We start from the raw sequence: 55,350 nt of genomic DNA, 5'->3' as shown, positions 1-55,350 counted from the left end.
CTTTTTGAGCGAGTGCTGTTTCAGCCACGATCGTACGCTGCCGGAGGGTTGGTCTCATCCCCCCGGTGCCGCAATCTGGCCTGCCGCGGCTCGAGCTGCGCCCGCGCCTCGGCTACTTCACTGCTCAGACTACGCGCGGCGGACAGGAGTCGTACACCCGCGACCGCCAGCGCGGCCAGCCCGGCGACGCCGAGCCCGGCCGCCACGAAGATCCAGGTCATGTCCGGTGAGCGTAGCGGCTCAGGGCCCGTTCGGCCTCCTCCCGCACCCGCTCGGCCATCGCGGGCGGCGAGAGCACCCGGCCGGTGTCGCCCAGGCGCAGCGCCAGCTTGAGCAGCCAGTCCTCGTCGCGGGCCCGCAGCGCCACCCGCAGCCGCCCCTCGCCCAGCTCGGTGACCTCCTCGCACGGGTAGTACTCGGCCACCCAGCGCCCGGCGGCGGTCACCTCCAGCTCGACCAGCTCGTCGGTGGGCGAGGGCCGGAACACGCCCTTGGCCACGTCGATCGGCTCGGCCTCGGCGGGCGGGTCGGCGGCCACCTCGAGCACCTCGACGCCGAGCATCCGGTCGAGCCGGAACAGCCGCATCGCCTCGGCCCGGTAGCACCAGCACTCCAGGTAGGTGCGGCCGTCGACGACGACCAGCCGCATGGGGTCGACCTCGCGCGGCGTCACCTCGTCGCGGCCCGGCACGTAGTAGCGCAGCGACAGGCGGCGCCTCCTGGTCAGCCCCTCGCGCACCCGCAGCAGCGCGTCGGGGGTGGCGTCGACGTCGACCGCGACCTGGCTGCTGACGGCCGCCGCGCCCTCGCCGGCGGCCCGCTCCAGCTTGGCGACCACCCGGGGCAGCGCGTCGCCGGGCACCTCGGCCAGCTCCGGCATGGCGGCGAGCATGCGCAGCGCGACCAGCAGCGCGCTGGCCTCGTCGATGCCCAGCCGCAGCGGCCGGGCGATGGTGTCGGCGTTGTCGATGAGGATCTCGCCGCCGTCCCACGACACGTCGATCAGGTCGCCGGGCGTGTGCCCCGGCAGCCCGCACATCCACACCAGCTGCAGGTCGTCGATGAGCTGCTTCTCACTCAGCCCGAACACCCCGGCCACCTCGCCGAGCTGCGCGCCCGGGTGCGACATCAGGTACGGCACGAGCGCGAGCAGCCTCGGCAGCCGGTCGGCGGATCCACTCACGCCAGCGCTCCCTTCAGTCGGCGGATGACGGCCTCGCGGGCGTCGGGCGGCTCGACCACCTCGACGTCGGCGCCCAGGCTGGCCATCCAGCCGGCCAGCCGTTCGGGGTCGGTGAAGCCCAGCTCGACCTCGTCCCACCCGTCCGAGCCCGCGCGCACGGCCGTGGACAGCTGCCGCAGCCCCTCGCAGGCGCCCTCCCGTACGCGGATGACCGCCGTGCGCCCCTCGACCGGCTCCTCGGGGAAGCCGACCATGGCCCGCAGGTCGACGCCGGGCGGCACCTCGACCGAGCCAGGCCGGCCGACGGTGGCGACCTGCCCGGTGATGCGGCTGAGCCGGAAGGCGCGCGGCGCGTCCCGGCCGCGGTCGAACCCGGCGAGGTACCAGCGGCCCCGGCGGCTGACCACGCCCCAGGGCTCGACCGTGCGGCTGCGCACGCTCTCGCTGCCGGCGCTGCGGTAGTCGAAGCGCACCAGGCGGCGGTCGCGTACGGCGTCCCACAGCGCGGGGAAGGCCGGGTCGCGGGTGTCGAGGCGCAGCTCCAGCGCCCCGGCGCCGATGGTCTCGTCGGTGGCCACGCCGCCCGCGCGCAGCTTGAGCAGCGCCCCGGAGGCGGCCTCGGCGAGGCTGGCGCGCTGCCACACCTGCGCGGCCAGGCCGAGCACGGCGGCCTCGTCGGCCTCCAGGGTGATCTCCGGCAGCTCGTAGGACTGGCGCTCGATGCGGTAGCCGGGCTCGTCCTCCCACGGGTCGCGCACCACGTCGATGGGGATGCCGATCTCGCGCAGCTCGTTCTTGTCGCGCTCGAACATCCGCTGGAACGCCTCGTCGCCGTCGCGGTCATAGCCGGGGACGGCCTGGCGAATCTGCTCGGCCGACAAAGGGCGGCGGGTGGCGAGCAGGCAGATCACCAGGTTCAGCAATCGCTCGGTCTTGCGGCGCGACATCCTGCCTCACTCCTCCTTCAACGACGCTACCCTGCCCGAGTGATCAGATGGCGCAAGGGCGAGGTCGTGCGGATCCGGCGCGAGTGGCCGGGAGCCATGGAACTGGACGTCGCCGTCTCCGGAGGGGACCACCAGCCGGGCGTCGAACCCGGCGGGACGTACCGGGCACTGGCCTATCCGCTCCTGGTGGGCCATCCGGAACCCGGCGACGAGGTCCTGCTCAACACGACGGCACTCGCGATGGGTCTCGGTACGGGAGGTTACGCCATGGTGGTGGCAGTCCCGAACCGTTTACCGGAAGATCCGCGAGGACCCGGGCACCTGGTGAAGGCCCGCTACACCCCGTTGCAGGCCACCGTGCTCGGCGCCGACGAGCAGGACTCGCCCTTCCACGAGATTCTGCGCGAGGCCGACTCGGTCGACGGCATGCCGGTGGTGGTCGCCGATCTGCACTCGGCCCTGGCGCCGATCCTGTGCGGCCTGTACGAGGCGCGCCCGGGCGTACGCGTCGCCTACGTGATGCAGGACGGCGGCGCGCTGCCCGCCTGGTTCTCGATGGCCTGCGCGACGTTGCGGGAGATCGGCTGGCTGGCCGGGGTGGTGACGGTGGGACAGGCGTTCGGCGGCGACGTCGAGGCGGTGACCGTCCACACCGGCCTGCTGGCCGCCAGGCACGTGCTGGAGGCCGACGTGGCGATCGTCACACAGGGACCCGGCAACCTCGGCACGGGCACGCGGTGGGGCTTCTCGGGCGTCTCGGCGGGTGAGGCGGTCAACGCCGCCGCGGTGCTGCGCGGCCGCCCGGTGGCGGCGCTGCGGGTGAGCGAGGGCGACCTGCGCGAGCGCCACCTCGGCGTCTCGCACCACTCGCTGACCGCCTACGGCCGCGTCGCGCTGGCTCCGGCGCGGGTGGCGGTGCCGCTGCTGCCCGGCGAGTTCGGGGAGCGGGTCAGGGACCAGGCCGAGCTGCTCGCCGTCCGGCACGAGCTGGTGCCCGTGCCGATCGGCGGCCTGCACGAGGCGCTGCGCGACTCGCCGGTCAGGCTCTCGACGATGGGCCGGCCCCTGGAGGAGGATCTGGCCTACTTCCTGGCCTCGGCCGCGGCGGGCAGGTGCGCGGCCTCGCTGCTGTCGTAGGAGTCCTTGTACGTGAACGCCTCAGGGCTGGGTCCCTCGGCCTTGAGGCGTTCCAGGCGCCGCATGCCCTCGGCGAGGGTCGGGATGTGACCCTCGGGGATCCACCACATCACCATGTACGGCTCGGCCATCCGCAGGAACCACTCCCTGCGGCGGCGCAGCACGTCCAGATGGGCGCTGCGGTAGACGTAGTTCCACAGTGAGTCGAGCGACTCCCACACCGAGAAGTTGAGCAGCAGGTGGTCGCCGTACTCGTGGGTGAGGGTCGCGGTGGGATCCTCGTCGCTCTCTTTCATCCGCCACACGAATCCGGGATAGCCGTCGGCGAGGGTGTTGATGGGCTCCAGCGCGGCGACGAACTCGGCGAGCTCGGGGCTGTCGATCGGGGCGCGCATGTGGGCGATGTTCAGCTCGGCTAGATGCATGACGCTCAGCACACCACCCCTACCTCTTCTATGTCAATCTACTTTTGTTTTAGAAAGGGTCACACAGCACTCGCCGGGCCGCGGATCCAGCCGGGCACGCCCGGGATCGTCGCCGAGCCCTTCGAGCACCCCCTGGCACAGGGCCAGGTTCATGGAGCACACGAGCAGCGGCTGCTCGCGGCTCAGCACGTGGAAGGGGCAGTTGCGCATCCGCAGCGTGCCGCCGTCGGCGTAGGGCTCGTAACCCCGCTCACGCAGCACCGCCTCGACGGGCTCACGCCGCCCCCGGCCCAGCCGCTCCCCCGCCGCGCGCGCCGCCTTCTCGGCCGCCTCCTCGGCGCCGAGCGAGTCGACGACCTCGGCCAGCACCGAGGCCAGCGCCGCGTAGTCGCGCGGCGGCAGACTCACCGACCGCTCTCCCCCGGCCCTGCGGTAGACCTTCGCGGGCCGCCCGCTGCCGGGCCCCTTCTTCTCCTGCTGCCTGAAGGCGCTCTCCAGCAGCCCGGCGTCGACGAGCTTGTCCAGGTGGTGCCCGGCCAGCGTCCTGGACACCCCGGTGAGCTCGGCCGCCTCTCCCCGGCCCAGGTCGCCGCCGCTACGCGCCACGGCCTCGTACAGGCTGCGCCGCACCGGATCGTGCAGCAGCGCCAGGGCCTCGAGGTCGTCATCGCTCACAGCGGGAGTCTAGGCGCCCCTCTCCACCGCGGACCGCACCGCGCTCTCCACCGCGGACCGCACCGCGCTCTCCACCGCGGACCGCACCGTGCTCTCCATCAGAGGCCGCACCCCCTAGGCTTCTCCCCGTGAGTGAACCCTCCCCCCTTCTCGCCGCCTACGAACGCACCAGGTTGCGCGTCCCCGAGCACCCCGCCGACGGGCTCGTGTACGAGATGGACGGCCCGCTGCTGCGCGTCACCGGCAGGTTCCGCGGCTTCGTCGAGGGTCCGCCCGTGCTCGGTGTCGAAGGCGCCCGGCTGGATGAGCTGATCGCCCGCCAGCGCGACCACTTCGCGGCCCGCGGCGAGGCCGTGGAGTGGAAGACCCGCGCCCACGACCTGCCCGCCGACCTGCCGGATCGGCTCGTCCGCGCGGGATTCGCGCCGGAGGAACGGGAGACGGTGCTGGTCGGCGTCGCCAAGGAGATGCTGGACGCGCCGCCCCTGACCGCCGGCGTGTCCATCCGGCAGGTCACCGCCGACGCCGACCTGCGGGCGATCGCCGCCATGGAGTCCGCCGTCTGGGGCGAGGACTGGAGCTGGCTGGGCGAGGACCTGATCCAGCGGGTCACGGCCGATCCGGGCGGCATCGCCGTACTGGTGGCCGAGGCGGACGGCCGGGTCGTCTCGGCCGCCTGGCTGGTGCACATGCCGGGCACCGGCTTCGCCGGGCTCTGGGGCGGCTCCACGCTGCCGGAGTGGCGCGGCCGCGGCATCTACCGCGCCCTGGTCGCCCGGCGCGCCCAGCTCGCCGTGGCGGCCGGGGTGGATTATCTCCAGGTGGACGCCTCGGACGACAGCCGGCCGATCCTGGGGCGTCTGGGCTTCCACACGGTGACCACGACCACGCCGTACGTCTGGACGCCCTGAACCCGTCCCGTTCGCTCCAGCACCCGGCCAGGACCGTCACAGCAGACCGCCAGGACGTCTCAGTAGGCGGCCAGGACGTCCACCACGAAGACCAGCGTGTCGGCGGCGCGGATGCCGAAGGCGGGCTGGCCCGTGGGCCCGTACCCGTAGGCGGGTGGGACGATCATCAGCACGCGGCTGCCGACCGGGACGCCCGCCAGCGCCCGGTCCCAGCCCTTGATCACGCTGCCGTCGCCGATCGTGAACGCCTTCGGCTGCCCAGTGCTCCAGGTGGCGTCGAAGATCCGCCGTTGCCCCCAGATGGCCCCCTCGTACTGGGTGACCAGCAGCTGCCCCGCCCGCGTCCGGCGGCCCGTCCCCTTGGTCAGCACCTTGGCGGTGAAGCGGCGGGGTGGCGCGCTCGCGGGCACCGAGAGCCCCGGCCGGGCGCCGCCGGTCACCCGTACGCCCGCCAGCGACCCGCCCCGCCCCTTGACCGAGGCGTTCTTCGGGTACGCGCCGAGGATGTCGATCACGTAGAACAGGTCGTCGCCCGAGCCGACCCCCTGCGGGGGGTTCGCGCCGAAGCCGTCGGCCGGCGGGATGGCGGCGATCACCCTGCTGCCCACCTTGCGGCCCCGCAACGCCAGGTCCAGGCCGGGCATCAGCCGGCCGACCGGGAAGGCGGCGGGGGCGCCGCGGTTGAAGCTGGAGTCGACGAGCCGGTTCTCCCCGCCGTCCCAGACGTGCGCGGTGTACTGGACGATCGCCACGTCGTCCTTGCCCAGCGGCGCGCCCTTGCCCTCGGCGAGCTGGTCGACCTGCAGCCCCGCCGCCGGCTTGCCGGCCGGGAAGACGATCGTCGGCTTGGCGCCGAACCGGCCGCCCACCTTCAGCTCCGGATCGCCCGTCTCGGTGCCGGTGCAGGCCGCCAGCATGACCAGCGGTAACAGCAGCACGACGGTACGGCGGCGCATCGGACCCCTCCCGAGCGGGCGGCCCGGCGACGGTGTCGTCGCCGGGCCCGGAGATGCTACCGCGTTATCAGATCACCCGTCAGTAAGCCGACAGAACGTCCACCACGAACACCAGGGTGCTGTTGGCCGGGATGCCGTTCTGCTCCTGCTTGCCGTAGCCGAGGTCCGGCGGGATGCTCATCACGACCCGGCTGCCGACCGGAACCCCGGCCAGGCCCTTCTGCCAGCCCTGGATCACGTTCGCGAGCGGGAACGAGGCCGGCTCACCCTTGGTCCAGCTGGAGTCGAACACCTTGTCGGTGCCCCAGATCTTGCCCGTGTAGTGGGCGACCACGGTCTGGCCCTGCTTGACCTTCGCGCCGGTGCCCTGGATCACGGTCTTGACCACGAGGTCCTTGGACGGCTTGTCCTTGGTCTTGGTGGTCAGCTCGGGCGCCTTGTCACCGCCCGGGTTGACGACCTTGACGCCCTTGATGCTCTCGCCGACCTCCTTGCCGGTGGCCGCCTTCAGCGCCGCGGGCGGCGCCCCGACCACGTCCACGACGAACACCTTCGTCGGCTGCGGCACCTGGTTCGGCTGCGCCTGCTGAGCGGCGTCGGCGGCCAGCACGGCCAGCACCCGGCCGCCGTGCTTGACCTTGGCGAAGCCGTCCTGCAGCACCTGCGGCAGCTGCTGGTCGACCGCGATGGTCTCCGGCGCCTTGGAGTCGTAGGAGGAGCCTTGGAAGGCGTTCTGCTTGCCGTCCCAGTTGTAGACGGTCAGGTTGATGATGATCTTGTCGCCGCTCTTCACCTGCGGGCCCGTGCCAGGGGTCAGCACCTCGTACGAGGACTTGGTGGCGGGCGAGCCGGCGGGGAAGGTCACCGTGGGCTTGGCGCCCACATTGCCGGTGACCTGCACCTTGCCCGGAGCGCTGCTCGCGGTGGCGGCGGCCCCGTTGGCACCCGAGTCGGAGCCGCCGCACGCGGCGGCGAAGAAGATCAAAGGCACGGCGGCCAGAGCGGCCAGAGCGCGGCGCATGGATTTCCCTCGGAAAGACGTCAGATTCGCGTCACCCTATCCGACATCGAAGTAGGGCCGGGGTAAACCAGTTGCTACATTCCAGCGATGAGCTTGTCCACTCGCTCGTCGACGCTGCGGAACGGGTCCTTGCACAGCACCGTGCGCTGCGCCTGGTCGTTCAGCTTGAGATGCACCCAGTCGACGGTGAAGTCGCGCCGCTTCTCCTGCGCCTTGCGGATGAACTCGCCCCGCAACCGTGCCCTGGTCGTCTGCGGCGGCACCGACTTGGCCTCGAAGATCTTCAGGTCCGAGGCCACCCGCTCCACCGAGCCGCGCTTCTGCAGCAGGTAGAACAGGCCGCGCTTGCGGTGCACGTCGTGGTAGGCCAGGTCGAGCTGCGCCACCCTCGGCGACGACAGCGGCAGGTCGTACTTCTTGCGGTAACGCTCGATGAGCTGGTATTTCGTCACCCAGTCGATCTCGCGCGCCACCAGGTCGAGGTTGCCGGTCTCGACCGCGTGCAGCGTCCGCTCCCACAGCTCCAGCACCCGGCGGGCGATCGGGTCGCCGCCCCGCCGGTCGACGAAGTCCTTGGCCTTGGACAGGTATTCCTGCTGGATCTCCAGGCTCGACGCCTCACGGCCGTTGGCCAGCCGCACCCGGCGCCGCCCGGTCATGTCGTGCGACACCTCGCGGATGGCCCTGATCGGGTTCTCCAGCGACAGGTCGCGCATCACCGTGCCCGCCTCGATCATGCGCAGCACCAGGTCGGTGGCGCCGACCTTGAGCAGCATGGTGGCCTCGCTCATGTTCGAGTCGCCGACGATGACGTGCAGGCGGCGGAACCGCTCGGCGTCGGCGTGCGGCTCGTCTCGCGTGTTGATGATCGGCCTGGAGCGGGTCGTCGCCGAGGAGACGCCTTCCCAGATGTGCTCGGCCCGCTGCGACACGCAGTAGACCGCGCCGCGCGGCGTCTGCAGCACCTTGCCCGCGCCGCAGATGATCTGCCGGGTGACCAGGAACGGGATCAGTACGTCGGCCAGCCTGCCGAACTCGCCGTGCCTGCCGACCAGGTAGTTCTCGTGACAGCCGTAGGAGTTTCCCGCGGAGTCGGTGTTGTTCTTGAAGAGGTAGATGTCACCGGCGATGCCCTCTTCGCGCAGCCGCTTCTCGGCGTCGACGAGGAGTCCCTCGAGGATGCGCTCGCCGGCCTTGTCGTGGGTGACGAGTTCGATGACGTTGTCACACTCGGGTGTTGCGTATTCAGGATGGCTGCCCACGTCGAGGTAAAGACGTGCGCCGTTGCGGAGGAAGACGTTGCTCGATCGGCCCCAGGACACGACCCGCCGGAACAGGTAGCGCGCGACCTCGTCGGGGGACAGCCTGCGCTGTCCCCTGAACGTGCAGGTCACGCCGTACTCGTTCTCCAGCCCGAAGATGCGACGATCCATCACCTCACACTATGCCCACGGATCGTCAAGCGGGAGGGATCTTCCCCGTGTTTCCCTCGCGCGCTCTCGTCCGTCTCGCGAGGCGGCCCCCGCCGGATGGTCATCCCTCGGGGGGATCCCCAGCTCAGTGGCGTCTTTTCCGCTCGTACGGCCGCTTGGGGCGTCAGGGGGTGTAGATCTCCTGGACCTGGACGATCTCGCCCTTGTAGACGGTGATCAGCGACGGGTGGGCGTTGCTCTTGTGCCGCTTGATCAGGACGGACCGCGAGCAGCGCTTGGCGCCGAGCGCGTCCTTCTTGCCGACCGTGAGGTCGCCTTCGGCCACCTTGCAGCCGAATGCCGAAAGGAACACCACGTTCTTGGCGATCCGCGAGGAGTAGGCCATAGAGTCACCCTCGGGCGGGGTGACGAACTGCCCCTCCGTCATGGTGCCCTTCTTCCACTTGACCGGCGTGTACTCGGCGGTGTCGCCGCTGAGGTGCGTGATCAGGCCGCGCAGGATGCCGTCGTGGCGAGGGGAGATGTGCTTGGTGAAGTCGTGCTTCGGGTCGGCCTGGAAGGTCGTGCCGAAGGTCTTGGGCGCCTTGAACTTGGGCAAGCCCGTGGTGGCGGCGTTCGCGGCGGTGGCGGCCGTGAGGACGACGGTCGCGGCGGCGGCGCCCGCGAGGAGGGTACGCATTGGGTTCTTCACGCCTTCTGAGATCCTCGTTCCCGCTCGGCGGTTCGCCCAAATACGTGTGAACCAGGTCACACTCCCCCAGGGCTCGCGGGCCGTCTAGTAGTGACGACCGGCCCGCTGTCAGCTGGGCGCTCGCGACGGCGACCGGCCCGCTGTCCAGCTGGGCGGACACCGGCCCTGTGCGGCAAAAAAGCTCGGACGGGCGAAGAACGCCCGCCCGAGCAGGACGAGATCAGAGCACCCGAGCCGCGCACAACCGGAGCGGCGGCCATGACCGGCCGCATGCCCGGAGGCGAGGCCTAGAGCGGCGGCGAGCCGTCGTCGACGTCGCCCTCAGGGCCGGTCGGGGGTGGCGTGTCGGAGCCGGCGTCGGATTCGAGCGGAGAGCCGCCGGCGGCGGGCGGAGTGGCGGTGGGCGGGGCGGCGGCGAGGAGACGCTCCAGGCGCGGCCCCGCCAGCCGCTGGAACTTGCGGTGCTCGCGGTTGCGGTCCAGCACCGCCACCTCAAGCTGCCCCACCGGCGGACGCTCCCCACCGGGCTCCGTGAGCGCCGTCAGCGCCACCTCCAGCGCGGCGGCCAGCGGCATGGCCTCCCGGTAGCCCTCCTTCAGCCGCGTCGCCACCGCCTCCGCCTGACCGCCCATCGCCGCGAAGCCGTGCTCGTCGAAGACGGACCCGTCGAACGTCAGCCGGTAGATCGCGTCACCCTCCGGCGTGTCGCCCACCTCGGCCACCACGACCTCCACCTCGAGCGACTTGATCGACTCGGTGAAGATGCGGCCCAGGTTGGAGGCGTAGAGGTTGGCCAGCCCGCGACCCGTCACATCGGAGCGGTCGTAGGTGTAACCGTTGATGTCGGCGTAGCGGATGCCGCCCAGCCGGAGCTCCTCGAACTCGTTGTAACGGCCCACCGCCGCGAACCCGATGCGGTCGTAGATCTCACTGACCTTGTGCAGCGCCCGCGACGGGTTGGGCGCGACGAACAGGATGCCGTCCTCGTACTGCAGCACGACGACGCTGCGGCCCCGCGCGATGCCTTTGCGCGCGTAGTCGGCCTTGTCCCGCATGATCTGCTCAGGGGACGCATATCCAAAAGGCATGGACACGGATGGGGTCCTTTCTAGCGCAGCGGGGCGATGGGGCCGTCAGGGGAGATGAGGCGCAGTTCGAGCATCTGCTCGACGTAGCCGGCCACCTCGTCGTCCGACAGCCGGCGGAAACCGTCGGCGTCGATCACCGAGACGATCGGCCAGATCTTCCGCGTCACATCGGGCCCGCCGGTGGCCGAATCGTCGTCCGCCGCGTCGTACAGCGCCTGGATCAACGCCATCACCGTGTCGTCCGCCGACGCCCCATCGCGGTAGAGCTTCTTCAACGCCCCCCGCGCGAAGATCGAGCCGGAGCCGATCGCGTCGAACCGGTCACGCTCGTAGGGGCCGCCCGCCACGTCGTAGCTGAAGATCCGCCCGCCGTCGCGCTCGGCGTCATAGGCGGCGAACAGCGGCACCACCACCAGCCCCTGCATCGCCATGCCGAGATTGCCGCGGATCATCGCGGCCAGCCGGTTGGCCTTGCCGTTGACCGATAGCGTGCGGCCCTCCAGCTTCTCGTAGTGCTCCAGCTCGACCCGGTAGAGCCTGGCCATCTCGATGCCCGTGCTGGCCGTGCCGGCGATGCCCATGCACGAATAATCGTCGGTCCTGAACACCTTCTCCACGTCACGCTGAGAAATGATGTTGCCGGACGTCGCCCGCCGGTCGCCCGCCATGACCACGCCACCCGCGAACGTGGCGGCGACGATCGTGGTCGCGTGCGGAACCTGGTCGCCGATCGGCGTGGCCAGAATCTCACCACGCACCGGAAGCAGCCCTGGTGCGCGCGAACCGACGAACTCGGTGAACGAGGAACTTCCGGTGTTGTGGAAAAGCTGGTCCATCAAGCCGACGGGCAGATCCCTGTGCGATGCCACGCGACTCCCTCCCAAACGTCACTGTCCCTAAAGGGGACCCTACTCATGTTGCGTCGCTGTCTGCACTTCCCACGATCAGCCCACGGCGAACCGGTCACCAGATCGTTTCTTTACGCCCAGAAGAGGCCGTGCGACTGTCGGTATGTCTGCACGTCCTGAACAGGAGGCCGACATGCGGCTCCCCAGCCGACCTGCGGTGATCGCGGCCCTCGCCATCGTGGCACTCAGCTCCTGCGGGACCGGCGCGCCCGCCGGAGGGGCGGACGTCACCCTCGTCATCGCCGCCAACTCCATCTCCGGCGGCAAGAACGCCGAGTCCGCCGACTGGATCAAGCGGTGGGTCATCCCCGGCTTCGAGCGGACCCACCACGACGTCAAGGTGCTCTTCCAGCCCAGCGGCGTCGACGACGAGCAGTACAAGACCATGATCGCGCTCGACCTCAAGTCCAAGGCCGGAGCCGACATCATCGACCTCGACGGCATCTGGGTCGGCGAGTTCGCCCAGGCCGGCTACATCAAGCCGCTCGTCGAGGTGGGCGGGCCCGCTGTCGACTCCTGGGAGGGCTGGTCGCAGATCCCCCAGGCCGTACAGGGGCTCGGCGTCTTCGACGGCAAGAAGTACGGCCTGCCCCAGGGCACCGACGGCCGCGTCCTGTTCTACAACAAGACCCTGTTCAAGAAGGCCGGCCTGCCCGACCCGTGGCAGCCGACGAACTGGGAGGAGATCCTGACGGCCGGCGCCAGGCTGAAGGCCGCCGGCGTGCCCAACCCCATCCAGATCAACGCCGGCACCGCGATGGGCGAGGCCACCACCATGCAGGGCGTACTCCCCCTCCTGGCCGCCGCCGGATCCGAGATCTACGCCGACGGCAAGTGGACCGGCGCCACCCGGGCCATGAAGGACGTCCTCGGCTTCTACCAGCGGCTCTACACCTCCGGGCTCAGCGACCCCAAACTGCAGCAGGAGGCCAAGGGCCGCGACAAGTCCTTCGCCCAGTTCGCCGCCGGCAAGATCGGCATTCTGGCCGAGAGCGACTACTTCTGGCGATCCGTCATCGAGCCGAAGACCGGGGTCGCCCCCATGGCGGACCGCGACTCGGCCGTCGGCTACGCCGAGATCCCCGCCGAGAACCCCGGCGGCGCCATCCGCGGCCAGGACTTCGCCAGCATGTCGGGCGGCGCCGTACGCGTGCTGAACCCGTTCTCCAAGAACCCCAGGCTGGCCTGGGAACTGCTCGCGTTCATGCACTCCGCCGCGGCCACCAAGTCACAGCTGGCCGGGCAAGCCCGGATCAGCTCCCGCGGCGATGTCAACAGCGAGGTCCTCACCGCCGACCCGATGCTGAAGTACATCGCCGACAAGGTGCTGCCCATCACCGCCTACCGCCCCGGCCTCGCCGTCTACCCGCAGGTCTCCGTCGCCCTGCAGGAGGCCACCGCGGCGATCGTCAGCGGCAAGAGCGCCGACGAGGCGGCCACCACGTACCAGACCGAACTGGAGGGCCTGGTCGGCGGCGCGGACCACGTCACCGGGTGAGAGAGCGCCATGAACCGTGAGGGAGCGCCTGTGCCTGGACTGAGGAACGCAGGGAGCGAAGCGACCGGAGAGACGAGGGAAGGCACAGGATCCCAGCGACCGAACCGCGATCCGAAGGGTCGCCATGAACGCTGACGCGGCGGGGCTGGGCAGGGCCAGGGCGGCCGGGTTCGTCCTGCCCGCCCTCGTCCTCATCGGCGTCTTCCTCGTCTTCCCCGCCCTCTGGACGATCTACCTCGGGCTCACCGACTATCGCCTCACCGGCCTGGCCGCCGCCGATCCCCAGGTCGTCGGCCTGGACAACTACACCACCACCCTGACCGACCCGCGCTTCCTCAGCTCGCTGTGGCTCACCGTCGTCTACGTCGGCGGCTCGGCCGTCCTCGGCCAGGCCGGGCTCGGCTTCACCCTCGCCTGGCTGCTGCGCACCCGCCGCGGGCCGCTACGACGGGCCGTCGAAGGCGTCGTACTGCTGTCGTGGATCCTGCCCAGCACGGTCGTCGGCTTCCTCTGGTTCGCCCTGCTCGACCGCGACGACGGCACGCTCAACGCGCTCCTGCGCACGCCCGGCCTGGGCTGGCTGCTGGACTACCCGCTGCCGTCCATCATCGTCTTCAACATCTGGCGCGGCACCGCCTTCTCGATGATGCTGTACGCCGCAGCGCTGGAGAACGTGCCACCCTCACACCTCGAGACCGCCCGCCTGGCCGGCGCCTCCGTGCCGCAGCAGCTGCGCGACGTCGTCTTCCCGCTCATCAGGCGGCACGTACTGACGAACCTGCTGCTGATCAGCCTCTGGACGTTCAACGACTTCACCCCGTTCGTCCTCACCGGCGGCGGGCCGGAAGGACGCTCGGAGATCCTGCCCGTCTACGTCTACAACATCGCCCTCAAAGGCGGCGAACTCGGCGTGGGCGCCGCCGTGTCCTTCCTCATCCTGCTCATCAACCTCGTCTTCGCCCTGGCGTACCTGCGGCTGCTGCGCGGCCGGCGCCGCGCGGCGGCAAGGCCACCGGCATGATCCGGCACACCATCGGACGGCTCGCCGCCACCGTGTTCATCGCCGTCGTCCTGGCCTTCTTCGCGCTGCCCATGCTCTGGCTGGCCAGCGCGCCCTTCGACGCCAGCCCGGCGATCACCACCTCCATCCCGGACTTCACCCTGCGCAACTTCGCCGCCATCCTGGACAACCCCTACGCGCTCGGCTCCATCCGCAACTCCCTCATCCAGGGCGGCGGCGCCGCCGCGCTCGTCGTCGTCCTGGCCGCCCTCGCCGCCTACGCCCTGTCCAGGGTCCGCGTCCCCGGCCGCGACGTGCTGCTCTATCTGCTCCTGCTGCTGTCGTCCGTCGTCACCGGCACCGCCGCCATGGTGCCCATCTTCGAACTCGCCACCAGACTCGACCTCATCGACACCCACCTCGGCGTCATCCTCGTCGTCTCCGGCGGCCTGCTGCCTGCCGCGATCTTCATCCTCAAGGACTTCATGGACGAGACGCCGACCACCTACGAGGAGTCGGCGCGCGTCTTCGGCGCCTCATCCCTGCAGATCCTGCGGCACATCGTGATCCCGCTGGTGCGGCCCGGCCTGGCCACCATCGCCGTCTGGGCGCTGGCCAGCGTGTGGGGCGGATTCCTGTTCCAGTTCATCCTGCTGCGCGACCCCGCCAAGGCCCCCGGCTCGGTGATCCTCTACACCCTCTACACCGAGGGCGGCTCGCCCAGACTCGAGCTCATCTCCACCTTCTCGCTGCTCTACTCGCTCCCGGTCGTGGCGATGTACCTGTTCGTCTCCCAGCGGTACGGCTTCCGCTTCCACGGAGGGATCAAACGGTGATCTCGCTGCACGGCCTCACCAAGGTGTTCCCCGGCGGAGTGCGCGCCCTCGACGGTCTCGACCTCACCATCGCCGACGGCGAGTTCTTCGCTCTGCTCGGCCCGTCGGGCTGCGGCAAGACCACCCTCCTGCGCACCATCGCCGGCCTGGAGACCCCCACCTCCGGCAGCGTGCACATCAACGCCATCGACGTCACCACGCTGCCGCCAGGCCGCCGCGACGTCGCCATGGTCTTCCAGGACTACGCCCTCTTCCCCCACATGACCGTCGCCGACAACATCGCCTACCCCCTGCGCATCAAGAAGGTCCCCCGCCCGGAACGCGCCACCAGAGCCGCCGAGGTCGCCCGGCGCCTCAGCCTGCCCGGCCTCCTCCACCGCCGCCCCGCCCAGCTGTCCGGCGGCCAGCAGCAACGCGTCGCGCTCGCCCGCGCCATCGCCTGCCGCCCCACCGCGTTCCTGTTCGACGAGCCCCTGTCCAACCTCGACGCCCGGCTCCGCCTCGAAGCCCGCACCTTCCTCAAACGCCTGCAGCGCGAACTCGCCGTCACCACCGTCTTCGTCACCCACGACCAGGCCGAAGCCCTCGCCCTGGCCGACCGCATCGCCGTCATGTCCCACGGCCGGATGATCCAGGTCGGCACCCCCGCCGAGGTGTTCCAGCGCCCCGCCACCCCCTTCGTGGCCGCCTTCATCGGCTCCACCCCCATGAACCTGCTGCCCGGCCACATCACCTCCGGCACCCTCCACGTCGCCGGCGCCACCCTCCCCGCCCCCGCGGGCATCGCCGACGGGGATCTCGTGTACGGAGCGCGGCCCGAATATCTGGAACTCCTGCTCCAAGCCCGCCCCGACGCCTTCCCCGGCACCGTCTCCGTCCTGGAGAACCTCGGCACCAGCACCCTGGTCACCCTCGAGACGGACGACACCCTCATCCAGGCCGTCGTCCCCGAAGGCGACGAACCTCCCGTCGGCACCCCCGCCTGGGCACTCCCCCGCCGCTCCCTCCTCTACCGCGACGGCCGCCTACTCTGAGAGAGGCGTCCACCGGGGTCTGAGTCCCGCACGTCCTAACTCTGAGAGACGCGTCGACCAGGGACTGGGGCCGTCTGAGAGACGCGTCCACCAGGGACTGGGTGCTGCACGTTTTACCCTGAGAGACATGTCCACCAGGGACTGGGTCCTGCACGTCGACCTCGACCAGTTCATCGCCGCCGTCGAGATCCTGCGCCACCCCGAACTCCGCGGCAGACCCGTCGTGGTCGGCGGCTCCGGCGATCCCACCCAGCCGCGCACCGTCGCCGCCACCGCCACCTACGAAGCCCGCGAACACGGCGTCCACTCCGGCATGCCGCTCCGCACCGCGCTCAGACGCTGCCCCGACGCCGTCTTCCTGCCCAGCGACCCGCCCGCCTACGAGGCCGCGTCCGAACGCGTCATGGCCACGCTGCGCGGGTTTCCCGTCCTGGTGGAGATCTGGGGCTGGGACGAGGCGTTCATCGGAGCCAGGACCGACGACCCCGAGGCGCTGGCCACCGCCCTCCAGCAGGCCGTCCTGACCGAAACCGCCCTGTCCTGCTCCGTCGGCATCGGCGACAACAAGCACCAGGCCAAACTCGCCTCCGCCTTCGCCAAACCCGCCGGGATCTACCGCCTCACCGGCGACAACTGGGCCGAGATCATGAACGACCGGCCCACCGACGCGCTCTGGGGCATCGGCACCAAGACCGCCAAAAAACTGGCCGGCCTGGGACTCGACACGGTCGCCCAACTCGCCGCCGCCGACCCCGCCGACCTGGCCCGCCGCTTCGGCCCCACCAACGGTCCCTGGTATCGCTATCTCGCCCTCGGCAAGGGCGAAGCCGAGGTCGTCACCACTCCCTGGGTCGCCCGCGGCCACAGCCGCGAGATCACCTTCCCGCACGACCTCACCGACAGAACCGAAATATCCACCCACATAGCCACGCTGGCCCGACAGGTCGCCTCAGACGCGACCGCCGCGGGACGGTCGATCGTCCGTGTCTCGGTAAAGGTGCGATTCGTGCCCTTCCTCACCCGCAGCCGCCAGTCGAAGCTCCCCTCACCCACCACAGACGCGGCCGAGCTGTCCCGCGCCGCCCTCACCGTGCTCGACCGCTTCGACCTCAACCGGCCGGTCCGCCTCCTCGGCGTGGCCGTCGAATACGCCCCACCGGATCAGACCCGGACCGCTCGCTCATAGAACTCGGACCGCATTGCCTCGTCGGCGCGGATGAACTCCTGGATCTCCTCCTCAGACACATCCTCGATGTCCTGCCACTCGACCGTCGCCTCGATGTAGGCCAACGCCCGCCACGCCACACCCGGATCGTCCCTGAACTGGCCGATGCCGGTGTTGCACGGCAGGCAGAGCGCGTAGCGCACATCCCCCGTGCGGTGACAGTGATCGACATGCTCGGGCGAACGGTCCCAGCAGACCACGCACAATCCGTACTGATCGACCACCATGCGCTCGACATCCTGCCTTGCTCGCCACGACGCTTGCGCTAACTCTGAGTGGACCGCACCCGGAAGCAACTCTTGCAGTACCGCGCAAGCCCGTCGCTCAGTCGCTTGTTCAGCCCGAACTCAGAAACCTCCTTCGCCTCCTTACAGTCCGGGCACCACTTCATTCCCTCAGGCGTTTCCACCCCATTTCTCCCGATTTTGATGTCCGATTTGCCCTACTCTCCGCCCTTTTGCACGTAAGAGCGCACGAATTCCTCTGCGTTCTCTTCGAGAACTTCGTCGATTTCGTCCAGAATTGCGTCGACATCGTCGGTCAGCTTCTCCTGGCGCTCCTGCACATCCGGCGCCGCCGAAGCCTCGGTCTCCTCGACCTCGCTCTCGCGCCGACCGGCCTGCTTCTGGCCACCCGTGTCCTTGCTTGCCATGTCCTACCTACCTCCGCTTGGGGGACTGCTCTCTAGGCATATCTTCCCCGAACCGGGCGACATTTCGCGCCCAAGGCCCCGCGATCTTGCCGACTTGACTAGATAGTCCCCCTATCCAATAATGAGCCCCCTGCCCCACAGGAGGTTCCGATGTCCCCCACGTCTCTGAGCACGGCAGGTGTGCTCCTCATCACAGTCCCGGCGGTGGCGTTCGGCGGCGGCGTCTCGCTCCTGACGTTCCTCATGCGGAACGTGCCCGGCTACAACGACAACCCGGTGCGCCGCAGCCTCTGGCGGGCGGGTCACGCTCACGCCGGCGTGCTGGTGCTGTTCAGCCTCGTGGCGATGCTCTACGTGGATCAGGCGGACCTTTCGGACGGCCTGAAGAGCCTGGTCCGCATCCTCATCGTCGCCGCCCCGATCCTCATGCCGCTCGGCTTCTTCCTGTCGGTGGTCCGTCCCAGTGACACCAAGCCGAGCAAGCTCATCGGGCTGACGGTGGTGGGCGGCGCGGCATTGGCGGTGGGCACGCTGACGCTGGGCATCGGCCTGCTCTGACGGGACGCCTCCGAGTGCGGGAGGGAACGCCCATGGCCGGGAGCGCGACGTGACGGCGCCCGGCCACGTATCGCCGGAGAAGCGTTCCCCTGGACGGGGCCCGGCCACGTGCGCGCGTTGGCGCCTTCCCGTGCTTTGCCGTAAAGAATCGGCCTGTACGAAGTCAGCCCCGCGATGGACGCCTGCGAAGTCAGCCCCCGATTGAGGCGTACGGACTCAGCCCCCCGTTGGGGGCATACGACGGCTAGTCTCCGCCGGTGAGGGCGGCGACCAGGTCGGCGGCGGTGCGGCAGCGGTCGAAGAGTTCGCCCACGTGGGCCTTGGTGCCGCGCAGCGGTTCGAGGGTCGGCACGCGCTGGAGGGATTCGCGGCCCGGGATGTCGAAGATGACCGAGTCCCACGAGGCGGCCGCGACGGACTCGCTGTATTGGCGCAGGCAGCGGCCGCGGAAGTAGGCGCGGGTGTCGGTGGGCGGGTTCTCGACGGCGCGCTGGACGTCGTCCTCGGTGACCAGGCGCTGCATGCGTCCGCGGGCGACGAGGCGGTTGTAGAGGCCGCGGTCGGGGCGGATGTCGGAGTATTGCAGGTCGACGAGCTGCAGCCGGGGGTGGGACCAGGTGAGCGAGTCGCGGGTGCGGTAGCCCTCGAGGAGTTCGAGTTTGGCGACCCAGTCGAGTTCGCGGGAGAGCTGCATGGGGTCTTCGGCCAGGCGGGTGAGGACGGATTCCCAGCGGTCGAGGATGTCCTTGTTCATCTCCTCCTGGGCGGTGCCGCGTTCCTCGACGTACTTGCGGGCCTGCTCGAGATATTCCATCTGCAGCTGGATGGCGGTGAGCTTGCGGCCGTCGCGCAGCGGGATCTCGTAGCGGCAGGTGGGGTCGTGGGAGACCGCGCGCAGGGCTTGCACGGGGTTCTCGACGGCGAGGTCGCGGCTGAGGAAGCCGTCCTCGATCATGGCGAGGACGAGGGCCGTGGAGCCCAACTTCAGGTATGTCGAAATTTCCGACATGTTGGCGTCGCCGATGATCACGTGCAGCCGCCGGTACTTCTCCGGGTCGGCGTGCGGCTCGTCCCTGGTGTTGATGATCGGCCGCTTGAGCGTGGTCTCCAGGCCCACCTCGACCTCGAAGAAGTCGGCCCGCTGGCTGATCTGGAAGCCTTCGCCGCGCGAGTCCTGTCCGATGCCGACCTTGCCCGCGCCCACGACGACCTGGCGGGAGACGAAGAACGGGGTGAGGTGGCGGACGATGTCGGCGAAGGGGGTGGCGCGCCGCATGAGGTAGTTCTCGTGGCAGCCGTAGCTGGCGCCCTTGGCGTCGGTGTTGTTCTTGTAGAGCTGGATGGGCGCGTTGGACGGGATCGCGGAGGCCCGCTGGGCGGCGTCGTACATGACGCGTTCGCCAGCCTTGTCCCAGATGACGGCGGCGCGCGGGTTCGTGCACTCGGGGGTGGAGTATTCGGGGTGGGCGTGGTCGACGTAGAGCCTGGCGCCATTGGTGAGAATGACGTTGGCGAGGCCGAGGTCCTCGTCGGTGAGCTGGCTGGGGTCGGCGACCTCTCTGGCCAGGTCGAAGCCGCGAGCGTCGCGCAGCGGGTTCTCCTCTTCGAAGTCCCACCTCGCCCTGCGCGCTCTGGCGGCGGAGGCCGCCAGGTAGGCGTTCACCACCTGCGAGGACGTGACCATCGCGTTGGCGCCTGGCTGACCTGGTACGGAGATGCCGTACTCGGTCTCGATGCCCATCACCCGACGCACCGTCATGCAACACCCTCTGTTCGTCCGGATCTGCCTATCCGCCGTTTATATGCCCGAGCCTATGCCCTTCACAGTGCCCCAGGGTCACAGAGTTATGGCACCGCAGTCTTTTCCACCTTTACGGCGGGAACTGGGGGGGTTTGTGGACGCGCCCGGGGCTTAAGCAGACGCTGGATGGGGCGTTCGGCAAGGGAGTAGACAAGGTAGGACACGAGCACGGCCGCGAGCGTGGTGGTGAGTGCGGCGGCCCAGGGGGCCATTCTGGCGGCCAGGATGGGGATGAGAGCCACGGCGACGACCGAGTGGAAGAGGTAGAGCGGGTAGGTCGTCGCGCCGAGCGCAGTGAGCGTTCTGGACGGTCGCAGCCGGAACACGCCGAGGGCGACGAACGACATCGCGGCGAAGATGACCGTGATGGTGATGATCACGCTGAGGTCGCTGACGGGCATGCTCTTGAATCCGGCGACCTTGATCCGGCCGTGGACGCGTTCGAGCGCGGAGTACACCGCCAGGACGTAGCCGCAGGCGACGAAGAGCCAGGGCAGCACGGCGTCGCGATGCTTGTGGATGAGATAGAGGGCCATGCCGGCGGCGAAGTAGGGGGCGTAGCGGGGCATGACGATCTCGTTGAGCACCTCGTTGCCGAGCAGTTCGGCGCCGAGCGCGGCGGCCAGCCAGACACCGGCGAAGATCAGGACGCGGCCGTAGGTGACACCGATGATCACGAGGATGGCCATGAGGAGATAGAAGCGCAGTTCGGCCCAGAGCGACCAGTAGACGCCGCTGGCGTCCACGACCTTGAACAGCCGCTGGAACATACTGGCGTTCACCAGATACTCGCCCGGCGAAAGCTTGGGGTCGAGCGCCTTGGCGCCGGTGAGGCCGTAGAGAGCGGCGACGGCGGCGAGGCTGAGCCAGTAAGCCGGGTAGAGCCGGACGAATCTGCTCCGGGCGAACGCTCCGAGCCCCCTCCCCCACGCGCTCATGAGGATGACGAAGCCGCTGATGACGAAGAATAACTCCACGCCCAGGATGCCGAGCCCGGCGAACGGGGCGACGGCGGGGAAGAGCTCGGCGGGCCGGTCTCCCCAGACGGAGGCGAACGCGATCAGGTAGTGGAAGGCCAGCACCGCCAGGGCGGCGACGAACCTGAGCAGATCGAGTTCGGCCAGCCGGCCTTCTCCGCGAGAGCTCCTCGGCCGGTTGGGTGGTTGCACGCCCTGTTGGACGGCACAACGATCACTTTGGTTCCGTTGGTCCCAATTTTCACACGGCTCGCTCGGCCATCATCTGGAGACGAGGGGACATGAGAAGGGGCCGCGCGGATCTCCGCGCGGCCCTTCTCAGCAGCCGGTTACAGGTATTGGCCGGTGTTGGCGACGGTGTCGATGGAGCGACCCGCCTCCGCGCCCTGCTTGCCCGACACGAGCGTGCGGATGTAGACGATCCGCTCGCCCTTCTTGCCGGAGATGCGGGCCCAGTCGTCCGGGTTGGTGGTGTTGGGCAGGTCCTCGTTCTCGGAGAACTCGTCCACGCAGGCCGTGAGCAGGTGCTGCACCCGCAGGCCCTTCTGGCCGCTCTCGAGGAACTGCTTGATGGCCATCTTCTTGCCCCGGTCGACGATGTTCTGGATCATCGCGCCGGAGTTGAAGTCCTTGAAGTAGAGGACTTCCTTGTCGCCGTTGGCGTAGGTCACCTCGAGGAAGCGGTTCTCTTCGCTCTCGGTGTACATGCGCTCCACGACGCTCTGGATCATGCCGTGGATGGTGCCTTCGCGAGAACCGCTGTGCTCCGCGAGGTCGTCGGGATGCAGCGGCAGCTCGGAGATGAGGTACTTGGAGAAGATGTCCTTCGCCGCTTCGGCGTCGGGCCGCTCGATCTTGATCTTGACGTCCAGGCGGCCGGGCCGCAGGATCGCCGGGTCGATCATGTCCTCGCGGTTGGAGGCGCCGATGACGATGACGTTTTCCAGGCCCTCGACACCGTCGATCTCCGACAGGAGCTGGGGAACGATGGTGTTCTCGACGTCCGAGGAGACGCCGGAGCCTCGGGTGCGGAAGATCGAGTCCATCTCGTCGAAGAACACGATCACCGGGGTGCCCTCTGAGGCCTTCTCACGAGCCCGCTGGAAGACCAGGCGGATGTGCCGCTCGGTCTCGCCGACGTACTTGTTGAGCAGCTCAGGGCCCTTGATGTTGAGGAAGAAGCTCTTGCCTTCCTGGCCGGTGCGCTCCGCGACCTGCTTGGCCAGGGAGTTGGCGACGGCCTTGGCGATGAGCGTCTTGCCGCAGCCGGGCGGGCCGTAGAGCAGAACGCCCTTGGGCGGGCGCAGCTTGTGCTCGCGGAACAGGTCGGCGTGCAGGTAGGGCAGCTCGATGGCGTCCCTGATCTGCTCGATCTGCCTCATCAGGCCACCGATCTCCTCGTAGGAGATGTCGGGGACCTCTTCGAGCACGAGCTCTTCGACTTCGGACTTGGGAATCCGCTCGTAGACGTAGCCCGAGCGGGGTTCGAGCAGCAGCGAGTCGCCCGCCCTGATCGGCTGCCCGACCAGTGACTCGGCGAGACGCACGACGCGCTCCTCGTCCGCGTGCGAGATGACCAGTGCGCGCTGCCCCTGGTCGAGGAGCTCTTTGAGCATCACGATCTCGCCGACCTCTTCGTAGCCGAGGGCTTCGACCACGTTGAGCGCCTCGTTCAGCATGACCTCCTGGCCACGCCGCAGCGAGTCGACGTCGACGGCGGGGCTGACGTTCACCCGCAGCTTGCGGCCGCCGGTGAACACCTCGATCGTGCCGTCTTCTCTGGCCTCCAGGAAGGTGCCGAATCCGGATGGCGGCTGTGCCAGCCGGTCGACTTCTTCCTTGAGGGCAACGATCTGGTCCCTGGCCTCCTTGAGTGTGGCGACCAGGCGCTCGTTCTGGCCGGTGACGGCCGCGAGGTTCGCCTGCGCCTCGTGGAGACGCTCTTCAAGGACTCTGGCCTGACGGGGTGACTCGGCCAGCTTCCGCCTCAGCGCGGTGATCTCCTCTTGGAGGAAGGAGACCTGTGTTGAAAGATCAGCGACCTCCCGTTCGCGCTGCGCGGCTCGAGCCTCAGCATCATCGCGAGCTGCCACGCCCGTCACCTCCTTCCCAGTCGAGGGCGACTACTAAGGACCTTACCTATCTCGGGCCCCTCCGTAACCTGGCCGGGCAGTGTTCGTCGTGTGACATTCAGTGTTCGGCGAATAATCCCTAATGGTGCGTTTAATACTGGCAGCATAGGAACACGGCGATCTGTTCCCGTGTCACGCACCAACGCACCCTCGTGGCCAAATTGTCATAGTTCCTCAGTGGTCCCCTTCGGTCGTCGGCGGCGTGGTGGCGGTGCCACACCGTCCGCCATGCGACGGGCGCTGACGAGGAACCCGGTGTGACCGATCATCCGATGATCCGGTCTCACCGCGAGCCCTTCGACATGCCAGTCGCGAACCAGGGTCTCCCACGCATGGGGCTCGGTGAAACTCCCGTGATCGCGAATAGCCTCGACGGTCTTGGACATCTGGGTCGTCGTGGCCACGTAGCAGCAGATGACGCCGCCCGGTGTGAGGGCCTTGGCGGCGGCGTCGACGCACTCCCAGGGAGCGAGCATGTCGAGGATGACGCGGTCGACGTCCACCTCGTCGATCGAGGCGACCAGGTCGCCGACGACGAGCCGCCAGGTGTCGTCCATGGGGCCGCCGTAGAACTTCTCCACGTTCTTGCGGGCGACGTCGGCGAACTCCTCGCGCCGCTCGTAGGAGGTGACGTGGCCCTCGGGGCCCACGGCGCGCAGCAGGAAGCAGGTCAGCGCGCCGGAGCCGACCCCGGCCTCGATCACCCGGGCGCCGGGGAAGACGTCGGCCATGCCGACGATCTGCGCGGCGTCCTTGGGGTAGATCACGGCGGCGCCGCGCGGCATGGCCAGAGTGTAGTCCTGCAGCAGGTGGCGGAAGGCGAGGTATTGGGTGCCGCCGGAGGAGCGCACCACGGAGCCTTCGGGCTGCCCGATCAGGTCGCTGTGGGGGATGGCGCCCTTGTGCGTGTGGAAGACGCCGTCCTCTTTGAGCGTGATCGTGTGGCGCTTGTTCTTGGGGTCGGTGAGCTGCACCTGATCCCCCGCCTGGAACGGCCCATGCCTGCGGAAACCCATGTCGGCAAGGTTATAGGGCTTTCGAGCACGCCTTGACGCGCGATATCTATGGGGGATGTTCCCGCGCGAAGTGATCTCTACCGGTTCCCTGGTGTTGCGTTCCCCCTCCGACTCCGACGCAGAGGCGATCGCGCGCGCCTGTGACGATCCGGTGACGGCGCGTTTCCTGCACGTGCTGCCGTCGCCGTACACGTTGCGGGACGCGCGTGACTACCTGCGGGCGGCGGAGCGGAAGTGGACGGAGGGCGGCGCGGAGTTCACCATCACCGAGAACGGCCGTTACGTCGGCGCCATCGGCGTCCAGCCGCCCGATCCGTGGGGGGTGGCGCAGATCGGCTACCTGGCCGCGCCGTGGGCGCGCGGCAAGGGCGTGGTGACCAAGGCGGCGCGGGCGGTGACCGAGTGGCTGTTCGACCATGGCGTCGAGCGGGTGGAGCTGCACGCCGTCGTGGAGAACATCGCCAGCCTGCGGGTCGCCTACAAGGCCGGTTTCCAGGAGGAGGGGCGCAGGCGTGACGCCAGGGTGCAGCGTGACGGGCGCCGCACCGACGTCATCACGCTGGCCAGGCTCCGGCGCGACTCCGGTGTGGCGGCCGATCCGTACCTGCCGTTCTTCGACGGCGGTGAGCTGAGTGACGGAGTGGTACGGCTGGCGCCGCTGGAGGTGGCCGACGCCCTCGACTACCACCGGATGATGCGGGAGCCGAGCGTGGCCGCCTACGGGTTCGGGCCGCCCACCACGCTGGAGGACAACGAGCGGCGCTGCCGCTACACCGGCTACTGGTGGGTGTCGGGGCAGCGGATCGAGCTGGCGATCAGGGACGCGGTGTCCGGGGAGTTCGCGGGGCACCTGCAACTGGTGCAGGTGCTGCCGATATTCGGGCAAGGCATGATCGGATATTCGCTGCGGCCGGAGTTCCGGGGCAGGGGGTTCATGACGCGGGCCGTACGCCTGCTGGTGGACTGGGCGTTCACCTGCACCCCGCTGCACCGGATCGTGGCCGGCACCGCCGTGGGCAACACGGCCTCGCACCGGGTGTTGGAGCGGTCCGGGTTCGTCCGGGAGTCGCTCCTGCGGGAGCTGTACCCCACGGAGGACGGGAGCCGGGTGGACGAGGTGGGGTGGCTGCGCCTGCGCCCCAGCTGACCGGAAATCCCGGTTTCCGGTTTGGGGGTGGTCAAGTGCCACGGCCACGGCGAGACTCGGGGTCACCGCCCCTGAGATACGCGTGATCACGCTGCGCGATCTCACTTCCCCTCCCCTGAGGGATACAGCGATGACTTACAACCGTGTCGACGTCGCCATGCGCGAACTCATCGCCTCGTTCTCCTGCCTGGACCCCGCGGGACTGATCGACAGGCTGAGCGGGACCGCCGCGGCGGTCACCGGAACGGCCTACGCGGGATTCGTACAGGTGGACGCGCTACGGGAGGTCGCTCAGTCCGTCAATGTGCACGCGCCCCCGGTCGATCCGCTGCGGGTACGCCCGTGGCTGGAGGAGTCCGGGGTGCTCAAGACGCTCGCCACGCGATCCGTCCGGCTGCTGATCGTGCCGGACGCGTCGATGGGCGAGCCCGGTTTCCTGGCCATGCCGGTGCCGCTCGCCACGAGGGACCACGTGTTCCTGTGGGTGGCGGGACGCCGGTTCGGGGAGCCGGAGGAGCACCTGCTGAGCCGCTTCGCCACCGCCGCGGGCCGGGCCCTGGAGGCCGCCAGCGGGCTGGAGGCGGCCATCCGGCTGTTACGCGGCGTGCAGGCGTTCCCCTGCGCGTGACGGGCGCCGCCGGGCCGGGTTCGGTACGGGCCGGATCGCGAGAATACGGACGACCTACGGGTGGATCCGATGGGGTACGACGGCCGTTTCCGGGCAGCGGTTCCGGGAGATTCTTCGCCGCTTTCCTATGCCCAAACTTGGAAATTACGGGATTTCCACAGAATGGGTGGATGCGTCCATCCGGACACCCGTGGCGGGGTCGCGGCTCTCGCGACCCCGCTGCTCAGGGGCACCCCTGCGACCGACGCCCCGTGGGACCTTCGCCAGCCCGTGGCCTGGCGAATAGCTAGCCCGCCTGGCGCGGGAACGGCTTCGCGGACCGCCTAGTTCGTACAGCCGCTGCACGCCGTCGGGCATCGCAGTAATCGTCGGTATATTTCGCATCTTGCTGCCCTAGAGAACGACGAGTGTGCCCGCACCAATGGGGCAGCGAGTGCGTGATCACGCATCAGCGGCGCCGCCCCACTACCGGCGCGCCAGCAATCGCTCTACGACCGACGCGTTTCAGCGGTCGCTCCACGGCCGGCATGCGTCAGCGCTCGCTCCGCCACCGGCATGCGTCAGCAGTCGCTCCACGGCCGGCGTGCGTCAGCCGTCCTCTGCTGGGACGCCCAGTCCCCCGCCGACTCCGCGATCGCTGCGCGTCAGGCGTCTTGCCCGAGCATGGCGCTGGTCGCCTCGTCGACGATGTCGCGCATCGCGCGTTGCGCCTCCGCGGCGCCTCCGGATGGAACGACGGCATGGTGTGGCGCGGCCTGGACCGCCTGGGCCACCTCCGTGTGCCGGCGGATCGTGCGCGTTCGCCGCTGGCGAGCCGCCAGCGGATGACGCGAGGGTCGAACAGGTTCCATGAAGTCCGGGGCGACACCGTGATGCCGACGCGCCGGCGGCTGCTGACCAGGCCCGTCGGCTCCAGGACTCGTACGGCCTCGCGCACGACCGTACAGGACACCCCGAACCTGGCCTCTAGCCGCTCGATCCTGAGCACCTGACCGGCGGCGTAGTCACCCGCCACCACGAGACCGCCCAGCTCGTCGAGCACGCCGTGCAGCTCTCGTCCGTGCCGCCCTTCCTCACCCGCCTCATGCCTCGCATGCTGCCAAAAGTATGATTTATTCGACTTCTCAGTTTGATTGATATGACGCAAGCTGTCTAGTCTGACGCGCATCCGAACCCGAGAGGTTGCCCCGCATGGACGACTCACCCCGCCCGCAGCTCATCGTCGTGATGGGGGTGACGGGATGCGGCAAGTCCACCGTCGGCACCGCGCTCGCCGAACGCCTCGGGGTGCCCTTCGCTGACGCCGACGACTTCCACAGCCCCGCGAACGTCGCCAAGATGACCGCCGGAATGCCGCTCGACGACGCCGACCGGCTGCCGTGGCTGCGCGCGGTGGGCGGCTGGCTCGCCGAGCACGCCGGCACCGGGGCCGTAGTGGCGTGCTCCGCGCTGAAGCGTCGCTACCGCGACCTGCTGCGGGAGGCCGCGCCCGAGGTGAGTTTCCTGCACCTGGACGGCGACGTCGGCATGATCAGGAAGCGGGTGGCGCACCGGTCCGGGCACTTCATGCCCGAGTCGCTGGTGGCCTCGCAGTTCGCGGCCCTCGAACCCCTCGGCCCCGACGAACGCGGCGTCGCACTCGACCTGTCCCTGCCAGTGGACGACCTCGTGAACGCCTATCTCGCCCGTACGACCTCGTGAACGCGTACTTCACCCGAACGCACAGCAGAACGCCCGTACCCCCAACAGGAGCACGGGCGTTCAACAAGGGCGGGAAGATTCAGGACGAACGGCTCATCCCCGGTGGGCTTCGAAGCGCATCGTGCGGGAGACGCCGACGCGGACGGTGGTGCCCGGGACGATGGTGACGGGCTCGTTGGGCGGGATGTCGTAGAAGTTGGGGTCGCCGGGCGGCTGGATCTGGGTGCCGTTGACCGACCCCAGGTCGACCAGGTTGACGTCCCAGCCGTCGAGCGCCACCCGCAGGTGCCTGCGTGACACCGACCCGTCGGGGCTGGTCACCTTGGCGGGCCTGGCCGTGCCGCCCGCCACCTCCGGCGCGCGCTCGGGGTCGCGTCCCAGCAGGTAGTCGCTCTCCAGCGGCAGCGCGGTGCCGTCGTCGAGGATGAGGACGCCCAGCGGGGGCCGCGGCCCCTTGTACGGTACGAGGGTGCGCTGGACGAGCGCGATGCCGCAGACCGCGCAGTAGGGCACGCGTGGGTCGTTGAAGTGGTCGTTCTTGCAGTCGACGCCGTAGACGAGCTGCCGGTCGCCGTGCTCCTCCTGGGCGGGCGGAGGCGGCGGCTGCTCGAACAACTCGCGGGGCTGTTCGAAGTGCTCGCGCGGCTGGTCATAAGGGGAGGCGGGCTGGTCGAAATGTTCGCGTGGCTGGTCGTACTGCTCGCGCGGCTGGTCGTAGGGGGAGGAAGGCTGCTCGTACTGCTCGGGCATCGTGCCGTTGCCGGAGTGCACGGGTGCGGGCTCGTCGTAGGTGGGGAACCCGCTCGGCTGCTCGGCCGGGGGTGGCGGGTCCGGGACCGCCGACAGGAACGGCGGCTGCTCCAGCGCGGGCGGCTGCGGCTGAGGCCCTGAGACGGGCTGGGGGCCCGAGAACGGCTGCGGTCCCGAGGGGCCGGCGGCCGAGGGGCTGGGGCCCGAGGGGGTGGCGGGCTGGTCGTTGCCCGAGAGCGGATAGGGGGCCATCTGCACCGGAGGCGGCACGATCAGGTCGGGCTCGAAGTGCAGGGCGGTGTTGGGCAGCTCGCTGGTCAGTGGCCTGGACTGGGCCGCGGGCCGTTCGGCGACGTCACCGAAGTCGCCCACGAGCCCGCCGCCGTGCACCACGCCGCCGTCGAAGCTGACCGCGGGATGCGGCTCGCCCCCGCCGGGCAGGCTCAGCGAGACGCGGTGGACCGGCCCGTTGATGAGCCGGTCGGCCCAGGTCAGCGAGTCGCTGCCGGCCAGCCGGGTCTCGCCGGAGTCGGTGGTGACCGTGGCCGACGCCGAGCCGCTGACCAGGACGGCCACGCCGCTGTCGACCGGTCCCGCGACCGCGCAGGTGGCGGGGTCGCCGGTCATGTTGGCCGCGAGCACCTGGGCTGCGCGCCTGGCCAGCGCTCTGCCGTCGCCCCCGGCGGCGGCCGTCTCGCGTAGTGCCTTGAGCAGTTCATCGGCCGCGGCCTCGGCCGCGTCGCACACCAGCAACAGCCCGCCCAGATAGGCGACCAGCCCATCTCCGGGAAGCGGACGTACCGCCCCGAAGCCCTGGCCCGTCATGACTCCTCCTTCATGACGACCGCGCTGCGCTCATCGGTGCCCTCGCTGCGCTCGGTCACTCAACTCTCCTCCCCGGAAGCCGGCGTTTTCACGGCACCCGCACTGCCGTGCCGGCCACCAGCCATACGCATACCCATACGGCGAGGCGGCGTCGCGGCCGCCCCGTCTCGATTTGGTGAACCGGTGGACCGGTGGACCGCAATAAACCTGGCCGAACAGAACACTATCGGCCAGGCGTCTCATCCTCGAACCGCCGGGTGCGATCCGGAATCACCTGATCACTGGACACGACACTAGCCGGGGGCTGCCGCATATACGAGTGGGACATATCAGACGCCGCTGAAGACGCGGTTGACGTCGGCCGTGGCGAGCACGCCGTAGATCTCGCCGCCGCGCTCCACAAGCAGGTATTCGCCGGCCGGGGCCTCGCGCATGGCGTCGATGAGCGCCTCCCCGGTCAGGTCGGCGGCCAGCACCATGGACGGCTCCAGCGACTTGGCCATGGAGCCGGCGTTCACCCAGGGGCGGCGGTGTTCGGGAGTGGCCTGTACGGACGCCTCGTGCACGATCGCGACGGGCCGGCCCTCGTGGTCGACGACGACGAGGGCGCCGGCCCGCTTCTCGGCGGCCTGGCGCAGCGCCTCCGACAGCGGGGTCTCGGCGATGACGGGGATCGCCCTGCGGGCCAGGGTACGGGCGTTGACCTGCGGGATCCTGGCGCGGATGCGGGCCACGCGCAGCGACTGGGTGGCGCCGAGCCAGATGAAGGAGGCCAGCACCAGCGGCCACAGCAGGTCGCGGGGGTCTACTTCCTGCCCGCTCATCAGCGACATGGCGATCGGCGAGACCACCAGCAGCACGGCCAGCACCCTGCCGCCCCAGGCGGCCGCGATGGTGCCGGAGCCGGCGTTGCTGGTCAGCTTCCAGACGCCGGCGCGCAGCATCCGGCCGCCGTCGAGCGGCAGCCCGGGCAGCAGGTTGAACACGCCGACGATGAGGTTGGCCACCCAGAGCTGCCAGATCAGCACTTCGGGGATGCCGCCGCCGTTGATCAGGAAGACGTCGGCGCCCAGGCCGATCCCGGCCAGGCCGAGCGACAGCGCCGGGCCGGCGGCGGCGACCATGAATTCCTTGCCGGGTGTCGGCGGCTCCTTCTCGATCTCCGACACGCCGCCGAGCAGGTAGAGGGTGATCCGGCGGACCGGCAGGCCGTAGGACTTGGCCAGCACGCTGTGGGCCAGCTCGTGCAGCAGGACCGAGACATAGAGGAGGACGGCGAAGACGAAGGCGACGGCGTAGGCGGCCGTGGCGTCGAGCTCGGGCAGCATGGCCCGCACCCGATCACCGAACATCCAGGTGATGAAGGCCGCGACGATGAACCACGTCCACGACACATAGACCGGGATGCCGAACGGCTTTCCCATCCGAAGACCGGAAAATTCCTGCTGCGGGCTCTGCTCGCTCACCGCGCTCCTTGCCGTTCATTACCTGCTGTCCGCTGCCTTGATGCTACGCGCCGGAGGAGGTGCTCCCGGCTTCACGGGCCCTATTCTGTCGGGCTCTTGACCTAGAGTGCGGTGCATGACGTTGACCGAACCGGTGATCATCGGAGCCCTCTCCCCCTCCCGGGCGGGCGACTTCATGACCTGTCCGTTGCTCTATCGCTTCCGCGTGATCGACCAGTTGCCGGAGAAGCCCTCGGCCGCCGCGGTGCGCGGCACGGTGATCCACGCGGTCCTGGAGCGCCTGTACGACCTGCCCGCGCCGCGCCGTTCGGTGGAGGCGGCGCTGGAGCTGCTGGAGCCGCAGTGGGAGCGGCTGCTGTCCGACGATCCGCACTACGCCGAGATGTTCGCCGACGACGACGAGCAGGCGACCTGGCTGGCGCAGGCGCGGGCGATGCTGGAGCGCTATTTCACGCTGGAGGATCCGACGCGGCTGGAGCCCGCCGAGCGGGAGCTCTATGTGGAGGCGGTCCTCGACGGCGGCCTCATGCTGCGCGGCTACGTCGACCGGCTCGACGTGGCGCCGACCGGCGAGGTGCGGGTCGTCGACTACAAGACCGGCAGCGCGCCGGGTCCCGACTTCGAGGCCAAGGCGCTGTTCCAGATGAAGTTCTACGCGCTGGTGCTGTGGCGGCTGCGTGGCCAGGTGCCCAGGCTGCTGCAGCTCGTCTACCTGGGTGGCGGCGGCGAGGTGCTGCGCTACGCGCCGGACGAGGCCGATCTGCTGGCCACCGAGCGCAAGGTGCGGGCGCTGTGGACGGCGATCGAACGGTCGCTGGAGACGGGCGAGTGGCGGGCGCGGCGCAGCCGCCTGTGCGACTGGTGCGACCACCAGGCGATCTGCCCGGAATTCGGCGGCACCCCGCCGCCGGTGCCCGACCGGCAGCCGGGCGACACGGTCCGGAGCAACCGCCGGGCGGCCACGGACGAGCTGTAGGCCACACGGCCCGGAGCAACCTGCGGGCGGCCACAGGCGGCGCGGGCCGGAGTGACCGTCGGGCCTTGGCCGGCCGTAGGAGCCCGGCTCTCCTCCCTTGGGAGGAGGTTCCGGGCTTTCACCTGGACCTACAGTGAAGCGGTGCGCATCGATCGGGCCAGGTTCCACGACACCCTGTTCGCCGTGGCGCTGGCCGCGGTCTCGGTCTGGCTCTTCGTGTCCTCCGATGCGGCGTTGCTGGAGCCGGGCGGCGGGCAGGCGGCCGACGAGATGCGGAGCGCCGACTCGTTCGGCGCCGTGCTGGTGGTGCTGGCGTGCGCGCCGGTCGCGGTGCGCAGGCGCTGGCCGCTGGCGACGCTGTGCGCGGGGCTGCTGCCCGAGACGCTGCTGACCGGGCTGGGCTACGGCTCCGGTGTGGCGGCGGCGCCGGTGCTGGTGCTGCTCTATTCGGTGGCGTCCCTGCGGGGGCTGGCCGTGGCGCTGTGCGCGCTGTTGCTGTCGTTCCTGGCCTACGCGTTCGCCGGGGCGCTGAGCCCGGTCAGCGGCGGCAACTGGAGCGAGCACCTGGTGGCGTTCATCGTGCTTCTCGCGGTCTGGGGGGCCGGGCGGAGCCTGCGGCTGCGCCGCGCCTACCTGGAGGAGCTGAAGGACCGCGCGGCCCGGCTGGAGCGCGCCTACGCGGCCGACACGCGGGCCGCGCGGGCCGAGGAGCGCTCGAGGATAGCCCGCGAGCTGCACGACGTCGTGGCCCATCACGTGAGCGTGATGACGGTGCAGGCGGCGGCCGCGCGCCGGGTGCTGGCCGCCGATCCCGACCTGGCGCGTGAGGCGCTGTCGGCCATCGAGCACACGGGCCGGATGGCGATGAGCGAGATGCGCAACATCGTGGGTGTGCTGCGTACCGATGCCCGGGCCGAGCTGGGGCCGCAGCCGGGGATGGACGACCTGCCGGCGCTGGTGGAGCAGATGCGGGAGGCGGGGCTGGCCACGCGGCTGTCGATCGAGGGCGAGGCCGGGCCGATCCCCGCGGGGGTCGATCTGGCCGCTTACCGGCTGATTCAGGAAGGTCTGACCAACAGCTTGCGGCATGCGGGCGCGGGCGCCAAGGCGGTGGTGACCGTACGCCATGGTCCGCGTGAGCTGGACGTGCGGGTGGAGGACGACGGGCGGGGGGCGGCGAGCGTCTCCGGGCCGCCAGGGCATGGTTTGGTGGGCATTCGCGAGCGAGTTGCCCTCTATGGTGGAATCCTCAGCATCGGTCCGCGACCGGGGGGCGGTTTCGAGGTGCGCGCGAGGTTCCCGTTGAAGGACTCACCATGACGATCAGGGTGCTGCTGGTGGACGACCAGCCGCTGCTGCGCACCGGTTTCCGCCTGATACTCGAGGCCGAGCCCGACATCACGGTGGTGGGGCAGGCAGGTGACGGCAAGGACGCGCAGGAGCAGACGCGGGCGCTGCTGCCCGACGTGGTGCTGATGGACATCCGGATGCCCGGGGTCGACGGCATCGAGGCGACGCGCAGGATCGTGCGGGAGGCGGCGCCGACGGCGCACGTGCCGAAGGTGCTGGTGCTGACGACGTTCGACCTGGACGAGTACATCGTGGAGGCGCTGCGGGCGGGCGCCTCCGGGTTCCTGCTGAAGGACGTGCCGCCGGACGAGCTGGTGCAGGCGATCCGGGTGGTGGCGGCGGGCGACGCGATCGTGGCGCCGAGCGTGACCCGCCGGCTGCTGGACCGCTTCTCGAAGCGGCTGCCGTCGGCGTACGAGCAGGCGACCCCGGCGCGGCTCGACCGGCTGACCGAGCGGGAGCTGGAGGTGCTGCGGCTGATCGCCAAGGGGATGTCCAACGCGGAGATCGCGCGCAAGCTGGTGGTCAGCGAGACGACGGTAAAGACGCACGTCGGCAACGTGCTCACCAAGCTGGGCCTGCGCGACCGCGTGCAGGCGGTCGTCCTCGCCTATGAGACCGGCCTCGCCACGCCGGGTGCCGCTTCCTGATCTTCACTGTGACGGCCGCCGATCTGGTGGCGGCGGCATCGGCTGGTCCAAAGGAAACCGGTCGGCGGTGGGGCTCCCATCCGCCGACCGGCGTCAGGAGGTCGTGGCGGCCGTCTCCGGCGCCGGGGCGGGGGCGTTCTCCGGGAAGTGGCAGGCCACGCGGTGGCCGCTGGCCAGCTCCTCCAGCGGCGGCTCCACCGTCTTGCAGATGTCCTGGGCCTTCCAGCACCTGGTGTGGAAGCGGCAGGCCGGCGGCGGGTTGAGCGGGCTGGGGACGTCGCCCGTCAGCCTGATGCGGTCGCCGTCCGCGCGGGCCTTGGGATCCGGGATCGGAACCGCTGACAGCAGCGCGTTGGTGTAGGGGTGCATGGGGCTCGCGTACAGGCGCTTGCGGTCGGCGATCTCCACGATCTTGCCGAGGTACATCACCGCGACCCGGTCGCTGATGTGGCGGACCACCGACAGGTCGTGGGCGATGACCACGTAGGTGAGGTTTAGCTCGTTCTGCAGGTCTTCCAGGAGGTTGACCACCTGGGCCTGGATCGAGACGTCCAGCGCCGAGACCGGCTCGTCGGCGATGATCAGCTTGGGCTTCAGCGCGAGCGTGCGGGCGATGCCGATGCGCTGGCGCTGGCCGCCCGAGAACTCGTGGGGGTAGCGGTTGTAGTGCTCGGGGTTGAGGCCGACCAGCTGGAGGATGTCCTGGACGGCCTTCTTGATCCCATTCTCGGTCTGCACGCCCTGGATGCGGAACGGGGCGCCGACGATGGTGCCGACCGTGTGGCGCGGGTTGAGCGACGAGAAGGGGTCCTGGAAGATCATCTGCATGTCGCGGCGGAGCGGCCGCAGCTTGCCCTGACTCATGTGGGTGATGTCGCGGCCCTCGAAGACGACCTTGCCGCCGGTCGGCTCCAGCAGCCTGGTCACCAGCCGACCGGTGGTGGACTTGCCGCAGCCCGACTCCCCCACCAGGCCGAGCGTCTCACCCTTGAACACGTCGAAGCTGATCCCGTCGACCGCCTTGACGGCCCCGACCTGCCGCTTGAGCAGGCCCTTGGTCACCGGGAAGTGCTTCTCCAGGTCCTGGACGGAAAGAAGCGGCTCGTTCGAGGTGGTCACTGCGTCTCCAGCACTGGCTTGACTTCGTTCTCCCACAGCGTCCGCCGCTGAGTCCTGCTCAGGTGGCAGCGCACCAGGTGACCGGGGTCGGTCTTGACCAGGTCCGGCACCTCGGACTTGGACCGGCCGTCGGTCTGGTCGGAGTAGGGGCAGCGGGGGTGGAAGGCGCAGCCCGACGGCACGTTGATCAGCGACGGCGGGGTGCCCTTGACGGGCAGGAGCCGCTCGGTGGGCTCCCGGTCGAGCCGGGGCATCGAGCCCAGCAGGCCCCAGGTGTAGGGGTGCTCGGGCCGGTAGAAGATGTCCTCGGCCGAGCCGTACTCGATGCACTTGCCCGCGTACATGACCAGGATGTCGTTGGACAGCTCGGCCACCACGCCCAGGTCGTGGGTGATGATGATCAGCGCGGAGTTGAACTCACGCTGCAGGTCACGCATCAGGTCGAGGATCTGCGCCTGCACGGTCACGTCGAGCGCGGTGGTCGGCTCGTCGGCGATGAGCAGCTCGGGGTCGCACGAGAGCGCCATCGCGATCATGGCGCGCTGGCGCATGCCGCCGGAGAACTCGTGCGGGTAGGAGTCGACCCGGCGCTTGGGCTCGGGGATGCCGACCCGGCCCAGCATGTCGATGGCGTGCTTGCGGGCCACGCTCTTGGAGACCTTGTGGTGGATGCGGTACGCCTCGATGATCTGGTCGCCCACCGAGTAGAAGGGATGCATCGACGACAGCGGGTCCTGGAAGATCATCGCCATCTTGCGGCCACGCAGCCGGCGTACGTGCTCCTGCGAGGCGGTGACGAGGTCTTCGCCATCGAGCCAGATCTCGCCGGAGACGTTGGCGCTCTTGCCGCGGTGCAGGCCGAGGATGCCGAGGCTGGTGACCGACTTGCCCGATCCGGACTCGCCGACGATGCCCAGGGTCTTGCCGCGTTCGAGGCTGAAGGACAGCCCGTCGACGGACTTGACGATGCCGTCGTCGGTCGAGAAGTGGATCTTCAGGTCCTTGACGTCGAGAAAGGGGCTCTCGCTCACGTCAGCCTCACTCTCGGGTCAACCACCGCGTAGAGCAGGTCGACGATCAGGTTGGCCAGGATGATGAAGACCGCCGCGGTCAGCGTGACGCCCATCACCTGGGGCAGGTCGTTGTTGTTGATGGCGTCGACCGCGTACTTGCCGATGCCGGGCAGCGAGAACGTGCTCTCGGTCAGCACCGCGCCGCCGAGCAGCAGGCCCAGGTCGAGGCCGAACATGGTCATCACGGGCGTGAGCGTGGCACGCAGGCCGTGTTTGACCACCACCATGCGTTCGGGCAGGCCCTTGGCCCGCGCCGTTCGGATGTAGTCCTCCGACATGGTCTCCAGCATGCCCGCTCTGGTGAGCCGGGCGTAACCGGCGGCGTACAGGAAGGCCAGCGTCACCCATGGCAGGATGAGGTTGTTCGCCCAGGTGAGCGGGTCTTCCGAGAACGGCACCCAGTCGGCGACGTCACCGACCAGGCCGAGCTGGTCGCGGAAGATGGCCAGCGACACGATGCCGGTGAAGAAGATGGGCAGCGACACGCCCGCCAGGGCCACACCCATCGAGAGGCGGTCGAAGAAGCTGCCGCGCCGCAGCGCCGACAGCACGCCCGTCGAGACGCCGAACACCACCCACACCACGGCGGCGCCGAGCGCCAGCGACAGTGTGATCGGCAGCCGGTCGAGCAGGTCGGGCAGCACCGGGTTCTGGGTGACGTAGGAGTAGCCGAGACACGGGGCGGGGCAGTGCTCGACGCCGGGACCGTAGTTGCGGTCGACACCGACGAAGATGCCCTTCACGAACCGCCCGTACTGCACGACCAGCGGGTCGTTGAAGCCCAGCCTGACGGCGGCCTCGTGGATCATCTGGTCGTTGGCGGCCTTGCCCACGTAGCGGGAAGCGAGGTCGTCAGCGGACATCCCGGCGAGTCGCGGGACGAGAAAGAAGATGGCGAACGTCGCGATGCTCACCACGAAGAGCAGCATGACGGCCGCTATCAACCGTCTGATGATGTATGTGGCCACTGATCTCGGCCATGGCGGCCGGGCCTTGTGGGCCCGGCCACCGAAGCCTTCACCTGCTTTCGACGAACGTTCCGGAGGTTTTCCCGGACCGGGTTACTGGGTGCTCAGCGTCAGGAACTCGTACATCCCGAAGTTCTGGCTGACGAAGGCGTTCTTCAGCGTCGGCGGCCGGTAGAACAGGCCGTGCGCCCAGACGTAGGGCAGGATGAACGCGTCGTCCATGACCTTCTTGTCGACCGAGGCCCAGATCGAGTTGCGCTTGGTGGCGTCCTGCTCTCCCGCGGCCTGGTCGATCAGCTTGTCGATCTCCGGGTCCTTCACGCCGAGGTTGGTGTTACCGGCGGCGCGGATGACGCGGCTGTCGACGATCTGCTGGAAGAAGCCGAAGCCCTCGGGGTAGTCGGCGCCCCAGCCGTAGACCATGAGGCCCAGGCCGTTCTTCTTGGCGAAGTCGGGCTTGCCGGCGTACAGCTTGAAGTAGTCACCCTGCGGGAAGCCCTTGACCTCCAGCTTGATGCCCACGCGGCCGAGCGACTGCTGCAGCGATTCGGCGGTCTGCTTCTCCGCCGCGCGCTCGACGCGGAAGGAGATGGTGGTGCTGAAGCCGTTGGGCTGGCCGCAGGCCTTCAGCTCTTCCTTCGCCTTGTTCACGTCGCCGCCGGGGTTGGCCTCGACGCCGTACAGGTCGTTCTTCTCATAACCGGTCATCTTCGACGGCATGAGGCTGAGCGCGACCTCGCCACCGGCGTCGGGACCGCCGTAGGCGCCCTGGATCGCGGAGCGGTCAGCGGCGTACAGCACCGCCTTGCGGCAGTGGACGTTGTCCAGCGGCGGCACGTCCGCGTTGAGGTTGGTGAACCAGGTGCGGTCGAGCGGCGCGGAGTCGGCGTACTGCTTGACCTTGTCGTCCGTCAGGAGGGTCTTGCGGGCGTTGGCCCCCACGCCGGTGCTGTTGATCTTGACGTCGATCTTGCCCGAGAGCAGGCGCTGGTCGAGGTCGTCCTCGTTCTGGCCGAGCAGCACCTCGATCGAGTCGTTGAGCTGCTTGCGGTTGGGGTCGGTCGCCGCGTCCCAGTTCGGGTTCTTGACCAGCTCGATGCGCTTGCCGAGCTCGTGGGCCTTGAACATGTACGGGCCGGTCGCGACCGGGTGCTCCTTGTACTTGGTGCCCGTGTCCTTGGCCGCCGGCACCGGGGCCGTCGACGGGAGCATGGCGAAGTAGTCGAAGCCGCCGTAGGCCTTCTTCAGATGGAAGACGACCGTCTGGTCATCGGGCGTGTCGATGCCCTTCCAGGAGTCGAGCTTGTCCTTCATCTTGTACGGGCCGGTGTAGTCGCCGTTGTCGAGCCAGTCGTTGAAGTAGGTCGGGCCGCTGGGCAGGATCTCCTTGTCCAGCGAGCGGGCCACGGCGTACTTCACGTCCTTGGACGTGATCGGGGTGCCGTCCTCGAACTTGATGCCCTTGCGCAGCTTGTACGTCCAGGTCTTGCCACCGTCGCTGGCCTTGCCGAGGTCCTCGGCCAGGTCACCGACGAGCTGGAGGCCCTCTTCGCCCGGCACCGGCTTGAACATGGTCAGCGCGCGAGTGTAAAGGCGGGAGAAGTTCCAGGCGTAGCCGTAGTACTGGTCGCCGGGGTCAACCGAGTCGAAGTCGCCCGGCATGCCCATGTGGAGCGTGCCGCCCGTCTTGTCGGACGGGTTGACGATCTGCGTCACTCCGGCGTTGTACTGGCTGGAGGGTGCCTCAGCGGTGGCACCACCGGTCTTCTTGGCTGAGCCGCCGCCGCCACACGCGGAGACGGCCAGGGCGAGAGCAGCGGTGATCGCGACCGCCGACGCCATGGATCTTATCTTCATCGACCTGACACACCCCTTGTAACTAGGAGTCCAAAATTTGCGGAATAACTCACGAGGTCATCGAGCCTTGGGATCGAAGGCGTCCCTCAGGCCGTCGCCGAGCAGGTTGAACGCCAGCACGGTGACGAAGATCGCGAGACCGGGGAAGAGCATGAAGTTGGGCGCCACGTCGTAGTTGTGGACCGCCTCGGCCAGCATGCCTCCCCACGTCGGGGTCGGCGGCCGCACGCCCACGCCAAGGAAGGACAGCGCGGCCTCGAACAGGATGTTCGACGGGATCAGCAGCGTCGAGTAGACCAGGATCGGGGCCAGCAGGTTCGGCAGGATCTCCTTGAACAGGATGATGTGGTTGCGCGCGCCCAGGCTCCTGGAGGCGTCGACGAACTCCCGCTCACGCAGGGATAGCGTCTGACCTCGGATAATACGCCCGATATAGGGCCAGTTGAAAAACCCGATGATGAACACGAGCAGGCTGATCCGCAGCGTGTCACCGGACATCCCGAACGCCTTGTCGGGGATCACCCCGCCGAGCGCCAGCGCGAACACCAGCAGCGGGAAGGCGAGGAAGATGTCCATGAGCCGGCTGATGACCGTGTCGATCCAGCCGCCGAAGAAACCGGCGATCATGCCGAACACGGTGCCGAGCAGGACGCAGAGCAGCGTCGCGAAGAACGCGATGAGCAGCGAGATGCGCGCGCCGTAGAGGATCCGGCTGAACAGGTCGCGGCCCGTGGTGGGCTCGACCCCGAACAGGAAGTCCCAGCTCATGCCGCCGAAGGTGCCGAGCGGCGCCTGGATGGCCGGGTCGATCTTCTCCCGGTGCCATTCCGCCGGCGGGTGGCCGAGCCACGACACCAGCAGCGGCGCGAAGATCGCGACGAGGATCAGCACGACGATGACGATTCCGCCGATCATCGCGATCTTGTCGCGCTTCAGCCGCATCCATGCGATCTGGCCAAGGGAACGCCCTCGGATGACTGAGGAGTCCGCGCCCTCCAGAACGGTTTCCGGTCCGGCTTCGATAGCCGAGCCCGGAACATCGAGCGGTGCGGTCATGCCAATAGCCCCCTGGATGCCAGACGACGTCGTCCGTGTGGGCGCGGTCCCGGTCAGGTTATGCGCCGCGCTGGTGAAGTCGCTAGTCGCGTCCTCAGGAGGCAGAATCTATGGCCTGAGCTGGTGTGACCAGTCCCTCAGGGCGTGATGTGGCTCAACTGTGATTGACGCGAAACTCATTCGTATCGATCTTGGGGAGATTGTCTACGCCCCGTCCCGGTTGCGTCTCAGAACTGTGACACACCTCGGATCAGCTGATGCCCCTGCGCTTGAGAATATCCTCGATGTCGGAGAAGTCGTCGTCGTTGTTCTTCTTCGCCGCCGCCGCGGCGGGCTTTCCTGCGGGCTGGCCCGTCGCCTGCCCTGCCGTCTGCCCGGCCGTCTGCCCTGTCCTTTGGCCGACCGCGCGTTGCTGCGGCGCGGCCGGGGCCTCCGCGGCCTTGCCCGGCTTACCGTCCCGCGCCAGCTTCAGCTTCCGGCCGCGCATGAACCCTGAGGCCACGAACAGCACCACGGACAGCCCGGTCACGGCGACACCCGCCCAGACGGTCGGATTGAAGATCAGGCTCGTCACGAAACTCACGATGGTGGCGCCGACGGTCCACAAGGACTGCAACGCGCCGGTCAGGTAGGCGGCCAGCGGGAGCAGCGCCCACGCGGCCATCCTCATGCCGGCCGCCGCGCCTCTGCGCCGGAACGCCAGGAAACTGAGCACCAACCCGGCGACGGTCACACCGGCGCACAGCGGCAACCAAAGGATCTGCTCGAAAGTCATTCCGCCGCCCCTCTGTTATGTGGCTTCGCTCCCATCCTGGCACGCTTCCTCCCGCCACCCCTCCTCCCCAAGTACCGGCCCTCCCTTAGGGGATCGGCCCCTGCGCGGCTGGGGGTCGGCCTTCCGCCGGGCTGAAAGCTTTACTTTTTTGTACGGCAAGCATGGGGAACCCGCTACCCGCCGTACGGGGCTGAGGGCCTCCAGGAATACGGCCGCTGACCGGATGGTGGCCGGCCGCCGTTACGCGCGCTCCCCGGTTCCGCCAGATCGCCGGCCGGAGGCGCTGCCAGGGAGTCGGCCCATTCGGTGGGCCAGCCCGTACAGGGAATCGGCCCGTACAGGGAATCCGCGCGGTCAGCGGAATCGGGCCGGTCAGTGGATCAACGCGCGCAGGGTGGGGATCGTGACGTCCGTCAGGGAGGGGACCACGAGGCGGCCGGGGGCCGGGTCGATGGGCAGGAGGCTGGGGACCGCTACGACCGCGCAGCCCGCCGCCGTGGCGGCGGCCACGCCGTTGGGCGAGTCCTCCAGGACGACGCAGCGCACCGGGTCGACACCCAGCAACTCGGCCGCCGTCAGGTAGGGCTCCGGGTCGGGCTTGGTGCGGGTGACGTCGTCGGCCGTCACGATGGCGTCGAACCGGTCACGGCCGACGGCCTTGAGCACCGCGTCGGCGATCTCCCTGAGCGACGAGGTCACCAGGGCGACCGGGATGCCCTCCTCGCGTACGGCGTCGAGCAGTTCGGAGGCGCCGGGCATGAGTGCCACGCCGTCCGCCAGGCGGGCCACCATGCCGTCGATCATCCACTCGCGCAGGTCCTCCGGAGCGACGGACGAGCCGGAGACGGCGAGCATGTAGGCGACGGTGCGTTCCATGGAGCCGCCCACGAGATGCGCCTGGTGATCGAGCGACCACTCGCCGCCGAGTCGCGCCATCACCTCGATCTCGATCTCCAGCCACACCTTCTCGCTGTCGACCAGCAACCCGTCCATGTCGAAGAAGACGGCTTCCATGCATCCCCCGATCGGTTCGTGTACGGCACCCCGTCCCGCCATTCTCACCGCCCACGCGAACACCGCGAGCGCCGGGGGCCTCACCCCCGGCGGCATGACCGAGAGCGAGGCCGGACGGCTCAGGCCGGGTCAGACGTTGAAGTACTTCGCTTCCGGGTGGTGGGCGACCAGGGCGGAGGTGGCCTGCTCCGGGTGGAGCTGGAACTCCTCCGACAGCGTCACCCCGATCCGCTCCGGGTCCAGGAGCTGGAACAGCTGCACCTGGTCCTCGAGGTTGGGGCAGGCCGGGTAGCCGAAGGAGTAGCGGCAGCCCTGGATGTTGACCTTGAGCATGTCGTCCAGCGACTCCTCGCCGCCGATCCCCCACTCGGCGCGGACCCGGGCGTGCCAGTATTCGGCCAGCGCCTCCGTGAGCTGCACCGACAGCCCGTGCAGCTCCAGGTAGTCACGGTAGGCGTCCTTGGCGAACAGCTCGGCCGTCGCCTCGGAGATCTTGCCGCCCATCGTGGCGACCTGGAAGCCGACCACGTCCACCTCGCCCGACTCGCGCGAGCGGAAGAAGTCGGACAGGCACAGGTGCCGGTCACGGCGCTGGCGCGGGAAGGCGAAGCGGGTGCGCTCGTTTCCGGCCTCGTCGAGGATGATCAGCGAGTCGCCCTCGCTGACGCACGGGAAGTAGCCGTAGACGACGGCCGCCTCCAGCAGCCCCTCGGTCTGGATGCGGTCGAGCCACATGCGCAGCCGCGGCCGTCCCTCGGTCTCGACGAGTTCCTCGTAGCCGGGGCCGTCGCCGCCGCGCGTGGGCTTGAGGCCCCACTGCCCGAGGAAGAGCGCCCGCTCGTCGAGGAAGGCGGAGTAGTCGCTCAGCGAGATGCCCTTGACGATGCGGTCACCCTGGAAGGGCGGCACCGGCACCCGGTTGTCGGCGGCCACGTCGGAGCGCGCGGGCAGCTCCTCCTCCGGTGTGCGGGTCAGGACAGCGCCGGTCTTGACCCGGCGCTCGCGCAGCGGCGGCAGCGTGGCCCCGGCGACGCCGCGCTTGACGGCCATGAAGGAATCCATGAGCCGCAGCCCCTCGAAGGCGTCGCGGGCGTAGCGGACCTCGCCGGCGAACAGCTCGGCCAGGTCCTGCTCGACGTAGGCGCGGGTGAGGGCGGCGCCGCCGAGCAGCACCGGGTAGCGATCGGAGATGCCCCTGGAGTTCATCTCCTCCAGGTTCTCCTTCATGATGACCGTCGATTTCACCAGAAGTCCGGACATGCCGATGACGTCGGCCTTCTGCTCGTCGGCCGCCTCCAGGATCGCGGAGACCGGCTGCTTGATGCCGAGGTTGACCACCTGGTAGCCGTTGTTGGACAGGATGATGTCGACCAGGTTCTTGCCGATGTCGTGCACGTCGCCCTTGACCGTGGCCAGCACGATGCGGCCCTTCGTCTCACCCTCGACGCGGTCCATGTGCGGTTCGAGGTAGGCGACGGCGGTCTTCATCACCTCGGCCGACTGCAGCACGAACGGCAGCTGCATCTGCCCGGAGCCGAACAGCTCGCCGACCGTCTTCATGCCGTCGAGCAGCACGTTGTTGATGATCTCCAGGGCGGGCCGCTGCTCCAGGGCACTGTCGAGGTCGGCCTCCAGCCCCTTCTTCTCGCCGTCGATGATGCGCCGCTTGAGCCGCTCCCACAGCGGCAGCGCGGCCAGCTCCTCGGCCCTGCCCTCCCGCATGGCCGAGGCGTCGACGCCCTCGAACATGTCGATGAAGCGCTGCAGCGGGTCGTAGCCCTCGCGGCGGCGGTCATAGACCATGTCGAGCGCGACCTGACGCTGATCGTCGGGGATGCGCGACATCGGCAGGATCTTGGAGGCGTGGACGATGGCCGAGTCGAGCCCGGCGTTGACGCACTCGTTGAGGAACACCGAGTTGAGCACCATGCGCGAGGCCGGGTTGATGCCGAAGGAGATGTTGGACAGGCCCAGCGTGGTCTGCACGTCGGGGTAGCGGCGCTTGAGCTCGCGGATGCCCTCGATGGTCTCCAGGCCGTCGCGGCGGCTCTCCTCCATGCCGGTGGCGATGGTGAAGGTGAGGCAGTCGACGATGATGTCGGACACCTGCATGCCCCAGTTGGCGACCAGGTCGTCGATGGTCTCGCTCGCGATGCGTACCTTCTCGGCGGCCGTGCGGGCCTGGCCGTTCTCGTCGATGCACATGACCACGACGGCGGCGCCGTGCTCGCGTACGGCCGTCATCGTCTTGTGGAAGCGTGAGTCGGGGCCGCGCCCGTCCTCGTAGTTGACCGAGTTGACCACCGCGCGCCCGCCGAGCATCTCCAGCCCGGCCCGCAGCACCTCGGACTCGGTCGAGTCGAGCATGATCGGCAGCGTGGAGGCGGTGGCCAGCCGGAAGGCCAGCTCCTTCATGTCGGCCACGCCGTCGCGGCCCACGTAGTCGACGCACAGGTCGAGCAGGTGGGCGCCGCCGCGGGCCTGCTCGCGGGCCATCTCCACGCAGTCGTCCCAGCGGCCTTCGAGCATGGCCTCGCGGAAGGCCTTGGAGCCGTTGGTGTTGCACCGCTCGCCGATGGCCAGGTAGGAGGTGTCCTGGCGGAACGGCACGGTCTGGTAGAGCGAGGACGCGCCCGGCTCGGGGTGCGGGCGGCGGGCGGCCGTCTGCTTGCCGCGTACGCGCTCGACGACCTTGCGCAGGTGCTCGGGGGTGGTGCCGCAGCAGCCGCCGACCAGCGACAGGCCGTAGTCGCGGGTGAAGGTCTCGTGCGCGTCGGCGAGCTCGTCGGCGCCGAGCGGATAGTAGGCGCCGTCGGAGGTCAGCACCGGCAGGCCGGCGTTGGGCATGCACGAGAGCTTCAGCCGGGAGTGCCGGGCCAGGTAGCGCAGGTGCTCGCTCATCTCGGCCGGGCCGGTGGCGCAGTTGAGGCCGATCAGGTCGACGCCGAGCGGCTCGATCGCGGTCAGCGCGGCGCCGATCTCAGAGCCCAGCAGCATGGCGCCGTTGGTCTCGATCGTCACCTGGGCGATGATCGGCACGTCGCGCCCGGACTCCTCGGCGGCCCGCTTGGCGCCGATGACGGCGGCCTTGACCTGGAGCAGGTCCTGGCAGGTCTCGATGATCAACGCGTCGGCGCCGCCCGCGATCAGGCCCGCCGCGTTGTCGCGGTAGGACTCGCGCAGGTTGTGGTACGGCAGGTGCCCCAGGGTCGGCAGCTTGGTGCCGGGGCCCATCGAGCCGAGCACGAAGCGCGGCTGCTCGGGCGTCGACCAGTGGTCGGCCCGCTCGCGCGCGATCCTGGCGCCCGCCTCGGAGTATTCGAAGACCCGCTCGGGGATGTCGTACTCGCCCAGGGCCGCCAGGTTGGCGCCGAAGGTGTTGGTCTCCACGCAGTCGACGCCCACGGCGAAGTAGGCGTCGTGGACGCCGCTCACGATGTCGGGACGGGTGACGTTCAGCACCTCGTTGCAGCCCTCGTGGCCCTCGAAGTCGTCGAGGGTGGGGTCCTGGGCCTGCAACATCGTCCCCATCGCCCCGTCGGCGACGATCACTCGCTGGGACAACACTTCACGGAAGGACGGGGAGCTGCTCATGGGCTAGAGCTTATCGGCTGTGCAGAAAGGCTTGAGCGGACGGCTATTCTGCCAGGGAGGACAATTCGACCAAATGTCTAATAGGGGTTCCCGATGGCCTACCGCACCGTGCTGGCCGGCACTGACGGCTCCGCCTCCTCCTTCCGCGCCGTCTCGGCGGCGGCGTCCCTGGCCGGCGCGACCGGCGCCACCCTCGTCCTGGCGTGCGCGTACCTGCCCATGCGGGCCGGCGAGCGGGCCGCCGCCGCGGACCGGCTCGGCGACCTGGCCTACAAGGTGAGCGGCTCCACCCCCGCCGACGACGCCCTGAGGGCCGCCCGCGAGCACGCCGTCGCCGCCGGCGCGACCGAGGTCGTCCTGGCGGCGGAGGAGGGCGACGCGGTCGACGTACTCATCACGCTGGCCGCCGCGCATCGAGCGGATCTGCTGGTCGTCGGCAACCGCGGGCTCAACAGCCTGGCGGGGCGGCTGCTCGGCTCGGTGCCGTCGCACGTCGCCCACCGCGCCTCCTGCGACGTGCTGATCGTCCACAGCACCTCCGGCGGCCGCGCCTGACCCTCACACCCAGTACCGGCTCCCTCCGCACCTGACCCTCACCCAGCACTGGCTCCCTCCACGCCTCACCCCTCGCTCAGTGAGAGCATCCGGCCTCACCGCGCCCGGGCTCACCGGTGAGAGCGCCTGACCTGACAGCGTCCGGACCGTCGCCGCATGACGGCTTCTGACCGGTCGCTCCGCGACGGTGACTGATCATCGTTACTCCGTGACATGACCGCCTCCTCACCGCATAGGCTTAGCTGGACAGCGGAGAGAGGAGGCGACACGTGATCGAGTTCGAAAGGTTCCCCGAGCTCGTCGACCCGGTGCTGATAGCCGCGTTCGAAGGGTGGAACGACGCCGGCGAGGCATCCAGTGGTGTGATCGCCCACCTCGAGTCCGCCTGGAAGGCGGAGCCGCTGGTCGAGCTGGATCCCGACGACTACTACGACTTCCAGGTCACCCGGCCCGTCGTGGAGATGGGCGACGGGCTGACCCGCTCCATCATCTGGCCGACGACGCGCCTGCTGCGCGCCCGGCCGCCGGGCGTCGAGCGTGACGTGGTGCTGCTGCGCGGCATCGAGCCCAACATGCGGTGGCGGTCGTTCTGCGCCGACATCATCGAGGTCTGCCGTGAGCTCGGCGTCGAGCTGGCCGTGATGCTCGGCGCGCTGCTCAACGACTCCCCGCACACCCGCCCCGTGCCGATCCTGGGCGGCGCCACGGACGAGGACCTGGCCCGCTCGACCAATCTGGAGCTGAGCCGCTACGAGGGCCCCACCGGCATCGTGGGCGTGCTCCAGCAGTCGTTCGGCGAGGCCGGTCTCAACGCCGTCTCGCTGTGGGCGTCGGTGCCGCACTACGTGGCCCAGCCGCCCAATCCCAAGGCCACCCTGGCGCTGCTGCGCCGCCTCGAAGACCTGCTGGAGATCCCGATGCCGCTCGGCGATCTCGACGAGGAGGCCCGCGCCTGGGAGAACGGCGTGGACGAGCTCGCCTCGCAGGACAGCGAGGTGGCCGAATACGTCAAGGAGCTCGAGGAGCGCAAGGACGCCGCCGAGCTGCCCGAGGCCAGCGGAGACGCGATCGCCGCCGAGTTCGAGCGCTACCTGCGGCGCCGGGACCGCGACACTGACAGCTGACTCGCAGCCTTTTTGCCGAACTTTCTGGAAGTTTCAGGTAATAATCGGTAACCATACAACTTTGCACCAAGTTGGAACCCCAGGACCGGCTCGTCACGAGGACCCGGCCGCGACTGCCACGTTGAACCTGCCCACGTGAACCTGCCCATGTGACTGCGCACGTTAGGCCAACCATGGCGACTTCCCACGTAGACCCGCACCAGAGGAGTCAGGACACCCGGCGACGCATCCTGGAGATGGCGCTCTCTCTCAGGGAGGACCGCCCCGGCGGCTCCGTGGACCATTTCCTCGCCCTGCTGCAGGACCGGCTCCCGCTCTGGCTCAGCATCCTGCACGGACTGTCCCACCGCATCGGCAGGGGCGGCGTCGCCGACAACCTCCTGCCCATCGTGCGGGCGGGCATCGACTACTACACCGATGTGCAGGCTGTGGCGCTGCCCGCGTTCACCTCGCCGTCCGTCACGGTCCGCTTCCGGCAGGCCGTACGCGATCACGGGCTCGGACCGATGGCCGAGATCCTCCCGCTGGCCGCCTACCTGGAGGGTGAGCAGCGCCTGGGACGGGTGGCCGCCGACGTCGATCCGGAGGGCACCGCCCGGCTACTGCTGGCGGGATGCTTCCACCACGCCTACATCGAGATGTTCATGGGCGCCGACGCTGGACCGTCACGGGACGCCGGCGCCCAGGAGATCGTCCGCGAACTCCGCCTCGAACCCACCCCGGCCTGACACTCCCCGACCGCACCGCCCACCCTCCCTACCAACCACCAACCACCAACCGCCGACCACGGCGTCCGTCGACCACGGTGTCCGTCGGGATCGGTGTCCGTCGGGATCGCAGGAGCCGGAGTTGCGGGCGTCGGGGATCGTGGGCGCCGAAATCGGAGGCCCCGGGTTCGCGTCCGCCGGGGATCGCTGACGCCGGATCCTGTCCGTCCGAGTCACGTCCGTCGGGGATCGCTGGCGCCCGAATCACGTCCGTCCAAATCACGTCCGTCGGGATCGCGTCCCTCGGGATCGCGAGCGCCGGAACCGCAGGCATCGCGGCTGTGAGCGCTGCGACCGTGAGCGCTGCGACTGTGAGTGTCCCGGCCCTGAAGTGTCGTGGTCGGGGACGCCGTCGGCGGCGGGTGAGCCGAGCTAAGCGGTCTGTACGGCGCTCCAGGTGTTCGGTACGGCCGTCCGGGTCCTCGTCTGGTCGAAGCGGTGCCAGATCAGCTCCACCACGGCCGGGTCGGCTCCCAGGGGCTCGCTGACCAGATCCGCGCCCGCCTCCGCCAAGCGGCCGTGGAAGAAGCCGGGCGCCAGCAGATACGAGGCGACCGCCAGGCGCGACGCCGGGCCCGACCCCACGCGTTCCACAACCTCGCCTGACAACGGACCCGACCCCACGCGTTCCACAGCTTCGCCTGGCAATGGAGCCGACCTGAGGCGTTCCACGGCCTCGTCGAGCGACGGGCTGCCCACCGAGGTGAACGCGGCCGTGACCGGGCGGCCCAGCCGTACCGCCAGCAGGTGGGCGGCGGCACGGACGTCGGCGAGCCCGGCCGGGTCCGAGGAGCCCGCCGCGCCCAGAATGACCGTGTCGGCGGGGCGCAGTCCCGCGCGCGCCAGCTTGCGGGCGAGCGCGGTGGTGAGCAGCCGGTGCGGGCCGAGCGGCGGCGCGACGAGCGCGTCGGGGCGGTGCTCGGCGACGACGTTCGGCAGATCGATGTGCACGTGGTAGCCGCCGGCGAGCAGCAGCGGCACCACGACCACGGGTCCCGGGACGGCGGGCAGCACGTCGGCCAGCAGGGGCGAGCTGATCTCCAGGTAGCTCAGCTCGACGCGATGCCGAGGCCGCGCCCGCCTGACCGCCGCCGCCAGGGCGGCCAGGGACCGCTCCCCCGCCGCGCTCCGCGTCCCGTGCGCGGCCAGCACCAACGTGGGCACGGCCGAACCGCCCCGCACAGACGCAGCCGACACCGACGCGCTCGAACCGACCTGTACGTACGCGACCGGAATCGGCGCGCCGGCAACGGGAGTGGCCCCCTGGGGCGCGGATGACGTCACAGGGGTGCCGTCTCGTGGCTGCAGGCGAGCCGGTAGCCCCGTTTGACCACCGTCTCGACGATCCCGGCGGGCCCCAGTGCGCGCCGCAGCCGGGTGATCGCCATCTCGACCGCGTGCTCCGCCGAGTCGCGCGACAGGCTGCCCGGCAGCACGGTACGCAGGTCGGTGCGCGAGATCACATTGCCGGGCTTGTCGGCCAGGCGCTTGAGCACGGCCATCGGCGCGGGCGGCAGCGGCCTGAGGTCGCCGTCGACGACCACCGCGTGCCCGCGGATCTCCAGCCGGTGCCCGCCCGCCACCAGCCGGGTGACGCCGTGTTCTGGCAGGTGCCTGGCCAGGGCCCTGGCCAGGGCGCCGAGGCGTGACCTGTCGGGCTGCAGGGTGGGTACCCCGCGCGTGACCAGCGGCCCGGCGGTGACCGGCCCGACGCAGGCCGCCACGACGCGGTCGCCGAACGCCGCCAGCAGCTGGTCCTCCAGCCCCTCGGCGCGGGCGGCGCCGAGCATGGCGTGTACGGCGGGCGCGCTGGTGAAGGCAACGGCGTCCACGGCGCCGGAGAGCGTCTGGGTGATGAGGCGGCGCAGCGGTGAGGGGTCGCGGTAGGGCAGCCACCGGTAGACCGGGATCTCGATCACCTCGGCCCCGGCCTCCCGCAGCGCCTCGACGAACTCCGTCAGCGGCTCGCCGTGCTGCTGCACCGCGATGCGGCGCCCGCGCAGATCCTGGGCGAGGAGGTACTGCTTGACCTCCTCGCAGGACTCGGTGGCGGGGGTCCAGTGGTCGTTCAGCCCGGCGGCGCGCACCGCTCCCCTGGCTTTGGGGCCGCGGGTGAGCAGGCGGGCCCTGGTCAGGTGGTCGGCCAGGTCGGCGGACAGGCCCCAGCCCTCGGCCGCCGCCATCCAGCCGCGGAAGCCGACGCCGGTGGTGATCACCACGTCGTCCACCGGGCCGGCCAGGCTGAGCCGGGTGGCGGCCAGCAGGTCGGAGTCCTCGGAGAGCGGCACCAGCCTGATGGCGGGCGCGCTCACCACCCGTGCGCCGCGCCGTTCGAGCAGCGCGCCGAACTCTTCGCGCCGCCGGGTGGCGGTCACGCCGACGGTGAAGCCGGACAGCGCGTCCGGCGCCGTCTCCAGCTCACGCGCCGGGTCGTCTAGGGGGAGCGCGTTCACGCGAACACCCCCCGTGGCGGTGGGCTTGGCCGGGCCCCGAGCGCCCGGCCAAACATCACAGGTCCATGAGCCGGAAGTGAGATCACAGAGTAGATAGTGCTTTCGGGCGGTTTCGCCGCTGGGTCCCCCTTGTTACCGCTGTGCTACAACCCAGAACCGCTACCGCTCCGCCGCAACCCAGAACCGCTCCCGCTCTGCCGCAACCCAGGACCGTTACCGCGATGCCACAACCCAGAACCCTGGCGGTTGATCCCGAAGGCGGATGGGAAGCACCACCCCAGACCACGCGACCGATCGGGGAGTTGCGGTGACAGTCCGCCCTATCCGCATGTTCAGCGATCCGGCGCTCCGCTCGGTGGCGGCGCCGGTTCACGACTTCGACCGCGAACTCCGGGGGCTGGTCAAGTCCCTGACCGCGACGATGCGCGCGGGAGCCGGCCGCGCCGGGCTGGCCGCGCCCCAGATCGGGGTGCCGCTACGCGTGGTCGTCTACTCCTACGACGGCAAGTCGGGATGCCTGGTCAATCCGCGACTGGAGCTGTCGGAGCGGCGTGTCACGGCTGACGAGGCGTGCCTGTCGGCGCCGGGCCTGTGGTGGCCGCTCGAACGTTCGTACATGGTGACGGCTCGGGGCCGCGACGCGTTCGGCAAGGGCGTGACCGTACGGGCGCTGGGTGTGCTGGCCAGAGTGCTGCAGCACGAGGTCGACCACCTCGACGGCGTGCTGTTCAGCGACCGCCTCGAGGACGGCGAGCGCCAACGCTTTCTCGCCGAGGTGATGCCAGGATGATCTCCCGCCGCTGCGACGGGTCGGTGCCGCCCCAGACGCCGTAGGCCTGTCCGGTGCTGAGCGCGTAGTCGAGACAGGGCTCACGTACGGGGCAGTCGCGGCAGACGACTTTGGCGCGCTCCGCTTCCGCGTGACCCAGCCCCTCGGGCGAGATCGGGAAGAACAATTCCGGGTCTACGACCAGGCAGGCGGCCTTGTGCGACCAATCTATTGTCATCATGCCAAATGGCCCTACCCACCACTTTTCCGGTCATACATCCTTCCCAGATCAGTCGGCATACCGGTGCGGGATCCTCACCAACGGCTCCAGCCCACCAGCGGTGACCAGACCGCGGCGCCCGTGCTCGCGCGAGCCGCCTCGCCGGCCTGGGCGACGGCGCCCAGTACGCGGTCCGCCACGTCGGACAGGTCCTCGGCCACCTCGGCGGCCTGCTGGATCTCTTCCCTGCGGGTCTCGCCGGTCGGCACCAGGATGCCCCTGGCCCCCGCCGCCCTGGCCGCCTCCATGACCCTGCCGATGTCGCCCACCACGACGCAGTCGCGCGGGCTGACGTCGAGGACGGCCGCCGCCCTGATCACCAGGCCCGGCGCCGGCTTGCGGCAGGTGCAGCCGTCGGAGTCGTCGTGCACGCAGATGGCCCACGCGTCGAACGGGCCGAGGAGCTCCTCGACCCTGGCGTTCACCTGATCCATCTCGTCCGGCGTCAGCAGCCCCTTGGCCACGCCCGACTGGTTGGTGACGACCGCCACCGGCACGTCGGCCCGGCGCAGCCGTACCAGCGCCTCCAGCGCGCCCGGCATCGGCTCGACCCTGGCCGGGTCGCCGTTGTAAGGGACGTCCTTGATCAGGGTTCCGTCCCGGTCGAAGAGCACGGCCCCGGGACGTCGTTGTTCGAACACCGTTCACCTCCGTCGCGCTGTCAGCCAGCTACCCGAGGACCCCCTCCACAAACAACTACATAGCGTGACAAACCACTAGACGTTCGACCTGTTTTCGCAGTTCAGAGGTACGGATCAGGTTTAAGAGCCGCTTCTCTCGGTAGCCACTCCCTCTACGTAGGAAGGTGATGAGGTCAACACCAACCTGAACACGGCTGAACGGCCCACGGTGGTGACGCGCTGGAGAGGCGCCGAATCTGGGCGGCGCGGGCGGATTTTCGCGCTCGCGCGGGCGGCCGGTTGCGAATTACCGCTCGATGATCAGGGAAAACTCGCTGTCCGGCGCCCCCTCCCGGATATCGGGCACGTAATCGGGAACCTTATAGATACCGGCACAGGCGCCGGCGAAGGCGCGTATGTAGTGGTGCACACGGGGACGTCAGCACCCGCCAGGACCTGGCCTGCCGAAGGGCATCGGCAAGCGGTCCTGGGGCTGGCCGAAGACGGGCACCGGGTCGTCGTGACAGGCAAGGAGCGCGAGCTCACCACCTATGTCGCCCACAATGTCGCGGTCGACCTCGGCGGAAGAACAACGCTTTCACAGCTGGCAGCCCTCATCGAGCGGGCCGGCGTGTTCGTGGCGGGAAAAACCGGCCGCGCGCACCTGGCAGCCGCGGTCGGTACGCCTGTCGTGAGCCTGTTCGCCCCGGTCCTCCCGTCTGCCCGGTGAGCCCTACGGAGTGCCCTCGGTGTCCAGCGAGCCCCGGCCGGGACACCAGGGCACGCGAGTGTCCGGTCCCCCGGCACTCATGTCTGTCACAGATGACAAGCGAGCAGGTGGTCAAGGTAGTGAGGGAGCTGACCAGTGAATGTCGATCTGATCTCTGAACACGCGGACCCCCTGGCCGCGATCGGCAGCGTCGACTCAGGTGGCCAGAACGTCTACGTCGCCGCGCTGGCCCTCGCGCTGGGAGAGCGCGGGCACACGGTCGTCGTCCACACCCGCCGCTCCGATCCGGCCCAGCCGGACTCGGTGCCCCTGGCGCCCGGCGTCACGGTCGAGTACGTCACGGCCGGGCCCGCGGTTCCGATCTCGAAGGACGACCTCCCGCTGTACATGCCGGAGTTCACCGACCGCCTCGCCGACCGCTGGGCCGTGCGCCGGCCCGACGTCGCGCACGCGCACTTCTGGATGAGCGGCCAGGCGGCCCTGCAGGCCACCGAGGACGTACCGGTGGTGCAGACCTTCCACGCGCTGGGCACGGTCAAGCGGCGCTGGCAGGGCCCCGCGGACACCAGCCCCGCGCACCGCCTCGCGACCGAGCGCGAGATCGGCGCCCGCGCCGACAGGGTGCTCGCCACCTGCGGCGACGAGGTGAACGAACTGCGCGCGATGGGCGTGCCCGAGCAACGCGTCGCGGTCGTGCCGTGCGGCGTCGACCTGACCGAATTCTGCCCCCGGGGCCCGGTCGCGCCGCGCGTGGCGGTGGGCGCCCGGCGCCCGATGGTGCTCAGCATCGGCCGCCAGGTGCCACGCAAGGGTGTCGACACCGTCGTCCAGGCCATGCGCGGGCTCCCCGGGGCCGACCTGGTGATCGCCGGCGGGCAGCGGGACGGCGAGGAGGCGGCGCGGCTGCGCGAACTGGCGGCCGCGTACGGCGTCGGGGACCGGGTGTACGTGATCGGCAGCGTCCCCCGTGAGCGCGTCCCGGCGCTCATGCGCTCGGCGGACGTGGTGGCCTGCGTGCCCTGGTACGAGCCGTTCGGCATGGTGGCGGTCGAGGCGATGGCGTGTGGCGTGCCGGTCGTCGCCTCCGCGGTCGGCGGCCACCTCGACACGGTCGCGGGCTGCGGCGTGCTGGTGCCGCCCCGCCGCCCGCGCGCGCTGGCCAGGGCCCTGCGCGACGTGCTCGCCGACGAGGGCCGGCGCCGGGCGCTGGGCGCGGCCGGGGCCCGTCGTGCCCAGGAGAGGTACGGCTGGGCCCGCGTCGCTCAGCAGACCGAGGCCGTGTACGCGCAGGTGATCGACGGCAAGGTAGGCCGCCTCGCCGCGTCGTCCGTCTAGAGCGCCACACCCAGCAGGGCGTCGGTCAGGTCGCGGACCAGGGCCGGCGCCGCCGGGTCCGAGCCGCCCTCGGACAGGGCCCGCTCGACCCAGGCGTCGACGGCGGCCAGCGCGCCCGGGGTGTCGAGGTCGTCGGCGAGCCGTTCGCGCACCTCGGCCAGCAACGGGCCCGCCTCGGGCGCGGTGGCGAGCCCGGCCGCCGAACGCCACGTGGCCAGCCGGGCCTCGGCCGCGGCGAGCTGCTCCGGGACGTACTCCCAGTCCTCGCGGTAGTGGTGGGCGAGCAGCACGAGCCGGATCGCCATCGGGTCGTGCCGGCCCCGCAGCTTGGAGACGAAGACCAGGTTGCCCTTGGACTTCGACATCTTCTCGCCGTCGAGCGCCACCATCCCGGCGTGGGTGTAGAACTTGGCGAACGGCCACTCCCCGGTGGCCGCGTGCCCCTCGGAGGCGCCGCACTCGTGGTGGGGGAAGATCAGGTCGGTGCCGCCGCCCGCGACGTCGTAGCCGGCGCCCAGGTTGTCGAGGGCGATCGAGGTGCACTCGATGTGCCAGCCGGGCCGGCCGCGGCCGAGCGTCGACTCCCATGACGGCTCGCCGGGCCGCTCGGCCCGCCACAGCAGCCAGTCGAGCGGGTGGCGCTTGCCGGGCCGGTCGGGGTCGCCGCCGCGCTCGCCGAACAGCTCGACCATCAGCTCCTCGCTGTAGCCGGACACCTGCCCGAACTTGGGCGCGTCCGCCACGCTGAAGTAGACGTCGCCGTCGAGGTCGTACGTGACGCCCTTGGCCCCCAGCTTGGCGATCAGCTCGGCCACCCGCTCGACGACCTCGGTCACGCCGACATACTCGCGCGGCGGCACGATGCGCAGCGCCTCCATGTCGGTGCGGAACAGCTCGATCTCCCGCTCGGCCAGGTCCTGCCAGCTGACGCCGGTCTGCTGGGCCCGCTCCAGGAGCGGGTCGTCGACGTCGGTGGCGTTCTGGGTGTAGTGGACCTCGTGGCCCGCGTCACGCCAGACCCTGCCGACCATGTCGAAGGCCAGGTAGGTGTTGGCGTGGCCCAGGTGGGTGGCGTCGTAGGGGGTGATGCCGCAGACGTACATGCGGGCGGTCGGACCCGGGTCGCTCTGCCGGACCTGCCCGGCCGCCGTGTCGTAGAGCCGCAGTGGGACGCTCTCACCGGGAAGCGCGGGAATGGCGGGGGCAGACCACGATCTCATGCCTTTGAGCCTATCCGTCCAGAATCAGCGGTCAGGTCCGTGAACTCGTACGTCACACCCTCCGCCGCCAGCGTGACCAGGGTCACCGACAGCGAGGCGAAGACGCGGCCGTCGGGCAGCTCGTGCCGGATGATCAGGGCGGCCGGGTCGGCCGAGGGGGCGGCGGCGATGAGCTCGCGCCAGTCTGCGGCGTCCTCGAAGCGCGGCCGGAAGGCGGCCACCCGTTCGTGTTCCGGGTTGAGACCGGTGTTGACGATCATGCTGGTGCCGTCGGGCACCTCGGAGGAGCCGAGCCGTTCCCCGTCCCAGCTGAACAGCCGCACCCGTGTCAGGTCGGCGAGCAGCAGATGGAAGGGGTCGTAGCGGGTCAGGTCGACATCGGGCAGGTCGTTCGCCGCTACGGCGAGCAGCGGCAGGTCGCCGCGGGAGATCTTGGTGGCCTCG

General features: G+C 69.7%; 54 protein-coding genes and 1 pseudogene (1 of these 55 cut by a window edge). 20 read left to right on the top strand and 35 right to left on the bottom strand.

Annotation, left to right across the window (positions count from 1 at the left end; translation table 11 throughout):
* Positions 1-20 precede the first annotated feature (20 nt).
* From AB0B61_RS43875 to AB0B61_RS43865, 3 genes are read right to left on the bottom strand one after another with little or no spacing between them, the layout of a single operon-like run.
* A complete protein-coding gene (locus tag AB0B61_RS43875) occupies positions 21-221 on the bottom strand; it encodes a hypothetical protein (RefSeq protein WP_358445626.1) in 201 nt (66 codons plus the stop codon).
* Positions 218-1,183 (bottom strand): WYL domain-containing protein, encoded by a 966-nt coding sequence (locus tag AB0B61_RS43870; protein ID WP_358445623.1) that lies wholly within the window; start codon positions 1,181-1,183, stop codon positions 218-220. Before AB0B61_RS43870 ends, AB0B61_RS43875 begins: the two co-directional genes overlap by 4 nt.
* On the bottom strand, positions 1,180-2,130 hold the full coding sequence (locus AB0B61_RS43865) for a WYL domain-containing protein (RefSeq protein WP_358445620.1): 951 nt from the start codon (positions 2,128-2,130) through the stop codon (positions 1,180-1,182). The genes AB0B61_RS43870 and AB0B61_RS43865 overlap by 4 nt, the downstream gene beginning before the upstream one ends.
* Before the next feature lie 39 nt (positions 2,131-2,169).
* Here AB0B61_RS43865 and AB0B61_RS43860 point away from each other — a divergent pair, with 39 nt between their 5' ends.
* A complete protein-coding gene (locus tag AB0B61_RS43860; RefSeq protein WP_358445618.1) occupies positions 2,170-3,267 on the top strand; it encodes a DUF3866 family protein in 1,098 nt (365 codons plus the stop codon).
* On the opposite strand, the gene AB0B61_RS43855 is transcribed toward AB0B61_RS43860, so the two are convergent.
* Positions 3,213-3,692, bottom strand: a complete 480-nt coding sequence (locus AB0B61_RS43855; RefSeq protein ID WP_358445615.1) for a DUF3291 domain-containing protein — start codon at positions 3,690-3,692, stop codon at positions 3,213-3,215. The two genes, AB0B61_RS43860 and AB0B61_RS43855, sit on opposite strands and share 55 nt — an antisense overlap.
* 33 nt (positions 3,693-3,725) lie before the next feature.
* Complete coding sequence (locus AB0B61_RS43850; protein WP_358445613.1) at positions 3,726-4,367, bottom strand: helix-turn-helix domain-containing protein; 642 nt, start codon at positions 4,365-4,367, stop codon at positions 3,726-3,728.
* 128 nt (positions 4,368-4,495) lie between these two features.
* Between AB0B61_RS43850 and AB0B61_RS43845 the strand changes: the two genes are divergently transcribed.
* Positions 4,496-5,278 (top strand): GNAT family N-acetyltransferase, encoded by a 783-nt coding sequence (locus AB0B61_RS43845; protein WP_358445610.1) that lies wholly within the window; start codon positions 4,496-4,498, stop codon positions 5,276-5,278.
* A gap of 59 nt (positions 5,279-5,337) precedes the next feature.
* Here the strand turns inward: AB0B61_RS43845 and AB0B61_RS43840 are convergent, their stop codons facing one another.
* The 6 genes from AB0B61_RS43840 to prcB all read right to left on the bottom strand — a co-directional run bounded on the left by AB0B61_RS43840 (position 5,338) and on the right by prcB (position 11,303).
* A complete protein-coding gene (locus tag AB0B61_RS43840; RefSeq protein WP_358445607.1) occupies positions 5,338-6,234 on the bottom strand; it encodes an FKBP-type peptidyl-prolyl cis-trans isomerase in 897 nt (298 codons plus the stop codon).
* A gap of 79 nt (positions 6,235-6,313) precedes the next feature.
* Positions 6,314-7,255 (bottom strand): FKBP-type peptidyl-prolyl cis-trans isomerase, encoded by a 942-nt coding sequence (locus tag AB0B61_RS43835; RefSeq protein WP_358445605.1) that lies wholly within the window; start codon positions 7,253-7,255, stop codon positions 6,314-6,316.
* Positions 7,256-7,329: 74 nt separating this feature from the next.
* Positions 7,330-8,688, bottom strand: a complete 1,359-nt coding sequence (gene pafA / locus AB0B61_RS43830; RefSeq protein ID WP_357649547.1) for a Pup--protein ligase — start codon at positions 8,686-8,688, stop codon at positions 7,330-7,332.
* Between the two features lie 163 nt (positions 8,689-8,851).
* A complete protein-coding gene (locus AB0B61_RS43825) occupies positions 8,852-9,379 on the bottom strand; it encodes a hypothetical protein (RefSeq protein WP_358445602.1) in 528 nt (175 codons plus the stop codon).
* 287 nt (positions 9,380-9,666) lie between these two features.
* Complete coding sequence (prcA, locus tag AB0B61_RS43820; RefSeq protein WP_358445660.1) at positions 9,667-10,467, bottom strand: proteasome subunit alpha; 801 nt, start codon at positions 10,465-10,467, stop codon at positions 9,667-9,669.
* A gap of 20 nt (positions 10,468-10,487) precedes the next feature.
* The gene (prcB, locus tag AB0B61_RS43815) at positions 10,488-11,303 is read right to left on the bottom strand and encodes a proteasome subunit beta (protein WP_358445657.1); all 816 of its coding nucleotides are present in this window, start codon (positions 11,301-11,303) and stop codon (positions 10,488-10,490) included.
* Positions 11,304-11,508: 205 nt separating this feature from the next.
* Here prcB and AB0B61_RS43810 point away from each other — a divergent pair, with 205 nt between their 5' ends.
* The 5 genes from AB0B61_RS43810 to AB0B61_RS43790 all read left to right on the top strand — a co-directional run bounded on the left by AB0B61_RS43810 (position 11,509) and on the right by AB0B61_RS43790 (position 16,929).
* A complete protein-coding gene (locus AB0B61_RS43810; protein ID WP_358445599.1) occupies positions 11,509-12,873 on the top strand; it encodes an extracellular solute-binding protein in 1,365 nt (454 codons plus the stop codon).
* A gap of 124 nt (positions 12,874-12,997) precedes the next feature.
* A complete protein-coding gene (locus tag AB0B61_RS43805; RefSeq protein WP_358445597.1) occupies positions 12,998-13,894 on the top strand; it encodes a sugar ABC transporter permease in 897 nt (298 codons plus the stop codon).
* Positions 13,891-14,709, top strand: coding sequence for a carbohydrate ABC transporter permease (locus tag AB0B61_RS43800; RefSeq protein ID WP_358445594.1), 819 nt, complete (start codon positions 13,891-13,893; stop codon positions 14,707-14,709). Before AB0B61_RS43805 ends, AB0B61_RS43800 begins: the two co-directional genes overlap by 4 nt.
* A complete protein-coding gene (locus tag AB0B61_RS43795) occupies positions 14,706-15,743 on the top strand; it encodes an ABC transporter ATP-binding protein (RefSeq protein WP_358445591.1) in 1,038 nt (345 codons plus the stop codon). The genes AB0B61_RS43800 and AB0B61_RS43795 overlap by 4 nt, the downstream gene beginning before the upstream one ends.
* 127 nt (positions 15,744-15,870) lie before the next feature.
* Positions 15,871-16,929, top strand: a complete 1,059-nt coding sequence (locus AB0B61_RS43790) for a DNA polymerase IV (protein WP_358445588.1) — start codon at positions 15,871-15,873, stop codon at positions 16,927-16,929.
* Here AB0B61_RS43790 and AB0B61_RS43785 read toward each other — a convergent pair.
* Together AB0B61_RS43785 and AB0B61_RS43780 are read right to left on the bottom strand one after the other, a co-directional pair.
* On the bottom strand, positions 16,905-17,264 hold the full coding sequence (locus tag AB0B61_RS43785) for an endonuclease domain-containing protein (protein WP_358445585.1): 360 nt from the start codon (positions 17,262-17,264) through the stop codon (positions 16,905-16,907). The two genes, AB0B61_RS43790 and AB0B61_RS43785, sit on opposite strands and share 25 nt — an antisense overlap.
* 146 nt (positions 17,265-17,410) lie before the next feature.
* Positions 17,411-17,620, bottom strand: coding sequence for a ubiquitin-like protein Pup (locus AB0B61_RS43780; RefSeq protein ID WP_225291274.1), 210 nt, complete (start codon positions 17,618-17,620; stop codon positions 17,411-17,413).
* A gap of 150 nt (positions 17,621-17,770) precedes the next feature.
* Between AB0B61_RS43780 and AB0B61_RS43775 the strand changes: the two genes are divergently transcribed.
* On the top strand, positions 17,771-18,178 hold the full coding sequence (locus tag AB0B61_RS43775; RefSeq protein ID WP_358445582.1) for a hypothetical protein: 408 nt from the start codon (positions 17,771-17,773) through the stop codon (positions 18,176-18,178).
* A gap of 244 nt (positions 18,179-18,422) precedes the next feature.
* Here AB0B61_RS43775 and dop read toward each other — a convergent pair whose 3' ends face one another.
* The 4 genes from dop to AB0B61_RS43755 all read right to left on the bottom strand — a co-directional run bounded on the left by dop (position 18,423) and on the right by AB0B61_RS43755 (position 24,104).
* Positions 18,423-19,937 (bottom strand): depupylase/deamidase Dop, encoded by a 1,515-nt coding sequence (gene dop / locus AB0B61_RS43770; protein WP_263654939.1) that lies wholly within the window; start codon positions 19,935-19,937, stop codon positions 18,423-18,425.
* 86 nt (positions 19,938-20,023) lie between these two features.
* Positions 20,024-21,148 (bottom strand): acyltransferase, encoded by a 1,125-nt coding sequence (locus AB0B61_RS43765; protein ID WP_358445579.1) that lies wholly within the window; start codon positions 21,146-21,148, stop codon positions 20,024-20,026.
* A 137-nt stretch (positions 21,149-21,285) separates the two neighbouring features.
* Positions 21,286-23,058, bottom strand: coding sequence for a proteasome ATPase (gene arc / locus AB0B61_RS43760; RefSeq protein WP_358445576.1), 1,773 nt, complete (start codon positions 23,056-23,058; stop codon positions 21,286-21,288).
* Between the two features lie 194 nt (positions 23,059-23,252).
* Positions 23,253-24,104: a tRNA (adenine-N1)-methyltransferase gene (locus tag AB0B61_RS43755; RefSeq protein ID WP_225291278.1), complete on the bottom strand. Its 852-nt coding sequence runs from the start codon at positions 24,102-24,104 to the stop codon at positions 23,253-23,255.
* Between the two features lie 55 nt (positions 24,105-24,159).
* Between AB0B61_RS43755 and AB0B61_RS43750 the strand changes: the two genes are divergently transcribed.
* Positions 24,160-25,251, top strand: coding sequence for a GNAT family N-acetyltransferase (locus AB0B61_RS43750; RefSeq protein ID WP_358445574.1), 1,092 nt, complete (start codon positions 24,160-24,162; stop codon positions 25,249-25,251).
* Between the two features lie 130 nt (positions 25,252-25,381).
* Entirely contained in the window at positions 25,382-25,879 is a 498-nt protein-coding gene (locus AB0B61_RS43745; protein WP_358445571.1) for a hypothetical protein, read from the top strand.
* A gap of 644 nt (positions 25,880-26,523) precedes the next feature.
* On the opposite strand, the gene AB0B61_RS43740 is transcribed toward AB0B61_RS43745, so the two are convergent.
* Complete coding sequence (locus tag AB0B61_RS43740; RefSeq protein ID WP_358445665.1) at positions 26,524-26,730, bottom strand: hypothetical protein; 207 nt, start codon at positions 26,728-26,730, stop codon at positions 26,524-26,526.
* 74 nt (positions 26,731-26,804) lie between these two features.
* Positions 26,805-27,047 (bottom strand): annotated as a pseudogene (locus AB0B61_RS43735) (hypothetical protein); the annotation flags it as partial.
* Between the two features lie 23 nt (positions 27,048-27,070).
* Here AB0B61_RS43735 and AB0B61_RS43730 point away from each other — a divergent pair.
* The gene (locus AB0B61_RS43730) at positions 27,071-27,580 is read left to right on the top strand and encodes a gluconokinase (protein ID WP_358445568.1); all 510 of its coding nucleotides are present in this window, start codon (positions 27,071-27,073) and stop codon (positions 27,578-27,580) included.
* Between the two features lie 93 nt (positions 27,581-27,673).
* On the opposite strand, the gene AB0B61_RS43725 is transcribed toward AB0B61_RS43730, so the two are convergent.
* On the bottom strand, positions 27,674-29,155 hold the full coding sequence (locus AB0B61_RS43725) for an FHA domain-containing protein (RefSeq protein WP_358445565.1): 1,482 nt from the start codon (positions 29,153-29,155) through the stop codon (positions 27,674-27,676).
* A 329-nt stretch (positions 29,156-29,484) separates the two neighbouring features.
* Entirely contained in the window at positions 29,485-30,621 is a 1,137-nt protein-coding gene (locus AB0B61_RS43720) for a site-2 protease family protein (protein ID WP_358445562.1), read from the bottom strand.
* 115 nt (positions 30,622-30,736) lie between these two features.
* Between AB0B61_RS43720 and AB0B61_RS43715 the strand changes: the two genes are divergently transcribed.
* The 3 genes from AB0B61_RS43715 to AB0B61_RS43705 all read left to right on the top strand — a co-directional run bounded on the left by AB0B61_RS43715 (position 30,737) and on the right by AB0B61_RS43705 (position 33,597).
* Positions 30,737-31,597 (top strand): RecB family exonuclease, encoded by an 861-nt coding sequence (locus AB0B61_RS43715; protein WP_358445559.1) that lies wholly within the window; start codon positions 30,737-30,739, stop codon positions 31,595-31,597.
* A 141-nt stretch (positions 31,598-31,738) separates the two neighbouring features.
* Positions 31,739-32,917 carry a sensor histidine kinase gene (locus AB0B61_RS43710; protein ID WP_358445556.1) on the top strand — a complete coding sequence of 393 codons (1,179 nt, stop codon included), beginning with the start codon at positions 31,739-31,741 and terminating at the stop codon, positions 32,915-32,917.
* Positions 32,914-33,597, top strand: a complete 684-nt coding sequence (locus tag AB0B61_RS43705; RefSeq protein ID WP_225291287.1) for a response regulator transcription factor — start codon at positions 32,914-32,916, stop codon at positions 33,595-33,597. The genes AB0B61_RS43710 and AB0B61_RS43705 overlap by 4 nt, the downstream gene beginning before the upstream one ends.
* Positions 33,598-33,690: 93 nt before the next feature.
* Here the strand turns inward: AB0B61_RS43705 and AB0B61_RS43700 are convergent, their stop codons facing one another.
* The 8 genes from AB0B61_RS43700 to metH form a co-directional block, all read right to left on the bottom strand.
* Positions 33,691-34,716, bottom strand: coding sequence for a dipeptide ABC transporter ATP-binding protein (locus tag AB0B61_RS43700; protein ID WP_358445552.1), 1,026 nt, complete (start codon positions 34,714-34,716; stop codon positions 33,691-33,693).
* Positions 34,713-35,747, bottom strand: coding sequence for an ABC transporter ATP-binding protein (locus AB0B61_RS43695; RefSeq protein ID WP_358445549.1), 1,035 nt, complete (start codon positions 35,745-35,747; stop codon positions 34,713-34,715). Before AB0B61_RS43695 ends, AB0B61_RS43700 begins: the two co-directional genes overlap by 4 nt.
* Complete coding sequence (locus AB0B61_RS43690; RefSeq protein WP_358445546.1) at positions 35,744-36,757, bottom strand: ABC transporter permease; 1,014 nt, start codon at positions 36,755-36,757, stop codon at positions 35,744-35,746. Before AB0B61_RS43690 ends, AB0B61_RS43695 begins: the two co-directional genes overlap by 4 nt.
* Before the next feature lie 93 nt (positions 36,758-36,850).
* Positions 36,851-38,614, bottom strand: coding sequence for an ABC transporter substrate-binding protein (locus AB0B61_RS43685; RefSeq protein ID WP_358445543.1), 1,764 nt, complete (start codon positions 38,612-38,614; stop codon positions 36,851-36,853).
* A gap of 57 nt (positions 38,615-38,671) precedes the next feature.
* Entirely contained in the window at positions 38,672-39,670 is a 999-nt protein-coding gene (locus AB0B61_RS43680) for an ABC transporter permease (protein WP_358445540.1), read from the bottom strand.
* A 250-nt stretch (positions 39,671-39,920) separates the two neighbouring features.
* Positions 39,921-40,445 carry a cellulose synthase gene (locus AB0B61_RS43675; RefSeq protein ID WP_358445537.1) on the bottom strand — a complete coding sequence of 175 codons (525 nt, stop codon included), beginning with the start codon at positions 40,443-40,445 and terminating at the stop codon, positions 39,921-39,923.
* Positions 40,446-40,817: 372 nt separating this feature from the next.
* The gene (locus tag AB0B61_RS43670) at positions 40,818-41,459 is read right to left on the bottom strand and encodes an HAD family phosphatase (protein ID WP_358445535.1); all 642 of its coding nucleotides are present in this window, start codon (positions 41,457-41,459) and stop codon (positions 40,818-40,820) included.
* Between the two features lie 129 nt (positions 41,460-41,588).
* The gene (metH, locus tag AB0B61_RS43665; RefSeq protein ID WP_358445532.1) at positions 41,589-45,053 is read right to left on the bottom strand and encodes a methionine synthase; all 3,465 of its coding nucleotides are present in this window, start codon (positions 45,051-45,053) and stop codon (positions 41,589-41,591) included.
* A gap of 93 nt (positions 45,054-45,146) precedes the next feature.
* On the opposite strand from metH, the gene AB0B61_RS43660 reads away from it, so the two are divergent.
* The 3 genes from AB0B61_RS43660 to AB0B61_RS43650 all read left to right on the top strand — a co-directional run bounded on the left by AB0B61_RS43660 (position 45,147) and on the right by AB0B61_RS43650 (position 47,460).
* Entirely contained in the window at positions 45,147-45,608 is a 462-nt protein-coding gene (locus tag AB0B61_RS43660; RefSeq protein ID WP_358445529.1) for a universal stress protein, read from the top strand.
* A gap of 269 nt (positions 45,609-45,877) precedes the next feature.
* Positions 45,878-46,732: a PAC2 family protein gene (locus AB0B61_RS43655; protein WP_358445526.1), complete on the top strand. Its 855-nt coding sequence runs from the start codon at positions 45,878-45,880 to the stop codon at positions 46,730-46,732.
* A 236-nt stretch (positions 46,733-46,968) separates the two neighbouring features.
* On the top strand, positions 46,969-47,460 hold the full coding sequence (locus tag AB0B61_RS43650) for a hypothetical protein (RefSeq protein ID WP_358445523.1): 492 nt from the start codon (positions 46,969-46,971) through the stop codon (positions 47,458-47,460).
* Positions 47,461-47,871: 411 nt separating this feature from the next.
* Here the strand turns inward: AB0B61_RS43650 and AB0B61_RS43645 are convergent, their stop codons facing one another.
* Both AB0B61_RS43645 and AB0B61_RS43640 read right to left on the bottom strand, forming a co-directional pair.
* Positions 47,872-48,663: a CbiX/SirB N-terminal domain-containing protein gene (locus AB0B61_RS43645; RefSeq protein ID WP_358445521.1), complete on the bottom strand. Its 792-nt coding sequence runs from the start codon at positions 48,661-48,663 to the stop codon at positions 47,872-47,874.
* Between the two features lie 116 nt (positions 48,664-48,779).
* Positions 48,780-49,952: a uroporphyrinogen-III synthase gene (locus AB0B61_RS43640; RefSeq protein ID WP_358445518.1), complete on the bottom strand. Its 1,173-nt coding sequence runs from the start codon at positions 49,950-49,952 to the stop codon at positions 48,780-48,782.
* Between the two features lie 307 nt (positions 49,953-50,259).
* Here AB0B61_RS43640 and AB0B61_RS43635 point away from each other — a divergent pair, with 307 nt between their 5' ends.
* The gene (locus tag AB0B61_RS43635) at positions 50,260-50,742 is read left to right on the top strand and encodes a peptide deformylase (RefSeq protein WP_358445515.1); all 483 of its coding nucleotides are present in this window, start codon (positions 50,260-50,262) and stop codon (positions 50,740-50,742) included.
* On the opposite strand, the gene AB0B61_RS43630 is transcribed toward AB0B61_RS43635, so the two are convergent.
* The gene (locus tag AB0B61_RS43630; RefSeq protein WP_358445512.1) at positions 50,681-50,962 is read right to left on the bottom strand and encodes a WhiB family transcriptional regulator; all 282 of its coding nucleotides are present in this window, start codon (positions 50,960-50,962) and stop codon (positions 50,681-50,683) included. The two genes, AB0B61_RS43635 and AB0B61_RS43630, sit on opposite strands and share 62 nt — an antisense overlap.
* Before the next feature lie 74 nt (positions 50,963-51,036).
* On the bottom strand, positions 51,037-51,642 hold the full coding sequence (locus AB0B61_RS43625) for an HAD-IIIA family hydrolase (RefSeq protein WP_358445509.1): 606 nt from the start codon (positions 51,640-51,642) through the stop codon (positions 51,037-51,039).
* Between the two features lie 208 nt (positions 51,643-51,850).
* On the opposite strand from AB0B61_RS43625, the gene AB0B61_RS43620 reads away from it, so the two are divergent.
* Positions 51,851-52,351 (top strand): glycosyltransferase family 9 protein, encoded by a 501-nt coding sequence (locus tag AB0B61_RS43620; RefSeq protein WP_358445506.1) that lies wholly within the window; start codon positions 51,851-51,853, stop codon positions 52,349-52,351.
* A 135-nt stretch (positions 52,352-52,486) separates the two neighbouring features.
* Positions 52,487-53,686 carry a glycosyltransferase gene (locus AB0B61_RS43615; protein ID WP_358445504.1) on the top strand — a complete coding sequence of 400 codons (1,200 nt, stop codon included), beginning with the start codon at positions 52,487-52,489 and terminating at the stop codon, positions 53,684-53,686.
* Here AB0B61_RS43615 and mshC read toward each other — a convergent pair.
* Positions 53,683-54,906: a cysteine--1-D-myo-inosityl 2-amino-2-deoxy-alpha-D-glucopyranoside ligase gene (gene mshC, locus AB0B61_RS43610; RefSeq protein ID WP_358445501.1), complete on the bottom strand. Its 1,224-nt coding sequence runs from the start codon at positions 54,904-54,906 to the stop codon at positions 53,683-53,685. The genes AB0B61_RS43615 and mshC overlap by 4 nt on opposite strands.
* Positions 54,903-55,350: the 3' portion of an NRDE family protein gene (locus AB0B61_RS43605; RefSeq protein WP_358445498.1), read on the bottom strand. 218 nt of this gene lie beyond the right edge of the window; only the last 448 of its 666 coding nucleotides appear in the window; the start codon falls outside the window, past its right edge — the gene reads right to left on this strand; its stop codon occupies positions 54,903-54,905. The genes mshC and AB0B61_RS43605 overlap by 4 nt, the downstream gene beginning before the upstream one ends.

The sequence above is a fragment of the Nonomuraea sp. NPDC049158 genome, assembly GCF_040648335.1.
Taxonomy (GTDB): domain Bacteria; phylum Actinomycetota; class Actinomycetes; order Streptosporangiales; family Streptosporangiaceae; genus Nonomuraea.
Note: the sequence above shows the minus strand (reverse complement) of the source record. Positions and strands in the feature narration are given on the sequence as shown.

Excerpts from the sequence above, each read along its gene's own strand:
- AB0B61_RS43875 (WP_358445626.1), bottom strand. The coding sequence starts at position 221 with ATGACCTGGATCTTCGTGGCGGCCGGGCTCGGCGTCGCCGGGCTGGCC.
- AB0B61_RS43865 (WP_358445620.1), bottom strand. The coding sequence starts at position 2,130 with ATGTCGCGCCGCAAGACCGAGCGATTGCTGAACCTGGTGATCTGCCTG.
- AB0B61_RS43855 (WP_358445615.1), bottom strand. The coding sequence starts at position 3,692 with ATGCATCTAGCCGAGCTGAACATCGCCCACATGCGCGCCCCGATCGAC.
- AB0B61_RS43840 (WP_358445607.1), bottom strand. The coding sequence starts at position 6,234 with ATGCGCCGCCGTACCGTCGTGCTGCTGTTACCGCTGGTCATGCTGGCG.
- AB0B61_RS43835 (WP_358445605.1), bottom strand. The coding sequence starts at position 7,255 with ATGCGCCGCGCTCTGGCCGCTCTGGCCGCCGTGCCTTTGATCTTCTTC.
- pafA (WP_357649547.1), bottom strand. The coding sequence starts at position 8,688 with ATGGATCGTCGCATCTTCGGGCTGGAGAACGAGTACGGCGTGACCTGC.
- prcA (WP_358445660.1), bottom strand. The coding sequence starts at position 10,467 with ATGCCTTTTGGATATGCGTCCCCTGAGCAGATCATGCGGGACAAGGCC.
- prcB (WP_358445657.1), bottom strand. The coding sequence starts at position 11,303 with ATGGACCAGCTTTTCCACAACACCGGAAGTTCCTCGTTCACCGAGTTC.
- AB0B61_RS43810 (WP_358445599.1), top strand. The coding sequence starts at position 11,509 with ATGCGGCTCCCCAGCCGACCTGCGGTGATCGCGGCCCTCGCCATCGTG.
- AB0B61_RS43805 (WP_358445597.1), top strand. The coding sequence starts at position 12,998 with ATGAACGCTGACGCGGCGGGGCTGGGCAGGGCCAGGGCGGCCGGGTTC.
- AB0B61_RS43800 (WP_358445594.1), top strand. The coding sequence starts at position 13,891 with ATGATCCGGCACACCATCGGACGGCTCGCCGCCACCGTGTTCATCGCC.
- AB0B61_RS43790 (WP_358445588.1), top strand. The coding sequence starts at position 15,871 with ATGTCCACCAGGGACTGGGTCCTGCACGTCGACCTCGACCAGTTCATC.
- AB0B61_RS43780 (WP_225291274.1), bottom strand. The coding sequence starts at position 17,620 with ATGGCAAGCAAGGACACGGGTGGCCAGAAGCAGGCCGGTCGGCGCGAG.
- AB0B61_RS43775 (WP_358445582.1), top strand. The coding sequence starts at position 17,771 with ATGTCCCCCACGTCTCTGAGCACGGCAGGTGTGCTCCTCATCACAGTC.
- dop (WP_263654939.1), bottom strand. The coding sequence starts at position 19,937 with ATGACGGTGCGTCGGGTGATGGGCATCGAGACCGAGTACGGCATCTCC.
- AB0B61_RS43755 (WP_225291278.1), bottom strand. The coding sequence starts at position 24,104 with ATGGGTTTCCGCAGGCATGGGCCGTTCCAGGCGGGGGATCAGGTGCAG.
- AB0B61_RS43750 (WP_358445574.1), top strand. The coding sequence starts at position 24,160 with ATGTTCCCGCGCGAAGTGATCTCTACCGGTTCCCTGGTGTTGCGTTCC.
- AB0B61_RS43745 (WP_358445571.1), top strand. The coding sequence starts at position 25,382 with ATGACTTACAACCGTGTCGACGTCGCCATGCGCGAACTCATCGCCTCG.
- AB0B61_RS43740 (WP_358445665.1), bottom strand. The coding sequence starts at position 26,730 with ATGGAACCTGTTCGACCCTCGCGTCATCCGCTGGCGGCTCGCCAGCGG.
- AB0B61_RS43730 (WP_358445568.1), top strand. The coding sequence starts at position 27,071 with ATGGACGACTCACCCCGCCCGCAGCTCATCGTCGTGATGGGGGTGACG.
- AB0B61_RS43725 (WP_358445565.1), bottom strand. The coding sequence starts at position 29,155 with ATGACGGGCCAGGGCTTCGGGGCGGTACGTCCGCTTCCCGGAGATGGG.
- AB0B61_RS43715 (WP_358445559.1), top strand. The coding sequence starts at position 30,737 with ATGACGTTGACCGAACCGGTGATCATCGGAGCCCTCTCCCCCTCCCGG.
- AB0B61_RS43705 (WP_225291287.1), top strand. The coding sequence starts at position 32,914 with ATGACGATCAGGGTGCTGCTGGTGGACGACCAGCCGCTGCTGCGCACC.
- AB0B61_RS43685 (WP_358445543.1), bottom strand. The coding sequence starts at position 38,614 with ATGAAGATAAGATCCATGGCGTCGGCGGTCGCGATCACCGCTGCTCTC.
- AB0B61_RS43680 (WP_358445540.1), bottom strand. The coding sequence starts at position 39,670 with ATGACCGCACCGCTCGATGTTCCGGGCTCGGCTATCGAAGCCGGACCG.
- AB0B61_RS43675 (WP_358445537.1), bottom strand. The coding sequence starts at position 40,445 with ATGACTTTCGAGCAGATCCTTTGGTTGCCGCTGTGCGCCGGTGTGACC.
- AB0B61_RS43670 (WP_358445535.1), bottom strand. The coding sequence starts at position 41,459 with ATGGAAGCCGTCTTCTTCGACATGGACGGGTTGCTGGTCGACAGCGAG.
- metH (WP_358445532.1), bottom strand. The coding sequence starts at position 45,053 with ATGAGCAGCTCCCCGTCCTTCCGTGAAGTGTTGTCCCAGCGAGTGATC.
- AB0B61_RS43660 (WP_358445529.1), top strand. The coding sequence starts at position 45,147 with ATGGCCTACCGCACCGTGCTGGCCGGCACTGACGGCTCCGCCTCCTCC.
- AB0B61_RS43650 (WP_358445523.1), top strand. The coding sequence starts at position 46,969 with ATGGCGCTCTCTCTCAGGGAGGACCGCCCCGGCGGCTCCGTGGACCAT.
- AB0B61_RS43630 (WP_358445512.1), bottom strand. The coding sequence starts at position 50,962 with ATGATGACAATAGATTGGTCGCACAAGGCCGCCTGCCTGGTCGTAGAC.
- mshC (WP_358445501.1), bottom strand. The coding sequence starts at position 54,906 with ATGAGATCGTGGTCTGCCCCCGCCATTCCCGCGCTTCCCGGTGAGAGC.